Consider the following 57,671-nt stretch of genomic DNA (forward strand, 5'->3'; position numbering starts at 1 on the left):
CTCGGCATACACGATCGGATTGATCACCAGAAGGCCCGCGTCGCGGGCGCTGGCCAGGGCCTCAGCCGACCAGTCGGCCCATTGCGGGTCCTCGGTGAAGACGTCCAACAGGACGTTGGTGTCGACCAGCGTGGCAACCGTCTCCGGCACCCGAGCGGCGACAGCCCGGATCCGTTCACTCCCCACGGAGTAGGTCCATCAGGTCCTCGGTCGACATGCCCTGCACCTCCGGCGCATTGCCCCTGCCGCGCATGTGCCGGACCAGACGCTGACCACGGGTCTCGGCGTCACTGACCCGCACGATACGCAGTGCGCCGCCTTCCTCGATCACGTCGACCTCATCACCCTCGTGCAGGTTGTACCGGACCCGCAGTTCCGCCGGGATCGTCACCTGACCCTTGCTGTTCAACTTCACGGCAGCCCCCTAGATACGTAATACACATGATACGTGTCGCAGGTCTCTGCCTGGCTGCTCTCAGGTGACGTGAAGGGTGGCGGCGAGGTGGACCAGGGCCGGTGGGGCGGCGGCGGAACGGGCCACCACGGCGACCAGGGGCCGGACCGCCGGGCGGTCGTGCACCTCGCTGCGCGCGGTGCGCTCCGCCTCCAGCACCGCCCGGCCGGCGCGGAGCAGGTTGCCGTCGAGCACGTAGGCACGGGCGGCGTCGAGCAGGTACGCGGCCCGGTGCTCAGGGGGCAGCCACCGCCACTCGTCGCCGGCCACCAGCCGCTCGTGGCGTACTGTCGCCGCCGTGACCTCGCCGAGGGCGGCCTCGGCGACCACCCGCGCGGCCTCCACCGCCGCGCCGCCGCCCTCGGCCCCGGCATCACGGGCCGCCCGGCCGGCCCGGCCGAGCAGATCCCGGGCGGCCCGGCCATCACCCCGCCCGGCGGCGGCCAGGCCGGCCTGGAGCAGCAGCGTGGCGAGCAGGGCCGGGTCGGTTGACTGGTCGTCACCGGTCGTCGATGAGGTCGCCCATGGCGTGCCCGCGGAACGCCCCGGCAGGAGGCGGTGGGCGGCGACGGCGGCGGCCTCCAGCGCGGCCCGCCGCCGGCCGCCGTGGCGCAGGGCCTGGGCCAGCGGCACCGTGGCGGCGGCGGCCACCCACGGGTCCCTAGTGACCTGCGCGGCGGCCACCGCCCGGTCGGCGGCCAGCCAGGCCACCTCCGGCCGGTCGACCTTGAGCAGCACCAGCGCGACCAGGCCGTACCCCCGTGCGAGCAGCCCGTCGGTGGCCCGACCGGGCCGGAGTGCCCGCGCCGCGCGGACCCCGTCGACCAGGCCGGGCAGCAGGACGAGCAGTTCCGGATAGCGCGCGTGCCGGTAGCTCTGCTCCGCGTGGGCCAGGCGGGCGCGCAGTTCCGCCAGGTCGGGCGGCCGGGCCGGTGTCTCGACGTGGTAGCGGGCCAGCGCGGCCAACACCGGCTCGACGCCGGTGGCAGCGGGTTCCGGTCGCGCCGACTCCCCCGCCGACCCGGCGAGCAGCACCTCCAGGTCGATGCGCAGCGTCTCGGCGACCATCCGGAGGTGGGACACCTGCTCCAGCCGGCGTACCCCACGCTCGACCTTGTCGACCCAGCTCTTCGACTTGCCGAGATGGTCGGCGAACTGCTGTTGCGTCATGTTGCGCCGCACCCGCCACTGGGCGACCCGGCGGCCCACCGGCAGCTCGTTCACCGCCGGCCCGTCCCGCTCACCGGACGATCCCCACCACGAGCAGCACGAGTACGCACACCGCGACCGCCACACCGTAGGCGAACCGCCGCCGACGCAGCGCCGTGCGACGCGGCCGGACCGGCACTGGCACCCGGTCGCCATCCGGCAGCGGAGCAGGACCACCCGGCACCGGATACGCCCCTCGCAGCGGCCCCTGATGTGGACGCTCATCCATCCCGTTCTCCTCCTGGGTGCACCAAAGATGCAGGCCACGGCCGACGGCCGGGCGGTTGTGCCAGCTTGCCAATCGGGCCGGAAGGCGCTCCGCTGCTGACGAGAGAGCCTCCCGACAGGAACCAACTTAGGACCCTCAGGTACCTGAGTCAACACAGAGTCCACACCGTGTCGCGCCTGGTGAGATTCTGGACCGGCTGACGAGAGGTGGTCCCATGCCCCGCAAGCCCGTCTATGAACAGGTCGTTGACGACGTCATCGCGTCGGTCCGCAGCGGCACGCTCAAACCCGGCGACAGACTGCCGACGATCGCTCAACTCGCCCAGCAGTACAGCTCGTCCGACAACCCGATCAAACGAGCGCTCTGGATCCTGGATGAGCGGGGCTGGATCGAGGTGCACCAGGGCAAGGGGTCGTTCGTCGCGCCGAAGCCTCCCGCATAGCGCGGGAACCGCTGCTGGACACCCGACAGCCCGGAGTAGATAGCCCGCCCGCACAATGCGTAACCCCGACAGGGGTACCACTCTCCGGAAGGTCGTATGACTGTCAGGCATAAAAATGCCTGACAGTCATACGGGTCTCCGACGAAAGTACTGCCGGACGGAGGCAGGCTCCATGACCATCCCGATGGGCTACCGGAAGATCGCCGCCGACCTGCACGCCCGCATCCAGCAGGGCGAGTACCCGCCGGAGAGCCGGCTGCCCACCTACGCCGAGTTGGCCCGGCTCTACTCGGCAAGCGTCTCGACCGTGCAGCAAGCGGTGATGCTCCTACAGGCCCACGGGATCATCGTCGGCGTTCAGGGGGCCGGCCTGTACGTCGCCGCGACTCCCGCCACCTGAACATCCCCGCCCAGCACAGCGGATGCGGCCGGCTAACCGGCGGTGGGAGCCGGCACCCTGCGCCACTCACTCGCAGGTAAGACGTGTGCCCGGCTGGCAGGGGGGATGTCAGCCGGGCACACGTGTCTCCGGACAGGTGACGCGGGGAGGGGATCCGACGCGGGGCAGGGGCCTGAGAGGGGGGCAGGGACCTACCGCACGGCTGGGCCGCGTGCAGCACCGCCGGAGAGCTACGGGCGGGACGGATGCCCACCGCAGCGGGGAGGGCTACGAGCAGGGGCGTACCCAGGCGGTGCTGACCCAGCCGTTGGTGTCGCCGCTGTCGTTCCACAGCGAGACGTGGTAGCGGCCGTTGGCCTCCTGCGCCGCGAACATCCGGGTGTTGTAGCCGACCGAGTGCGGCCACTTCGTGGTCGACGAGGTGCTGTCCACGAACACGGACAGGCTGACGGCGGTGGAGCACTTGCTGTACTGGTAGTAGGCCGCCTGGGCGGCGCCACCGGTGGCCACGGCCGCGCCGAGGCTGGTCAGGGCGGTTACCGCCAGGAGGGCGAACGCGCGCTTGCTGGTCGTGCTCACGGGGTACCTCCGGGTCGTCGGGTGTGGTGGGTACGGGCCGCGTCGGCGTCATCGCCGACACGGGGCCGGCTCAGCAGGCGCGGACCCAGGCGGTGCTGACCCAGCCGTTGGTGTCACCCGAGGTGTCCCAGAGCGAGACGTGGTAGCGGCCGTTGGCTTCCTGCGCCGCGTACATGACGTTGTTCCAGCCGATCGAGTGCGGCCACCGCGTGGTCGACGAGGTGCTGTCGACGAAGAAGGAGAGCGAGACCGCGTCGGAGCACTTCCGGTACTGGTAGTAGCCGGCCTGGGCGGCTCCACCGGGAACCGCGACCACCGCGAGGCCGACGATCGTGGCGCTTGCCAGGAGGGTCACCGCGCGAGATTTGAGCCGTTTCATCCTACCTCCAGATCGTGATCTGTCGATTGACCCGGCCGACCATACACAGGCGGTGATCTTCCCGCAACGCCACGTGTCCGGGGCTGGGCGAACGTCCGACGGGACGGTCGGCGGGAGAAGGAGCCGCTTGATTGAGCGCGAGAGGATCTCGCACAGTAGGTTGAGCGGGTGAGCGGACGGTTCCCGATCGAAGACGTCTCCCCCGTCGTCGCCTGCGGTCGCTACCCGGCCAAGGCGGTGGTCGACGAGGTGGTACCGGTGTCGGCACGCGCCTACCGGGAGGGGCACGACGCGCTCGGCTGCAACGTGGTCTGGCACGGCCCGGACGGCGCGGCCCGCCCGTTCACCCGGATGCGTCCGGGCGAACCGGGGCAGGACCGCTGGCACGCCACCATCCGGCCGGACGCCGTCGGCGAGTGGTCGTTCACCGTCGAGGCGTTCCAGGACCCCTACCTGACCTGGCAGAACGCGGTGACCAAGAAGGTCGCCGCCGGGCAGGGCGCGGCCGAGCTGGCCAACGACCTGGCCGAGGGCGTGCGGGTGCTGACCGCCGCCCTGGACCTCGTACCGACCGGCGACGTCGGGCGGGTCGAGGTGGCGGTGGCCGCGCTGGGCGACAAGGAGGCCGAGCTGGCCCGCCGGGTCGCCCCGGCACTGGACCTGGCCGACCTGCTCTGGGCCCACCCGGTGCGGGAACTGGTCACCACCGGCGCGGCGCACCGGCTCTGGGTGGACCGCCCCCGGGCGCTCTTCTCCGCCTGGTACGAGTTCTTCCCCCGCTCCGAGGGCGCGGTCCCGGCCACCGTCGACGCCCCGGCCCGCTCGGGCACCTTCGTCACCGCGACGGACCGGCTGCCCGGGGTCGCGGCGATGGGCTTCGACGTGCTCTACCTGCCGCCGATCCACCCGATCGGCCGGGTCAACCGCAAGGGCCGCAACAACGCGCTGACCGCCGGCCCCGACGACGTCGGCTCGCCGTGGGCGATCGGCGCGGCCGAGGGCGGCCACGACGCCATCCACCCCGACCTGGGTACGCCGGCCGACTTCCGCGACTTCGTCGCCGCCGCCGCCGAGCAGGGCCTGGAGGTGGCGATGGACCTGGCGTTGCAGTGCGCCCCCGACCACCCGTGGGTCACCGAGCACCCGGAGTGGTTCACCACCCGCGCCGACGGCAGCATCGCGTACGCGGAGAACCCGCCCAAGAAATACCAGGACATCTACCCGGTCAACTTCGACAACGACCCCGAGGGCATCCGGGCCGAGGTGCTGCGGGTGGTGCGGCACTGGATCGGCGAGGGCGTCCGGATCTTCCGGGTGGACAACCCGCACACCAAGCCGTTCGACTTCTGGCACTGGCTGATCGCCGAGGTCAAGCGCACCGACCCGGACGTGCTCTTCCTGGCCGAGGCGTTCACCCGGCCGGCGATCATGCACGGGCTCGGCAAGGTCGGCTTCACCCAGTCGTACACCTACTTCACCTGGCGCACGACGGCCGCCGAGATGCGCGAGTACTGCGAGGAACTGGTCGCCTCGGTCGACTGGATGCGGCCCAACTTCTGGCCCAACACCCCGGACATCCTGCACGAGTCCCTGCAACACGGCGGACCGCCGATGTTCAAGATCCGCGCGGTGCTGGCCGCCCTGCTCAGCCCCTCCTGGGGCATCTACGCAGGGTTCGAACTGTTCGAGCACGTCGCCCGCCCCGGCGCGGAGGAGTACCTCGACAACGAGAAGTACGAGCTGCGCCCCCGGGACTGGGCCGGCGCGCAGGCACACGGCCGCTCGCTCGCCCCGTTCGTCGCCACCCTCAACCGGGTACGCCGCGAGCACCCGGCCCTGCACCGGCTGCGCAACCTGGTCTTCCACGACATCGACAACCCGACGCTGCTGTGCTGGTCCAAGCACGACCCGGACACCGGTGACACGGTCATCGTGGTCTGCTCGTTCGACTCCCAGACCGTCCAGTGGGGCAACACCACCCTGGACATGCCGGCGCTGGGCTTCGACTGGCACGAACGGTTCACCGTGCACGACGAGCTGACCGGGGCCAGCTACGAGTGGGGGCAGCGCAACGCGGTGCGGCTCGACCCGTACCTGCAACCGGCGCACGTGCTGACGGTCCGCCGCCCGCCGAACCCGCCGGCCGAGATCCCGGCCGGCGCGGAACCGGCCGAGTTGCCGGCCGGCGCGGAACCGGCCGAGTTGACCGTGACGGAGGTGCCCGCCGAACTCTCCGGCGGCACCGCGCCCACCACCCCCGCCCCGGAGGCCGACCAGCCGACCGGCCCCGCCGCGCCCCGCCCCGCCAGGGCCCGCCGCGCCCGGACCGGTGGCTCCAGGACCGGCCGTGCCCCGCACGGCAGCACCCCGACCGACCCCGCCCCGAAGGACGACCGATGGACCAGCTGATCGCCGGCGCGACGCACGACCCGCACGCCCTGCTCGGCGCGCACCCCGCCGACGGGTGGACCACGATCCGCACCCTGCGGCGGGGCGCCGGCGACGTGACGCTGCTCGTCGGCGACGACCGGCACCCGATGAAGCGGGTGCACGACGTCGGCGTCTTCGAGGCCCGCGTCGAGGGCAGCGTGCTCGACTACCGGGTCGACGTCGACGGCTGGGTCACCGACGATCCCTACCGCCACCCGCCGACCCTCGGCGAGCTGGACCTGCACCTGATCGGCGAGGGCCGGCACGAACGGCTCTGGGAGGCGCTCGGCGCGCAGGTCCGCGACGGCGGTGTCGCCTTCGCGGTGTGGGCCCCGAACGCCGGTGGGGTGCGCGTGGTCGGCGACTTCACCGGCTGGGGTCCCGACGACGGCTGGCCGATGCGCAGCCTCGGATCCAGCGGCGTCTGGGAGATCTTCGTGCCCGGCGCACCGGAGGGGGCCCGCTACAAGTACCGCGTCCTCGGTGCCGACGGGCGGTGGCGGGACAAGGCCGACCCGATGGCCGCGTACGCGGAGGTGCCGCCGGCCACCGCCTCGGTGGTGCACCGGTCCCGCTACGAGTGGACCGACGCGCGGTGGCTGGAGCAGCGGGCCTGCCGGCAGCCGCACCGGGAACCGATGAGCGTGTACGAGGTGCACCTCGGCTCGTGGCGGCCCGGCCTCAGCTACCGGGAGCTGGCCGAACAGCTCACCACGTACGTCACCGAGATGGGCTTCACGCACGTGGAGTTCCTGCCGGTGATGGAGCACCCGTTCGGCGGTTCCTGGGGCTACCAGGTCACCGGCTACTTCGCGCCCACCTCCCGGTTCGGTGACCCGGACGACTTCCGGCACCTGGTCGACCGGCTGCACGCCGCCGGCATCGGGGTGCTGCTGGACTGGGTGCCCGCGCACTTCCCCAAGGACGAGTGGGCCCTCGCACGCTTCGACGGCACCCCGCTCTACGAGCACCCCGACCCGCGCCGCGGCGAGCACCCCGACTGGGGCACGTACGTCTTCGACTTCGGTCGCCGCGAGGTGCGCAACTTCCTGGTCGCCAACGCCCTCTACTGGTGCGACGAGTTCCACATCGACGGCCTGCGGGTCGACGCGGTCGCCTCGATGCTCTACCTGGACTACTCCCGCCCCGAGGGGCAGTGGCTGCCCAACCAGCACGGCGGCCGGGAGAACCTGGAGGCGATCGCCTTCATGCAGGAGGTCAACGCCACCGTCTACAAGCACCACGCCGGGGTGGTGATGATCGCCGAGGAGTCCACCGCCTGGCCCGGGGTGACCCGGCCCACCGCCGACGGCGGGCTCGGCTTCGGCTTCAAGTGGAACATGGGCTGGATGCACGACACCCTGCTCTACACCGCCAAGGACCCGATCTACCGGCAGCACCACCACCATCAGCTCACCTTCTCCCTGGCGTACGCCTGGAGCGAGAACTACGTGCTGCCGATCAGCCACGACGAGGTGGTGCACGGCAAGGGTTCGCTGGCCGGCAAGATGCCCGGCGACACCTGGCAACGGCTGGCCAACGTACGGGCGCTGCTGGCGTACATGTGGGCGCACCCGGGCAAGCAACTGCTCTTCATGGGCTGTGAGCTGGGCGACGACCGGGAGTGGAGCGAGGAACGCGGCCTCGACTGGTACCTCCTGCACGATCCGGCGCGGGCCGGGGTGCAGCGGCTGGTCGCCGACCTCAACGCCGCCTACCGGGACACCCCGGCGCTGTGGGCGCAGGACACCGACCCGGCCGGGTTCCGCTGGATCGCCGGGGACGACGTCGCCAACAACGCGGTCTCCTTCGTCCGGATCGCCCCGGACGGCGCGACCCTGGTCTGCGTGGCGAACTTCTCCGCGGGCCCGCTGGAGGACTACCGGGTCGGCCTGCCGGCCGGCGGCACCTGGACCGAGGTGATCAACACCGACGCCCACCACTACGGCGGCTCCGGCGTGGGCAACCTCGGCGCGGTGCACGCCCAGGACGTCCCCTGGCACGGCCTGCCCGCCTCGGTGGCACTGCGGGTCCCCCCGCTCGGCGTACTCTGGCTGCGCCGCGACTGACCCACCCGCGCTGCACGCCGGTCGGGCAGCTCAGACCAGGCCGGCGTCGCGGAGCAGCTTCCACAGGCCGGCGCCGTCGGGGGCGGAGAGCCACTTCTGCCCCACCGGCCCCGCCGACGACGGCCGGTCGTTCGGCACGGGCAGGCTACCGGCGAGCACCGACTGGGTCGGGGAGAGCCTGCGGATCGCCACCCCGGCGACGTTCTCCGGGTGGGCGGCGGCGAACTCCCGGTAGATCTCCTGGTCGTGCTGCCCGTCGTCGCCGATCAGCAGCCAGCGCACGTCGGGGAACTCGGCGGCCAACCGGGCCAGGGTGGCCCGCTTGTGCTCCCGGCCGCTGCGGAACCAGCGGTCGGCCGTCGGCCCCCAGTCGGTGAGCAGCAGCGGACCGGCCGGGTAGAGGTGCCGGGACAGGAACCGGGTCAGCGTCGGCGCGACGTTCCACGCGCCGGTGGACAGGTAGAACACCGGGCTGCCGGGGTGGGCGGTGACCAGGCGTTCATAGAGCACCGCCATGCCCGGCACCGCCGTGCGGGCGTGCTCGTCGAGGACGAAGGTGTTCCACGCGGCCAGCATGGGCCGGGGCAGCGCGGTGACCATGACCGTGTCGTCGATGTCGGAGAGGATGCCGAGGCGCACCTCCGGGTCGATCACCCGGACCAGCGCCTCGACCGGTTCGGCGTCGGCGACCCGCAGCCGCACCGAGGCCCAGCCGGGGGCGAAGTTGGCCTTGACCATGGTGTCGACGAAGCCGCTGCGGTCGGCGCGGGCGGTGTGTACGCCGTCGCCGGCCTCGATGGTGACCTCGACATGTTTGGCGGGCAGGGTGGCGAAGCTGCGCCAGCCGCGTACCTTCTCCAGCCGGCCCTGCCGCCGGTCGGGGCGGCTGAGCAGCACCCGGCACATCACCCGGGCCCAACCGGGTGCGCCGTAACCGGCGTACGCGACGATGTTGGGCTGCCAGCCGGTGCGGCGCAACCGGCGCTCGACCAGTTGGTGCAGGGCGTCCTCGATCCGCGCGGCCCGGTGCAGGGTGGGTACGGCCAGCTGGCTCGCGGTGGTGGAGGGCACGTTGCAACCCTGCCACAGGAGTCCGGCAGCGGCCAGGCGAGCGACCAGGAGCACAGCGGGTCGAGCGCCCAGGTGGACGGCGGCGCACGCACCAGACGTCCGACGCCCCGGGCCGGGCGGAAACGAGCCGGGCCTGGCCGGACGGGAAACGAGTCGGGCCGGGCCGGACGGGAAGCGAGTCAGTCCGGACGGGAGACCAGTCGGGCGGGCGCGTCGGGCGGGCGCGGACCGGCAGCGGGTCGGCTGGACCGATCCGGCCCGGGAGGCCCGGCAGGCGTGACACACTCCGGTCGGGACGACGACGGGGGCGTTGGTCGTGTCGACACGTGTACCGCCCGACCGCGCACGGCTGGACCGTCCGGCGCGGGTCGCGCTGCTGCTCGGGGTGGCCGGGGTGGGTTACCGGCTGGTTCTGACCCTGCTGACGGTGCCCGCCGCGAACAGCGACGAGGCGACCTTCGGGCTGGCCGCGCTGCACATCGCCGCCGGCCGGGAACACCCGGTCTTCCTCTACGGGCAGCATTACATGGGCATGATCGAGTCCTACCTGGCCGCCCCGCTGGTGGCGCTGGCCGGACCGTCCTGGCCGGTGCTACGGCTGCCGCTCGTCGCGTCGTACGCGCTCTTCCTCTGGTTGTCGCACCGGCTGAGCCGGCGGCTCTACGGGCCGTGGTTCGCCACCTTCACCGTCGGGTTGCTGGCGCTCGGCACCGAACGGGTGGTCCGCGACCAGCTCACCGTGGTCGGCGGGCGGCCCGAGGGCAAACCGATGGTGCTGGCGATCCTGCTGATCGCGGTGGGGCTGGCGGGGCGACGGGGCCGGTGGCGGCGGCCCGGGTGGCGACGGGCGGCGGTGGGGTTGGCCGGGGTGTGCGCCGGAGCGGCGCTCTGGTCCGACTGGCTGCTCGCCCCCTACCTGGCGGTCGCCGGGGTGCTGCTGGTCTACGCCACCCGCCGGGAGTTGCTCGGCTGGTCGGGGCTGCTGCTGGTGGCCGGGTTCGCGGTCGGGGTGGCCCCGCTGGTCGGGGACAACCTGGTCGCCCCGCCGGGCGCGGACTCGTGGTCGGTGCTGCGCCAGCTCAGCGCCGGCACCGGGCCGACGCCGCCGCTGGTCGACCGGGTGCGCGGTGGGCTGCTGACCGGGGTGCCGCTGGCCACCGGCCTCTGCCAGGTCACCGGGTGCGCCCGCCGGCAGGAGTGGTTCGGGGTGCTCTACCCGGTGCTGCTGGTCGCCGCCGCCGGGCTCGCCCTGGTCGGCTACCGCCGGACCACGGGCCGGCCGACCGCCGTGCGGGTCCGGCCCGTCGCCCAACTCGCCCTGATCGCCGGTGCCGCCCTGACCCTGCTGTCGTACGTCCGCAGTCCGCCCGCCGCGACCGACCCGCTGGTCAACGCCCGCTACCTGGCGGTGGTGCAGATCTCCCTGCCGGCGGTGCTGTGGCCGCTGTGGCTGGCGGCGGCGGCCTGCTGGCGGGGCACCGTCGGGGTGGTCGGTCGGCTGGTCGGGGCGAGCGCCACGGCGGTGCTGGCCGGGTTGACCACCACCGCCGTGGTGGCGACCGGGCTGTTCCTGACGGCGCTGGACGCGCCCCGGGCCGACCAGCGGCGGGCCCGGGAGCTGGCCGACGCGGTGCGCCGGACCGGCCTGCGGGAGGTCTACGGCGACTACTGGACCTGCAACCGGTTGACCTTCGACACCGGTGAGCGGGTGGTCTGCGCGGTGCTCGACGGGCAACTCACCCCCGGGCAGAACCGCTACCGACCGTACTGGCGGCGGGTGGAGGGGGCGCAACGACCCGGGTACGTGCTGCCGGTGGACTCCCCGGCGGAGCGCCGGCTGCGGGGGCTGCTCGGGGACGGGGCCGACCCCGCCCGGCTGGTCGAGGTCGCCGGATACCGGGTGTACCACCCGGCGAGTGCCGTCCGGCCGTGGCGCTGACCTCGGCCCGTACGCTTTCCGGGTGCTCATCCTGCTGCCGCCCTCCGAGGGCAAGGCCGACGCCGGCACCGGTCGTCGGCTAGACCTGACCCGGCTCTCCCTGCCCGAGTTGACCCCGGCCCGCGAGGAGGTGCTGACCGCGCTGATGGCCCTCGGTGCCGCCGACCGGTCGGACGGGCCCGGTGTCGCCGACGCCGCCCTGGCCGCCCTGGGGTTGACCGCCGGTCAGCGGGGCGAGCTGGCCCGCAACGCCCGGCTGGACCGGGCCGCCACCGCACCGGCCGGGCAGGTCTACACCGGGGTGCTCTACGAGGCGCTCGGCCTGGCCACCCTGCCGCCCGGGGCGCTGCGGGCGGCCCGCCGTTCGGTGCTGGTCAGCTCGGGCCTGTGGGGCGCGGTACGCCTCACCGACCGGATCCCGCCGTACCGGTGCCCGATCGGGGCGCGGCTGCCGGGGGTGGGGGCGCTGTCGGCGTACTGGCGGCGGGTGTTGTCGCCGGTGCTGACGGCGGCGGCCGGCGGCGGCCCGGTGCTGGACCTGCGGTCCGCCGCCTATGCGGCGACCTGGACGCCGCCGGCGGAGCTGGCCGCCCGGACGGTCACCGTGCGGGTGCTGCACGAACGCCGGCCGGGGGAACGCACGGTGGTGAGCCACTTCAACAAGGCCACCAAGGGCCGGCTGGTCCGCGACCTGCTGCTTGCGGGGGCCCGGCCGCGCACCGCGACCGCCCTGATCGGCGCGTTGCGTGACCTGAAGTACCCGGTCGAGGAGCAGCCGGTGACGGCGGGCCGCCCCCGTCAGGTCGACGTGGTGGTGACCGAACTCTAGGAACGCAAGATTTCCTCAAATCCGGTGCCGATGGCTGGAGGCCGGCGGACCGGCAGGCGACCGTAGGGGAACCCCCGTCGAGAAGGAGCGGTCCGATGACCTCCGAACCCCGCCTGCTCGACCGGCCGCGCCCCCCGGCGTCCCCACCACCGCTGGACTGGTTGACCCTGGCCGACGCGTTCGAGGTGGCCTGCCTGGTGCGCTGCACGCCGACGCCGGCCGTCGCCACGCACCGCCCGACACCACCCCCACCACGGGCGGTGGTGGAGTTCAACCGGGAGGACGCCGCGCTGCGGATGCGGCAACTGCTCGTCCGGCTCGGCGTCCCCGTCGAGCACGAGGTGGCCACCGGTGGCCTGCGTCGCCGCTACGAGCTGCACCGGTTGCACGTGCCGACGGCGCAGGTGCCCGGGTACACGGCGTTACGCGAGGCCGGCTGGCGGCAGGGACGGCGGGAACTGCTCGGCCCCGCCGTCGGCTCGTCCACCCCCCGGGCCGCCTGGCGGACCCGGCTCGCCTCGGCGGCCTGGCGCTCGGCGTTGCTGGCCGGCGGCCGGCACGTCCGGCGGCACATCCTCGGCATCCGGCTGGCCGACCGGGAACTGGCCGCCGTGCTGGTCCGGTCGGCGGCCCAGTTGGAGGTGCCGGCGCTGCTGCGACCGGGAACCGGCTGCCTGGTGGTCAGCGTCGCCGACGGGCCGGACCGGCTGCGGATCATGGAGCGGGCCGCGTTGGCCCCCGCCCGGCAGCCCGCCCCGGCCTGAGCGCGGCGGACGTCGAGGCGTCCACTCCGCAGCGGGCTGACCCGGCGGTCAGGCCCGGCACCGGCCGTCTGAGCTTGCGCCGAGGGCGGTGACGGCGCAGAGTGCACCGCGTGAGCCGTCGCCGGACCGGGCGCGGCCGGCGGTCCGCCTCCGCCGGCACAGCGCTGCTGATGCTGCTGGTCGTGGTGCTCGGCGGGCTGGTCGCCTGCCAGGACTCCCCCGACGAACCGGTCCGGATCCGGATCGCCACCGGCAGCCCGACCGCCGTCTACCACGCCTTCGGCCAGTCGCTGGCCACCGTCCTCAACCGCGAGATGCCCGGTGTCCGGGCCGGCGTGGTGGTCACCGCCGCCTCCGCCGAGAACGTCCGGCTGGTCGGTTCCGGTGCCGCCGAGCTGGGCTTCACCCAGGCCGACGTGCTCGACACCCACCCGAACGGCCCACCGAAGGTGCTCGCGGTGGCGCGCGTCTACGACGACCTGCTGCACCTGGTCACCACCGCCGGCGGACCGATCCGCGACCTCGCCGACCTGCGCGGACGGCGGGTCTCGGTGGGCGCGGCCGGGTCCGGCACCGAGGTCACGGTGACCCGGCTGTTGGAGGTGGCCCGGCTCGGCGGCGACCAGGTCCGGCAGGAACACCTCGGGCTGGACGACTCGGTGGCCGCGCTGCGGGCCGGTCGGATCGACGCCTTCTTCTTCTCCGGTGGCCTGCCGGTACGCGGGGTGAAGGCGCTCGCCGACGCCACCTCGATCCGGCTGGTGAACCTGGGCGAGTGGACCGAGCCGCTACGTCGCGCCTACCGGGAGGTGTACGTCTCCCGGGACATCCCCCGCTCGGTGTACGGGGTGGACCCGGTCACCACGGTCGCCAACCCCAACTACCTGATCGTCCGGGCGGACCTGCCGGAGCCCCTGGTGCGCGAGGTGACCCGGTTGCTGATGGAACGTCGGTCGGAGCTGGCCGCCGCCCACCCGGCAGCCGGCCGGATGAGTCCCCGCTCGGCGATCGCCACCACCCCGCTACCGCTGCACCCGGGCGCAGCCGCCTGGTACCGGTCCGCCAAACCCTGACTCAGCCCGCCCCGCCGGGCAGGGCGGGGACGACGGCGTCCGGCGGGGAGTCGGCGTCGGACGGGGAGCCGGTGTCCGACGGGGGGGCGATGTCGGACGGGCCGGGGAACCACAGCTCGGCGACCAGACCGCGCGGTTGACCCGGATGCATGGTGAGCCGACCGTCGGAGGCGTCCACCAGCACCGCCACGATGGTCAGGCCGAGACCGGCACCCTCGATGTTCTGCGCGTCCGGGGCCCGCCAGAACCGCTCGGTGGCCTGGTGGAGCTGCTCCGAGGTCATCCCCGGGCCGGTGTCGCGCACCTCCAGCGCGGTGCCCCCGTCGACGTGCCGGACCGCCACCGTCACCTCGCCGCCCTCCCCGCTGAACTTGATCGCGTTGTCGATCAGCGCGTCCAGCGCCTGGTCGACGGCGGTCGGCACGGTCCGCGCGTACGCCGGGCCGGACGCCGCCAGGAGCAGGGTGACCGACCGGTGCCGGGCCAGCGGCTCCCACGCGGCGACCCGGGACGCGGCCACCGCCGCCGCGTCCACGGTGACCCGTTCGTTCTGCTCCCGCTCCGCGCGGGCCAGGGTGAGCAGCCCGTCGAGGACCAGCGCCAACCGGTCGGTCTCCTCCAGGGCCAACCGGTGCTCGACCTGGCCGGCCTGGTCGGTGACGCTGGGCCCCAGCTCCTCGACCCGCAGCCGCAGCGCGGTCAGCGGGTTGCGCAGCTGGTGGCTGGCGTGCGCGACGAAGGCCCGTTGCCGGTCCATCACGTCGGACACCACCACCGCCATGTGGTTGAAGCTGGCTGCCAACCGGCGCAGCTCGGGCGGCCCCCACCGGTCCTGCACCCGGGCGCCCCGGTCCCCCTCGGCGATCTCGTGGGTCACCGCGTCCAGCTCGGTCACCGGGCGCAACACCCAACCGGCCAGCCCGAACGCGGTGGAGACACAGGCCAGCACGGCGAGCAGGCCGATCCCGGCGAGCAGCAGCCACCAGGCGGTGACCGTGCGCCGGACCTTCGCCACCGGGGTGCTGGTGACCACCGCGCCGAGCACCTCACCACCGTCGTTGATCGGCACCGCCACCACCAGCGGGCCGTCCACCCACGGCCAGACCGAGTCCGGCCCGTTGAACTGCTGCCCGGCCAACGCGCTGTCCAGCGCCGCCCGGGTGTCCCGGCCCGTACGCCAACTCGTCGACACCACCAGCGCCCGGCCGTCCCGGTCGACGACCGCGGCTCCGATGCCGTACAGCTGGTCGTAGCTGACGAGTTCGCCGGTCAACGGCCCGGCGCCGCCGCCCCGCAGCGCCGGCCCGGCCAGCGAGGCGAACCGGGTCGCGTCCGCGAGCCGGTCGGCCCGGACCCGGTCGGTCTCCCGGGACGCCAGCGTCGCCGCGAGGGGCGTCTCCAACGCCAGGAGCACCAGCACCATCAGCAGCAGGTAGCTGATCACCAGTCGACGCCGCACCGGCTGCCCCTCACTCGCCCCGGAGCCGGTAGCCGACCCCGCGTACGGTCTCCACCAGCCGGGGGTCGCCGAGCTTGCCCCGCAGCGAACCGACGTGCACCTCGACGGTGTGCCGGTCGGCCCAGGTGGTGCCCCAGACGTCGAGCAGGATCCGGTCCCGGGACACCGCCGTCCCGGGCTGGCGGGCCAGCGAGAGCAGAATGTCGAACTCCTTGCGGGTCAACGCCACCTGCCGACCGTCGACGGCGACCGTCCGGGCGGCGACGTCGATACGGACCGACCCGACCTCGATCAGGTCCCGCGCCGGCGCGGCGTGGGCCGCCCGCCGCAGCACCGCCTCGATCCGGGCCTGCAACTCCACCATGGAGAACGGCTTCACCACGTAGTCGTCGGCACCGAGCCGCAACCCGAGCACCCGGTCCCGTTCCTCACCGCGAGCGGTCACCGCGATGATGCCGAGCTGGCTGCTGCGCCGTCGCAACTCCCGGCACACCTCGGTGCCGTCCCCGTCGGGCAGGGTGAGGTCGAGCAGCACCAGGTCACAGGGGGCGGCCGAGAGCGCGGCAGCGACGGTGGCCGCGTGCTCCACCTCGTAGCCGCGGCGGGTCAGCGCCGACGCGAGGGCGGCGGCCACCCGTCGGTCGTCCTCGACCAGCAGGATGCGCACCGGTGACCCCCATTCGTCGTACGGATGACGAGCGAATGGTGGCAGAAGCACCGGCCCGCCGGAAACCACGGGGAACACGGGTCGGCCGGTGCCGGGCCGGCCAGCGAACGGGACCGGGCCCGGGACGGGTGTTCGCCCCGGGCCCCGTACCCCGTCCGGTCAGCGGCAGAGCCGGCCGATCTCCTCCTGGAACCGGTCCATCGGGTTGGCCTCGGCCGGGCCGAGCAGGTAGGTCTTCAGTTCCCGCCGGGCGTCGGTCATCGGGTCGTCGCCGGCCCGGGTCAGCGCCAGGATCTTCGGCAGCTCACCGCAGTCGCGGGAGAGCAGGTACGCCCCCCGGGAGGTGGGGAACTCGCGCCGGAACTCGTCCTCCGGCAGCCCGCTCGGGTTGGCCACCACGTACGGCCGCTGGCTCTGCACGAAGTCGGAGACCACGCTGGAGATGTCACTGACCAGCAGGTCGGTCTGGTTGAAGCAGTCGAACAGCGCGGGAACCCGGCCGGTGACCACCCGGTGCCCGGGGCCGTCCAGCGAACCGGCGTCCGGGTCACCACCGGCGGCCCGGATCAGCGACACCAGGCGCTCGTGCACCGCCTTGGCCTCCTTGGACCGGGAACCGGTCAACGGGTGCGGCTTGTAGACCAGGCGCACCTGCGGCGAGGCGAGCACCCCCCGGACGATCCGCTCCCCCATCAGCACCAGCGAGGTGTGGTAGGGGTCGTCGTCGAGCCAGCCCTCCCAGGTGGGGGCGTAGAGGACGGTGAACGGCCGGTCGGGGGCCGTCGAGCCGAAGGTGTGCACCCCGGCGAGCTGCGGCCGGCCGATCTCCACGATGTCGTCGTCCCGGACGCCCACCGCGGCCCGCGCGTACCGCTCCCGGCCGGCCAGGCCGGCGACCCACACCTCGTCGTACACCTTGCTGTAGGGGTTGACGCTGGCCTGCTTGTCGCTGTCGCCGTGACCGACGAAGACGTGCTTCATGCCCGGCTCGCGCAACATGTGGATGTTGGCGCCGACGTTCGCCGCGTAGAGGGCGGCCCGGACGGTGCCCAGTTCGAGGTTCATGAAGTCGGGCCCGGTGGGCACGCAGATCACCGGTAGCCGGGTGTCGGCCAGCTCGCAGAACGCTTCCTTGCTGCGCATCAGCACGACCGCCCGCTGGTGCAGCGCCTCGGTCGGGGCCAGCCACATGTTGGCCTGGTAGACGTCCTTGGCCGGGCCGGCGAAGTAGAGCGCGACCTCGGGCCGGTGGTTGTCGAGCCAGCGCTGCAACACCGGCAGCACCGGACTCTTGCCGGTGCCCCGACCGCGCAGCCAGGTCACCGCGACCACCGCGCCGATCAGCGCGGCGAGCCCGGCGGCCACCGCGGCGACCGCCAGCACGGGGGTGGCGTCGACGCGGACCGCGGCGACCACGGCGGCCGGGATCAGCAGCACGTTGAGCACCGCGAGCGGCACACCGGCCAGGTTGGCGATCCAGTCCGGCGGGCGGGGCGCCGAGCGGATCGGCCCCAGCTCGATGTTGCGGACCAGGGCGGAGACGGGGTTGCGCCGGTCGATCATCGTGTTCAGGGCACCCGCGAAGACGGCGATCACCCAGACCGCCGCCGGGAGCACCAGCAGCCAGGTCAGCTCGACCCCGGTGAGCGGGACCGTGGCGGCGACCAGGAGCACGGACGCCAGGTCCCGGCTCAGTTGCCGGTAGCCCCGGTTGAGACCGACCTTTTCCAGCAGCGTGTCCGAGGGCGGCGACCAGCGGGTGACGGCGAACTCACCGACCACCGCGGCCAGCCCGGCCACGGCGAACAGGACCACCCATCCAAAGACGCCCGCGACGAGCATGACCAGGTAGAACAGCACCAGCAGTGCGCCTCGGGCGGCGGTGCCGGTGCGTTCCAGTAACGTGCCGAACAAAGGAGGACGCTCCCTACGAGGTCGTTGACGGGCGGGGCCCGGCGGTCGACGGCCTCGTCGTGCGACGGGCGTGACCGCAGCACCGCGACCGAACGTGCCGGTCTGCGGGTGATTGCGACTTTAACGCGAGAGGGCGTCCCGGTGTCGCTCGGGTATCCAGGTCCATTTCGGTCAGACGCGACGATACCCCTCGGGCGACACCTGACGTCCGCCGCTCAGCCCGCCCGGCCGTAGCAGGTCGTCGCGCCCGGTCCCGGTCGGGTCGCGAACTCCTTGAAGCCCAGCTCGACGGCCATGTCCCGGGCGTACCGGTTGCCGTTGTAGACGCAGATGGTGCCCACCCCGAGCCGGTCGACGGCGGCGTCGACCTGGTCCCGGGCGGGTTTTTCCCGCCCGTCGGCGAAGTGCGCCAGCAACAGCCGGTCCTTGGCGAAGTCGGAGTTGAGGTCGTACTCCACCAGGTAGAAGTCGCGGGGCAGGACGACCCGGACCCGGCTGGTGACGATCAGTGAGGTCCGCATGATCGTCGACGGGGCGAGGAGCAACCCGGCCGGCCGGTCCTGCCGGGAGATCCAGAAGGCGATCTCCTGCCGCTGCTGGGGCAGCTTCCAGGTGGGGCGGGTGTGCGTCTCGACCCAACTGTCCTTCGACCACATCGGGGTGGCCCAGACGGCGAACGAGGTGACCATCGCGGCGGCGACCAGCCCGCCGACCGCACCGCGCAGCAGCCGCGACGGCGACGGGACGCGCACCGTGCAGAGCAGGCCGATCAGGGTCGGCAGGGCGAGCAGCCACGGCACCCGCCAGAGCACCACGGAGATGCCGGTCAGCGCGCCGAGCGTCTCCAGCACGCCGGGCACCAGCAGCACGCTCATCACCAGGGCGGCACCGGCGGCCAGCAGGGCCGGGGTGCGCCGACGGGCCAGCAGCGGCCCGCACCACAGCGCCAGGCCACTGATCACGCCGACGATCCCGACCAGCAGCGTCCGCCGGTAGGTGTACTCGGCGTCGAAGAAGGCGTCGTCCGCGCCGGCCGCGTCCATACCGCCCAGCACCAGCCGGGACACCACGATCGCCCCCACCGGGTACGCCACGGCGGCCAGCCCGCCGACCACCGCGTCCTTCCAGCGGCCGACCAGCAGCATCGCCAGCCCGGCCGCGCCGACCAGCATCGGCAGGATGATCGCCGAGGTGGTGGTGAGGCCGGCCGCGGTGACGGAGAGGGCGAAGACGAGCAGCAGCGAGCGGCGCGACCGGGTGTCGAACCACTCGGTGAGGTAGAGCCACATCAGCGGGATGACCGCCGAGACGAACATCCCCTTGCCCTCGTAGAGGCGGGGCAGGTGGAAGGTGCCGAGCGCGGCGTCCGAGCCGGCCACCAGGTAGAGGTAGGTGACCGCGACGCTGAACGCGAGCACCGGCCGGCGTGGGGCCCACCGGTGGGTGAGCCGCCACAACGCCAGGACGGCCAGCACCGCCATCACCGGCAGCGCCAGGTACCAGGTGGCGGACGCGCCGTGGATGCCGAGCACGTGCGCGAGCGCGCCGTCGAACACCTCGATCGACGGGGTCGGTGGCAGCGAACCCATCGCCGGGGCGACGTTCTCGGTGAACAGGAAGTCGTTGGTGGGCACCAGGTCACGGTCGGCCACCCAGACGGTCTTGCCGACGTAGTAGACGTCGTCCGGGGTGTTGCGGGCCAGGTAGAGCGAGGAGATCGCCACCCCGACCGAGATCAGCAGCGCGTACCCGGACTGGAGGGCGGTGGGGACCGGTGACGCGGGCGGCGCCGCGTCGTCAGCCCGCCACGCCCGCCGGGTGAGCAGCATGGCACCGACGCCCGCGACCGCGCCGGCGGCGGCCGGGACCCACCAGGAGAGCACGTCGCCGGCCGGGGTGCCGGCGAGGCCGGCGGTGACGGCGGCGACCACCCCGGCGGCGACCACGGGCAGCAGCCAGCGGCGCGGCTGGCCCGTGCCGCCCGCCGGGACGGCTTCGGTAGCCGTCGGCGCTCCGGCGGCGTCGGAAGCCGCACCCGCCGGGGCGGGGACCCGGGCCCGGCGCAGGGCACGCACCGCCACCAGGGCGGTGATCAGGGCGCAGCCGACCAGCCAGATCAGGAACGTCACCGACGGGCGCAGCCCGAACAGGAAGGACGCGTGGTAGAGCACCGTCCACAGCGCGAAGCCCAGCACGGCCGCGTCGGTGACGACGGCCGGGGCCGCGGCGAGCGCCGACCGCAACCGGTGCGCGGGCCGCGGCCGTGCGGCGGGGGGTGGTGCGACGGGCGGAGGCGCGACGGCAACGGGGTCGGCGTTCGGCACGGATCGTCCTTGTCGTCGTGCGGGCACGGTACGCGAGAGTCGTACGGCCGGCGGGCGGCGGACGGTCGCCCGGCTCCGGTCCGGAAAGCAGGGTAACCGCAACCATCGTCCGTCGATGGCCGGTGGGCGGCGTGGCGGTGTCCCGGAGTTGGCCGGGTGGGGTGGATGCCGGGTCAACCGGACACCGGGGCCGCCCGCGGCCGGGGCACGGTGCCGTTCGCGGTGAGCCCGATGGCCACCGACTCCACCAGCAGGTCCAGGTAGGTCGGGGTCAGCGGGGTACGGGCGATGGCCAGTCGCCAGTACAGCGGCCCGACGATCAGGTCGACCGCCGCGTCGGCGTCGGTGTCGGCGGGCAGCTCGCCGCGCTCCACCGCCAGGCCGATCAGCCGGCCGCCGATCTCCTGCTGCTTGGCCCGCAGCAACTGCTGCAGGGTCTCGTCGATGGTCGGGTTGCGGGCCGCCTCGGCGAGCAGGTCGGGGATGATCTGCGAGGCCAGCGGGTGGCTCAGCGCGTGGGCGACCACCTGGAACAACAGCGTCAGGTCGCCGCGCAGGCTGCCGGTGTCCAGCGCCGGCAGTTTGCTGCCGGCGGCGGCGACCACGGTCTCGATCACCAGGTCGAGCTTCGAGCTCCACCGCCGGTAGATCGCGGTCTTGCTGACGCCGGCCCGGCGGGCCACCGCCTCGATGGAGAGCCGCCCGTATCCGACGGCGGCGAGTTCCTGCATCAACGCGCGGCGGATGGCCCTGGTGATGTCGCCTCTCAGCACTGCGGCACCGGCCGGCGCACGCCTCTTGTCGCTGGTCATCGGGGACTCTTCGCACCTGTCACGTGGGCCAATGTAGCGCAACGACGGTACGGTTGCGTCCCGACGTGTTATGGACTACCGTCCACGCAGCGACGAGGCTGCCCCGGCACCGCGCCGACCCACAGTTCCCATCGTCGCGCGCATCCCGTTGGTACGAAAGATCGGAGCGCCCTTCCCATGGCCACCACCGCGCTGGTCGACCCCGAAACGGGCCTGACCCAGGCGCAGCTGGCCGCTCGGCACGGACTACGGGTCGCCGGTGAGCGCCCCTCTCTGACCGAGTACAGCCGCAGACTGTGGGCCTACCGGCACTTCACCGCCGCGTACGCCAACGCCAAACTGGTCGCTTCGTACAGCAACGCCAAGCTGGGCCAGATCTGGCAGGTGCTCACCCCGCTGACCAACGCCGCCGTCTACTACCTGATCTTCGGCGTGGTGCTCGGGCAGAACACCATCCCGAACTTCATCGCGTACCTGACCACCGGGTTGTTCATCTTCAACTTCACCCAGAGCGCCGTGCTGGCCGGCACCCAGTCGATCAGCGGCAACCTGGGGCTGATCCGGGCGCTGCACTTCCCCCGGGCCTGCCTGCCGCTGGCCGCCACGTTGACCCAGTTCCAGCAGCTGCTGGCCTCGATGATCGTGCTGGTCGGCATCGTGCTGGTGACCGGCGAGCCGCTCACCCTGGCCTGGCTGATGCTGCCGCCGGCACTGCTGCTCCAGGCGGCCTTCAACGCCGGGGTCGTGATGGTGGTCGCCCGGATGGGTTCCAAGGCCAGCGACCTCAAGCAGGTCATGCCGTTCATCCTGCGCACCTGGATGTACGGCTCCGGGGTGCTCTACAACGTCAAGCTGTTCGACCGGCTGCCGGAGTGGGCCTCGACGCTCATCCAGTTCAACCCGATCCTGGTCTACATCGAGCTGGCCCGGTACGCCCTGCTGGAGCAGGCGCCACTGCTCAACGAGTCGCTGACCCAGCTCTGGCTGGTGGCGGCCGGCTGGGCGATTCTGGGCGGGATCGCCGGGTACGTCTACTTCTGGCGCGGCGAACAGGAGTACGGCCGTGGATGACCGGTACGAGACGTCCAACGACGTCACCGTGACCCTGCCCCGGGTCGTCGAGCGGATCCCCACCGTGGTGGTGGACGACGCACACGTGATCTACCGGGTGCACAAGGGCGCCGGGGGCGGGAGCACACCGGTGGCCGCGCTGCGCCGGCTGGTCAAGCGCTCCTCCGCGCCCAACATCCAGGAGGTGCACGCGGTCAAGGGGGTGTCCTTCACCGCGTACCGGGGTGAGGCGATCGGATTGATCGGCAGCAACGGCTCCGGCAAGTCGACCCTGCTGCGGACCATCGCCGGGCTGCTCCCGGTCAACCGGGGCGCGGTCTACACCCAGGGCCAGCCGTCCCTGCTGGGGGTGAACGCCGCCCTGCTCAACGACCTGTCGGGTGAGCGCAACGTCACGTTGGGCTGCCTGGCGATGGGGATGCAGCCCGACGACGTGGCCCGGATGACGCCGGAGATCATCGAGTTCTCCGGGATCAACCAGCGGGGCGACTTCGCCAGCCTGCCGATGCGGACGTACTCCTCGGGCATGGCGGCCCGGCTGCGGTTCTCCATCGCCGCCGCCAAGAAGCACGACGTGCTGCTGATCGACGAGGCGCTCGCCACCGGCGACAAGGGCTTCCGTAAGCGCAGCGAGCAGCGGGTCCGGGAACTACGCGAGGGGGCCGGCACGGTCTTCCTGGTCAGCCACCAGCTCTCCTCGGTACGGGACACCTGTGAACGGACGATCTGGTTGGAGTCGGGGCTGATCCGGATGGACGGGCCCACCGACGAGGTGATCCGGGCGTACGAGGCATTCGCCAACGGCAAGTAGTATTCCGGGCGCACGTACGGCATCGATCCGATGCTCCACGGACCGCGTCGTCCCGTTGGGGCGGCGCGGTCCGCGCGTTAAGGTTCATCCCGTCGCCACGCTGGCGCAATCCTTCGTTCAGGGTGACCCCCGGGACGCGTGCAGACATCCCCCGAGAGTGAGGATCGGCAATGACGCAGGACCACACCACTGGCCCGGACGCCACACCGGAGACCCCGGCACCGTGGCGGCCCTCGCGGACGGTGGCGGTGGTGCTGGCCGGAGGCACCGGGACCCGGCTCGGCCTGGGCATCCCGAAGCAGTTGCTGAAGATCGCCGGCAAGCCGATCATCGAACACACCCTGGCCGTCTTCGAGGCCGCCCCGGAGATCGACGAGATCATCGTGCTGATGGCCACCGGGCACGTCGCCGACGCCCAGCAGATCGTCGACAAGGCCGGCTTCCGCAAGGTCAGCAAGGTCATCGAGGGCGGCGAGACCCGTAACGCCACCACCCGGGCCGCCCTGGACGCGGTCGGCGACGGCGACGTCAACATCCTCTTCCACGACGCGGTCCGCCCACTGGTCAGCGCCCGGATCGTCCGCGAGTGCGTGAACGCGCTGTGGAGTTACTCCGCCGTCGACGTGGCGATCCCCTCCGCCGACACGATCATCCAGGTCGACGAGGACGAGTGCATCACCGACATCCCGGTCCGGTCCCGGCTGCGCCGGGGGCAGACCCCGCAGGCGTTCCGCTCGGGCACCATCCGGGAGGCGTACCGGCGGGCCGAGGGCGACCCGGACTTCGCCGCCACCGACGACTGCGGTGTGGTGCTGCGTTACCTGCCCGGCACCCCGATCAAGGTGATCGACGGGTCGGACGAGAACATCAAGGTCACCCACCCGGTCGACGTGCACCTCGCCGACAAGCTGTTCCAGCTCGCCGCCGCCCAGGCCCCCCGGCTGTCGCACCGCAGCTACACCGAGGAGCTGGCCGGGCGCACGATCGTCATCTTCGGCGGCAGCTACGGCATCGGGCACGACCTGGCCGAGCTGGCCCGGGGCTACGGCGCGCAGGTCTTCGCGTTCAGCCGCTCCAGCACCGGCACCCACGTCGAGCAGACCGGCGACGTCGAGGCCGCGCTGAAGACCGCGTTCGAGGCCACCGGCCGGATCGACCACGTGGTGGTCACCGCCGGCATCCTGGAGAAGGGCGCGCTGGCCGAGATGGACGAGGAGACCATGGACCGGGTGCTCCAGGTCAACTTCGTCGGCCCGGTGATCGCCGCCCGGCAGTCCCTGCCGTACCTCCAGCAGACCAAGGGTCAGCTGCTGCTCTACACGTCCAGCTCCTACACCCGGGGCCGGGCCCAGTACGCGCTCTACTCCTCGACGAAGGCGGCGCTGGTCAACCTGACCCAGGCGCTGTCCGACGAGTGGGCCGAGTACGGCGTCCGGGTCAACTGCATCAACCCGGAGCGCACCGCCACCCCGATGCGTACCAAGGCGTTCGGTGAGGAGCCGGAGCACACCCTGCTGGCCGCCGAAACGGTCGCCCAGTCCTCGCTCGACGTGCTGATCTCCGACCTCACCGGTCAGGTGATCGACGTCCGGCGGGCCCCCGGCGAGGCGGCCCCGGTGCCGGCCCAGCCGACCGCGGCCGAGCAGGACCGGCTGCCCAGCGGCGTCGACGCCGGCTGACCCGACCCCCGGAGACGGTACGACATGCGTGGTGAGCTGGTCAGGAAACTGATCGCACGGTGCCTGACCACCGGCCTGGCCGTGGTCGCCTTCCTGGTGGTGGCGTTCACCGGGGCCACCGGTTGGGGCCTGGCCCTGGCGGTGGCCGCGCTGGCCGCCGCCGGCTACGAACGTCGGGTCCGCCCCGACGCCGACATCGTCGCCGAGACGGTGCTGCTGGCCGCCGGCATCCTGGTCGGCTACGCCCGCCGGCTCGACGACGGGTTCGACCCGGTGCTGGCGCTCACCGCGCTGCTGCTGCTGGGCCTGGTGCTGCTGGTGGGACCGCTGCGCGATGCCGGCAACCTGGAGATCCGGGCGGCGAACCTGCCGGTGCGGGCGTGGACCCCGCTGGTCGCCGCCCGGCTCGGCGGCGTACTGCTGGGGCTGCTCGCCGTGGTGGCGGTGGCCGCCGCGTTCGCCCTGCCTGCCGTGCTGGCGCTGGTCGTCGTGCTGGTGGTCGCAGCCGGCTGCGGTGCGGTCGGCCTGGACCTGGCCCGGCGGCGGTTCCGGCCGTCGGGCGGGGGCGGCCCGGTGACCCGGGCGCTGCGCGCGCACCAGCCGGAGTTCCTGCTCTACTTCTCCGCCCCACCCGGCTCGGAATACCAGGTCACCATGTGGCTGCCCTACCTGGAGCGGCTCGGCCGGCCGTTCCTGGTGCTGCTGCGGGAGCCGGAGTTCCTGCCCACGATCGCCGCCGCGACGAGCGCCCCGGTGGTCTACTGCCCCACCCTCAAGGCGATGGACGAGGCGCTGGTGCCCAGCCTGCGGGTGGCGTTCTATGTCAACCACGGGGCGAAGAACAGTCACTGCATCCGGTTCACCCAGCTCACCCACGTGCAGCTGCACCACGGCGACAGCGACAAGGCCCCCAGCGCCAACCCGGTCTCGGCCATCTTCGACAAGATCTTCGTGGCCGGTCCGGCGGCGATCGAGCGGTACGCGCGGGCCGGGGTGGAGATCCCCGCCGAGAAGTTCGTCGTGGTCGGCCGCCCGCAGGTCGAAGCCATCGAGGTACGCCGGGAGGCCCGCCCGCTGACCGCCCCGACCGTGCTCTACACCCCCACCTGGACCGGCCACCACGCCGACGCCAACTACTGCTCGCTGCCGGTGGCCGAGCCGCTGCTGCGCCGGCTGCTCGACCGGGGGGCCACGGTGATCCTGCGCGCCCACCCGTACACCGGGCAGAATCCGGCTTCGGCCCGGCAGTTGGCCCGGCTCACCGAACTGCTCGCCGCCGACCGGACCCGCACCGGCCGGCAGCACCTGTGGGGGGCGGCGGCCAGCCGCGAGCTGAGCCTGACCGAGTGCGTCAACCGCTCCGACGCGCTGGTCTCCGACGTCTCCGGGGTCATCTCCGACTACCTCTACTCCGGCAAGCCGTACGCGGTGACCGACCTGGGCGTCGACGGCGACGAGTTCCTGGACCGGTTCCCGCTGGCCCGCTCCGGTTACGTGCTGCGCCGGGACATGGCCAACCTGGACGAGGTGCTGACCGGGCTGCTGGACACCGACCCGTTGGCGGCGGCCCGCTGGCAGACCCGCCGCCGTTACCTGGGCGACTTCCCCGCCGACGCGTACGCCGAGGGTTTCCTGGCCGCGGCCCGCCGCGAGCTGGAACCGGGCTGGGCCCCGCCGACCCCCCGTGCCCCCGCCGCCCCCCTCTCCCCCCACGCCTGACCCGCACCCGCCTCCGCCCACACCCGCTCGCGCCCGCACCCGCACCCGCTCGCGCCCGCCTCCGTCGGCAAGATCGTGCTCGATCCATGTTGTAGTGGCCTCCTCGTCGCAGGAGGCCACTACAACCATGTTCGAGCACGATCTTCGTCCGGCCGGCCGGGTCGACCCGGGGACAGCGAACCGCCCCGGCCACCCGTGGTCGGGCGGCCGGGGCGGGTGGGGTGGCTCGGTCAGGCGGAGTAGCCCCGGGTGGCGATCCAGTTCGCCAGGGTGGTCACGCTGACCCAGTAGGCCGGCAGCGACGGGTCGGCCGAGTCGGCGATCCGCACGGTACGACCGTTGTCCCGGTAGCCCACGGCGGCGATGTAGTGGCCGCCGGGGAAGGAGTGCCAGCCGCCGTCGAGGTCGGTGGCGTCCCCGGCCACGTTCGCGACCACGGCCCGCTTGTCGGCGACCGCCGCGACCACGTCGGCCCGCAGCCGGTCGATCTGCGCGTCGCTCGGCGTGCCGGCGAACATCCTGGTCCGGTACGGGTCACCCTTGACCACGGCGTTGAGCACCCGGGTGGTGTCCTCGGCCGAGTTGGTGCCCATCTCGGTGGTGCCCAACAGGGCGGCGAGGTCGTCCTGGCCGCGCTCGATGCCGGCCGCGCTGAGCGCGTTGCGGACCGCCGCCGGGCCGCAGTAGTAGTAGGTGGTCTGGGCCTGGTAGTCGTAGCGCAGGACCTTCGACGACGGCGGCTTCGGGGCCGCCTTGCGGGTCAGGTCCGGGTCGGCGGTGGCCCTGGCCTTCGCCCGGGTGACGCGCGGCGACGGGGCGTCGCTCGCCGACGGGCTGGCCGAGGGGGTGGCCGACGGGCTGGTCGGGGCGGGGACGGCGACCCGGGCCTGGGCGCGGCTGGCGACGTCGTCGAGGCGGGGGGCGGTCTCGGCCACGGCGGTGGCGCGCTGCTGGCCGGTCGGGGCGTCGTCGACCCCGGCGGCCAGGGCGGTGCCACCGGCGGCCAGGACGAGGACCGCCGCCGAGCCGACGACCATCCGGTACGGGCGTCGGGTGCCCAGTAGGCGGAGCTGTCGTTTCATGTGGTGCTTCACAGGGTGTTCCTCCACGGGGCGAGGCGGCGGGCACAACCCATCGGCACGCGGCGGACACGCCACGCGCGGATCGGGTGTTGCGCCGCTCGTTCGGCAGGGACCGCCCGACGGGGGGCCGGGCGGATCGGCGGCTCGCCCGGCAGGGGCCGGGCGGCGGGGCACAGAGCCGGGTCAGCGCGTCGGGCGCGACGGTCCGGCGGTGCCCCGGCACCGAGGTGGAGGAACTACCGAGGGGGTGGGGTCATGCTGCACGAGGAGGGAACTCCTTCCTTTGCCGCCGACCGGGTTAGCTGACGGATTCGGGCGGGAAGATCGCCCTACCCCGGGCCGTGGCCCGGAGATTCACCCCAGGTGGTGCGTGTGGGTCCCCGGTTCGTGACTGGCACGATTGAGCGGGTCGGCACGGCGTCGCCTCTTGCGATCGGAAACCGCACCGGACCGCAGCGACACTACTGGCCGGTTTCCCCCCTCGCCAAGCCCGTTGAGCTGCACAAACATGGGCTGGACGAGTCAGTTTCGGGGCACTCGGGCACTGACCCGCCACGCGTGGGACGGTCGGAGCGCCCGGGCCCGTCCAGGCGAAAACCCGGACGGCGGGGCACCGACCACCGATGATCGTCGCAGTCGATGTGACCGACTGTGACCAGGTGTCCGGTTTCCACCCGCAGTGACGGCACCCACAACCCGCAGATAACAATTCAGTCCCGCCGACCCGCCGACCCGCCGACCGGTCCGGCTTCGCCAACCAGCGGCCGGCCGACCTGACGGCCGGGTCAGCCGACCCGGGCCGGACGCCAGCGGGTGGCGGGGGCCGGGCGGGTGGCGGACGTCGCCGGACGGGGCAGTGGGACCCGGGTCGGCCGCCACCGTTGCGCCGCCGCGTGTGCCTCGGCAGCCAGCGACCGGGCCGCCTCGGCGGCCAGTTCGGCGTTCCGCCACGCCGCCCGTTCCCGCCCGACCGCAGCCCGGTACGCCGTACGCCGGTCCTCGCGGACCGCGCGGGCCAGCATCACCTCGTGCTCGACCGGGTGCCGACGCGGGTCCCAACCGTCGCGGTGCGCGAAGACGTCCCGCAGCCGCTCCACCGACAACTCTCCCCGCCAGTGCGCCGCCACGGCCTCCTGGTGCAGCCACCGCTCCCGACCGGCGTACTCGGCGGGCGTGCGGGGAGTACGCGGGCTGGGCAGCGCCCGGGCACCGGTGAACCGGCGGGCCAGCGTCTCCGCCTCGTCGTACGCCTGCCAGGCCCGTTCCAGGGCGTCGTGGGCCGCCAGCCAGGCCACGCGGTGGTGGCGGGCCCTCCGGGCGGCTCCGGAGGCGGCGACGGCCACCTCCTCCGCGTAGCGACGCAGGTCGGCGACGGGGGGTGGGGCGTCGGATGCCGGCGCGGCGGCAGTGGCTGCGGCGGCCGGTTGGTCCCGCTCGGGCCGGGCCACCAGGATGGTGATCCCGGTCAGCGCCAGGACGAGCAGCGCGGACCAGATCACGGTGGCGGTCGGGACCTCGATCAGGAACTGGGAGAGCACGGTGTTCACGGTCGACACCTCGCAGGCGGGATGCGGAAGAGGAGGCCGTACCGGCGGCGGGAACATCCGGCCGGACGGTGCGGGTGTGGTGCGTGGCGGAGGCGGTCGCGGGTGGGTCGGCCCCCGCGTGGGCGGTCAGCCCGCCGGGGGTGCCCGGGGGGCGGTGGCGACGGGTGTTCGACCGGCCGGCAGCGCCGGGGGCGGGGCGCTCCGTGCGACGCCGGCCGGCACGACGGCGTCGACCCGGTCTGCCGTCGGCACGGCCAGCACCACGGCGGCCCGGTCCGCTGCCGGCACGGCGAGCACCACGGCGACGGCCCGATCTGCGGCGACGCCGGCCGGGTCGGCCTCCTGCCCACCGCTGCGGATGCCGGTCGGGGTGGCCGGGGCTCCGGCCGCGTGCAAGGACAGCGACGCGTCGACCGGCAGGGCGGCTGCCGCCGGCCCCGGGTCGAACGACGCCGGGCCGGGCAGCGACGGGCCGGCGACGGCGAACGCGATCGCGACAGCCAGGCCGGTCAGCAGCCGGGACCACCAGCGGGCGACCCACCACAGCGGACTGGTGAGTGCGGCCGGGAGCATATGTCCACGTTACCGCCGGGGTGACCGACCCGCAGCACCGCCGGGCGTGTCGCCGCGCCCACCACCGTGGACCTGGTCCGGACGGCCGGGCGGGGTGGTCAGTGCGGGTCGCGCGGTCCGACGTACTCGACGGGGAGTCCGGCACGCCGCCCGTCGCCGGCAGCCCGCGGCCCCGGCACGGTGACACCGCCGCTGCCGGCCGCGTCGTCCGGCCGAACCCCACCGGCGGCGGCGACGCCGGCCGGCGCCCCACCGCCGACAACGGCACCGGGGGCAGCGGCGTCGGGGACAGCGGCACCGCGGGCGGCGTCGGGGGCGGCCGGCACGGGTGGGGTACGGCGGCGGGGAGCGAGCCGGCGCATCATCGGCGTCTCCACGAAGCGGTGCAGGGCGGCGGCCAACGCCAGGTTCAGCACCAGGAAACCGAGCACGGCCAGTGGCCCCGACCAGCCGGGCAGCCCCACACCCCAGTGCCCGGTGAGCCGCAGCACCGTCATCATCACCAGCACGTGCACCAGGTAGAAGGCGAACGACACCTCACCGAGCCAGATGAGGGTGCGGTGCCGCCACGGTGACCAGCGGCCCTGCACGTCCGCGCGGGCCGCCGCCGGGATGACCAGGATGTACGCCACCGACAGCAGCGCCGCCCACATCTCGGCCGGAATCCAGTGCGCCGCCACCCAGACGACCACGAACAGCAGGCTGGCCAGCGGCAGGCCGGGCCCCCGCCAGTGGCCCCGGCGCAGCAGCTCGGCGGCGGCGACGCCCAGCCAGAACTCGGTGGAGCGGACCAGCGGGAAGACCTGGGTGAACCACCAGTTGCTGCCCTCGGGGAGCAGTTGCTGACCGGGCCAGAGCGCCAGGATGACCAGCGGCACCGCCACCACCACGGCCCAGAGCACGCCGGAGTGGGCCCGCCGGATCGCCGGCAGCACCAGCGGCAGGCAGAGATAGAAGAACAGCTCGCAGGACAGCGACCAGCTCACGTTGTTGATGCTGTAGAAGTAGCCGGGGGTGGGGTCCCACGCCTGGACGAGGAAGAGATTCTCCAGGGCGGCGCGCGGCACCACCGGGTCGGCGAACCACCACATCACCAGCAGCGCCGCCGCCCAGGTCAGCACGTGGTTGGGATAGATCTTGGCGAGCCGCCGACGCCAGAAGTCCCGCCGCCGATCGCCGTCGCGGGTCGACCAGACCAGCACGAAGCCACTGAGGATGAAGAAGAACTGCACCCCGGACAGGCCCAGGGTGAACAGCCAGTCGACCACCGCCCTGGCGTCGGGCTGGGTGACGATCCGCATGGTGCCGACGTGGTAGCCGAAGACCAGCATGGCGGCGATCCACCGCAGCCCGGTCAGCGACGGCAGCCGGTTCAGCGCCGGGGACGCGGGGGTGGGCACGCTGGTCACCCGGGGCACCCTACCGGCACACCCCACCGCGGGTGACGCGCCGGGGTGGTGCGGATGTGCGGAAGGTGTACGAAATCCCTCCACTGCCCTAACATCGCGGGACCCGTCGGTGTCGGCGCGCGCCCATGGGGCGGACCGGCGCGGCCCGTCGCAGGCACGCCCGGCGAACGAGGAACGGAGCAGAGTGTGCACCAGCGGATCCTGATGCGGGCCAAGAAGGACCCGTTCGACGTACGCGGCCCGGAGGAGGCGTACGAGGGGAACTGGATCGGGGAGAACAACGGCAACCTGGTCTTCAGTCACGCCGCCCACAAGTTGCTGCGCACCTCCACCGCGCGGATCACGTCGACCGAGTTCAAGGTCGACCTGCGCGACGCCGACCGGATCAACGAGCAGTACGACGTGTACGTCATCCCGCTGGCCAACGCGTTCCGGCGCAGCTACGCCCACCGCATCGAGCTGATGACGAAGCTGGTCGAGCGGCTGCGGATCCCGGTGGTGGTGTTCGGGGTCGGCGTGCAGACCGACATCCACGGCGACCGGGAGTACCTGCGTCCGATCGACGACGTGGTCAGCCGGTTCGTCCGGGCGGCGCTGGAGCGGGGGCCGAGCATCGGTGTGCGGGGGGAGATCACCGCGCGGTACCTGAACACGCTGGGCTTCTCCGCCGTCGACGTGATCGGCTGCCCGTCGATGTTCCTGCACGGGGACCGGTTCCGGGTGGAGAAGTCCGCGCCGGCCCTGCCGCCCGACGCCCGGGTGGCGCTGACCGTCTCCCCGTACGTCAAGTCGATGGCGAAGATCATCACCTCGCACCAGGCCCGCTACCCCAACCTGCGCTACCTCCCGCAGGACCTCAAGACGCTGGGCACCCTGCTCTACGGCGACGCCCCCGAGGACCGGGGCAAGACCAGCGCCATCCCGGTGCACACCTCGCACCCGCTGTTCACCGAGGACAAGGTGCGGATGTTCCTCGACCCGTGGACCTGGATGGACTATCTCGCCGGTTTCGACTTCGCGTTCGGCACCCGCATCCACGGCACCATCACCGCGCTGGTCTCCGGCACCCCCGGCTACCTGTTCGCGCACGACTCGCGCACCCTGGAACTGGCCAGGTACTTCGACATCCCGCACCGGCTGATGAAGGACGTGCCGGCCGACGTGGACGCCGCACAGCTCTATGCCGAGGCCGACTACACCGCCCTCAACACCGGGCACCGGGCCCGCTACGAGGTGCTGCGCGCGTTCCTCGCCCGGCACGACCTGGGCAACGCGTTCGACGACGGCGACAGCGCGGCCCGATTCGACGCGCAGGTCCGCGAGACGGTGTTCCCCCCGGCGGTCCGGCCCGCCGGGGCCACCTCGCCCGAGGAACTGCTGGCCCGCATCCAGTGGCTGCGCGACCGTAACGCGGCGCTCGGCGACGACGTGCGGGAGCTGCGGGAACAGCGGCTGCGGGCCCGGGTCAAGCGGGCGGTCGGCGCACCGGTACGGCGGATGCTGAACCGTTAACCTGCCGCTCGGCCGCTGTTCAGCAGCTCCATCTCCGCCGGATACGTCACGTTCCGTGGCCGTCCATACCCGTGCACCAGGGTGGCGGGGTGGTCAACCAGCCCGCGCCCACCCCGCTGCTCAGCGTCGTCGTCCCCGTCCACGGGGTGGAGGCGTACCTGCACCAGTGCCTCGACTCGGTGCGCACGGACGTGCCGGCCGACGCGGCGGGCGCGGTCGAGATCGTCGCGGTCGACGACGCCTCGCCGGACCGGTGCGGTGAGCTGCTGCGCGCGTACGCGGCCGAGCATCCGGGCGTACGCACGATGCACCTGACCCGCAACGTCGGGTTGGGTCCCGCCCGCAACGCCGGCCTGGACGTGGCCACCGGGGAGTACGTCTGGTTCGTCGACAGCGACGACTGGTTGCCGCCGGGCACCATCGCGGCGGTGCTGGGCCAGCTCCGGGCGCACCGCCCCGACGTGCTGATGCTCGACCACCTGCGGGTGAGCGAGGACGGCCGGCGGGAGGTGGACGCGAGCAGTCACCTGCTACGCGGCATCCCCGGGGTGGTCCGGCTGGCCGACCGACCCGGGCTGCTGCGGGTGCAGCACACCGCGTGGAACAAGGTGGTCCGCCGGGAGTTCATGGCCGACCTGGAACTGCGCTTCCACCCCGGCTGGTACGAGGACATCCCGTTCAGCAACCCGCTGCTCATCGGCGCGGAACGGATCTCCGTGCTGGACCGGGTCTGCTACCTCTACCGGCAGGGTCGGCAGGGCGCGATCACCTCCACCCGCAGCGGTCGCCACTTCGACGCCTTCGCCCAGTACGACAGGCTGTTCGACTGGGTCGCCCGCCGGTATCCCGACGAGCGGCTGCGCGGCGAGCTGTTCACTCTGATGATCAACCACATGCTGGTGGTGGTCGGCAACGACGGCCGGCTGCACCCGCACCTGCGCCGCGAGTTCTTCCACCGCATCGCCGCGCACCACCGCCGGCACCTGCCGCCGGGCGGCTACCCCCGGCCGGGCGGCGTGGCGGGGCTCAAGCACCGGCTGGTCGGCCGGGACGCCTACCTCGCGTACGCGGTGCTGCGCCAGGCGCACCGGCTGGCGGGGTGGTTGTGCCGCCCGGCCGCCGTGCCGCAACCGGTGCCGCCGGTCGTCGGGCCGTCCCACGACTCCCCCGCCGACCGGGACGCGCTCGCGGGTCGCGGCAGCCGGTGACCGGCCGGCGTCGGGGTGCCCGCCGGGACACGAGCAACGAGCACAGGAACAGGGGTCTCAGATGACGACGACAGTGAAGATCGGGCCGCACCTGGTGGGGGCCGGCGAGCAGCCGTTCGTGGTGGCGGAGATGTCCGGCAACCACAACGGTGACCTGGGGCGGGCCCTGGCGATCGTGGACGCGGTGGCGGCCAGCGGGGCGCACGCGCTGAAGTTGCAGACGTACCGGCCGGACACCATCACCATCGACGTGGACACCCCGGCGTTCCGCATCTCCGGCGGGCACGAGTTGTGGGGCGGGCAGAACCTCTACCGGCTCTACGAGCGGGCCCACACCCCGTACGAGTGGCACGGGCCGATCTTCGAACGGGCCCGGGAGCGGGGGCTGACCGTGTTCTCGTCCCCGTTCGACCCGTCGGCGGTGGAGCTGCTGGAGGGGCTGGACGTCCCGGCGTACAAGATCGCCTCGTCGGAGCTGGTCGACCTGCCGCTGATCCGGCTGGTCGCGGGCACCGGCAAGCCGCTGGTCATCTCCACCGGGATGGCCACCGTCGCCGAGATCGACGCTGCGGTGGGCACCGCCCGCGACGGCGGGGCCGGTGGCATCGTGCTGTTGGCCTGCACCGCCGCCTACCCGGCCCCACCGGCCGACAGCAACCTGCGCCGGATCCCGGTGCTGGCCGACGCCTTCGGGGTGCCGGTCGGCCTGTCCGACCACACCCCCGGCATCGGGGTGCCGGTGGCCTCGGTGGCGCTGGGCGCGTGCTTCATCGAGAAGCACGTCACCCTCGACCGGGGCGACGGCGGGGTCGACTCCGACTTCTCGCTGCACCCCGACGAGCTGGCCGCCCTGGTGGTCGAGTCGGCGCGGGCACACGCGGCGCTCGGCGGCACCGCCATCGGCCCGACCCCGGCCGAGCGGGAGGGGCTGCGGTTCCGCCGTTCCTTGTTCGTGGTGGCCGACGTCCGGGCCGGCGACGAGGTGACCGCAGCCAACGTCCGCTCGATCCGCCCGGCCGGCGGCCTGCCTCCGGTGGAGATCGCCCGGGTCCTCGGCCGCACCTTCACCACCGACGTCCCCCGCGGTACCCCGCTGAGCTGGGACCTCGTCTGACACCGCCCGCCTCCGCCCCGCGCCACCGCGCGGGGCGGGGGCGCGTTCAGGGGGCGAAGGCCACCGTGACCACCAGGTCGGCCAGGTGCAGGGTGCGCCACACCGCACGCGTGTGCGGGGGTACGGCCAGACCGTGCCGCCGCCACCAGGCGGCCACCGGTATCTCGGCCAGTTTGCACAGGCTCTCCGCCCGGGTCCAGCGGGCCCAGAAGTCGACCGGGCCGAAGCGGGCGGCCAACGCGGGCGGGACCTCGGCGGTGGCCCGTTCGGCGTCGATCGCCACCCGCCAACCTGGGGTGACCGGCCCGTACCAGCCGACGCAGCGCCCGTCGTCGAGATGGCTGCGGGTCACCGCGTACCGCAGCTCGGTGGGGGTGCCGACGCGCAGGTGCCGTTCGGCGGCGCCCAGCAGCGCCGGCACCGGTCGCAGCCCGACGTTTCCCGCCGGCCGGACCGGCGGGCCGACCGCGCGCCCCGCCTGCCCGCCCGGCCGGGTGCCCACCGACCCGACCGCACCCGAACCGGCCGACCCGGACCGGGCCGTCACGACACCGTCGCCCCGACCGCCGCCGGGCCGGTGGTCGGGGCAGGCACGGTCAGATCGAGGCAGCACCGTCGACCACGATGACCTGGCCGTTGATGTTGGTGTGCTCGCGCAGCAGCATCCGCACCACCGGTACCACCTCGGCGGGCTCGGTCAGATGCCCGGTCGGGGTGCGGCGGACGATCTGGTCGAGCTGGGTGCTGCCCAGCACGGCGGACATCTCCGAGGCGAAGAAGCCCGGCGCGACGGCGTTGACCAGCATCCGCCCGCCCAGCTCGCGGGCCAGCGACCGGGTCGCCGCGTCCATGCCGCCCTTGGTGGCCGAGTACGCCACCAGGCCGGGGAAGCCGCGCTGCGCGCAGATCGAGGTGACGTTCACGACCCGGCCGCGCCGGCCCTGCCCGAGCATCCGCCGGATCACCAGGCGGGTGAGCTGCAACGGCGCGGTCAGGTTGGTCTCGACGATCCGGGCGATGTCGGCGGTGGCGGTGTGCGTGTGCATCGAGTCCTGCCCGACGGCGGCGTTGTTGACCAGTCCGTCGATCGGACCGAACCGCGCCTCGACCGCCCGGACGAAGCCCTGCGCCGCCGCGAGGTCGGTGACGTCCACCGCGCCGACGTGCACCCGGTCGGGGTGCGCGTCGGCCAGCTTCTCCAGCTCGGGGGTGACGCTGCGGGCGAACGCGGCAACGGTGAGCCCGGCGTCGAGCAGGTCGGTGACGATGGCCAGGCCCAGCCCCCGGGACCCCCCGGAGACGAGGACCACGGTGCTGGGTGGGACGAGCGCGGAATCAGACATCGCTCTTCAGGGTCTCCTTGACGGGAATCTCGGTCAGTAGGCGGATGCGGCGGGGCACCGCGTACTCCGGGAGCCGCTCGGCGCACCAGCGCACCAGCGCACCCTCGTCGAGCAGGGATGCCCCGTCCGGTTGGCCGGCGTCGCCCGGCGCGGTGGTGGGGACGACCTCGGCGACCACCATCCGGCCGAGCACCGGCGCGCGGCGGCCGGTCACCCGGGCCCAGGCCACCTGAGGGTGGGCGGTGAGCACGTCGCGGACCAGCCCGGCGGAGACCTTGCTGCCGCCGACGTTGATCTCGTCGGAGTCCAACCGACCGGTGATCATGACCCGGCCCTCGACGATCTGCGCCCGGTCGCCGGTGCGGACCGGGCCGTCGTGCCCGACGCCGTGGTGCGGTGAGGCGACCACCAGTTCGCCGTCGCGCAGCGAGAGGGTGGGCCTACCGGGTACGGCCTGGTCGAGCCAGTCGACCGGGAAGCCGGCCCGGCCGTCGTGCACCACGATCGACGCGCCCACCTCGGAGGAGGCGTAGATCCAGGAGATCCGGGCGGCCGGGAAGAGCGCCCGGAGCCGGTCCAGGACGGTCTGGTCGACGGGTTCCCCGCCGAGGGTGAGTTGCCGCAGCGGCACCCGGGCCAGCGCCTCCGGGTCGCGGTGCAGGGTGCGCCGCCAGAAGGTCGGGGTGCCGGAGACGGCGTCCACCCCGTGCGCGGCGGCCAGCGCCGGCCAGTCGTCCAGCTCGTCCGGGTCGACCACCACCAGGTGCTGACCGGGCTGGGTCAGCGACAGGGTGACCACCTGCCACCAGGCATAACTGCCGGGAGCGTACGGGCAGAGCCAGGTCCGCTCCGGCTGGGCCGCCCGCACGGTGGTCAACGAGTCCAGGGTGTGCCCGACCCGCTTGGGCCGCCCGGTCGAGCCGGAGGTGAGCAGCCAGAGCCGGCCCGGCTCCGGCGACCGGGGGGTGGCCGGCGGCGTGGTCTGCGGCACCCCGTCGACGAGCAGGGTGACGGCGAACCCGGCGGCGCGCAGTTCGTCCCGCATCGTCGCGTCGACCCGGGTAGGGCCCGCGAGCAGCAGTTCGGTGCCGTAGCCGGCGTGGTGTCGGGCGACGGCGAGGGCGTCGGCGGCTCCGGCGGTGAGGACCGCACCGGGTGACGGCAGCGCCGGGGCGGGCAGGTCGCGCCAGCTCCGGGGCACCCCGGCGACGACGATGCGGTTGTCCAGCCCGGCCGGCGAGGTCGCGACGGTCACTGCCGTTGGAGTTCGGCGAGGAAGTCGAGGACGTCCCCGACGGTGGCGATCCGACGCAGCCCGGGGGCGTCGAAGTTCAGCTCCTCCCCGGTCTCGTCCTCCACCCGCAGCGCCAGCTCGGAAAAGTCCAGGGACCGGAAGCCGATCTCCCGCAGATCGGCGGAGTCGTCGTCGGGCAACACCCTGCCCTGGTTCCGCACCACCTGCGCCATGAGGTCGCGGATCTGCGCGCGACTCAATTCGTTCATGCGCCGGAGTGTACAGCCCGACAATTACCTCGCCCATTTACCCGGGTAGGGTCGACCCGGGTCCACCAGGTGAATAAAAGGGGTACGAGTGTTGCGCGAGGCCACCACGGAAGACGTTAACCTGATGTTTTCCTGGCGTAATCAGGAAACCAACCGGCAGGTCAGCAAGACCAGTCACGAGATCACCCCCGCCGAGCACGCCGCGTGGTGGTCGCGGGTCCGCACCGACCCGGCCCGCCGCGTGCTGGTCTATCTCCACGACGACCTGCCGGCGGGCGTGGTGACCTTCTTCGACCTGTGCTTGGACGGGCCGACCCGGTCCGGTGCCTGGGGTTTCTATCTGGATGCCGACGGGCTGGCCGAACGGGGGGCCACCCTGCCCGCCTGGCTGGGGGTGATGCGGGCGGCGGTGGACCACGCCTTCGACGTGCTCGCGCTGGACCGGCTCGACGGCGAGGTCTTGGCGCACAACACCGTCGTACGACAGATGAACCGTCGTTTCGGGTTCGTCGAGGGCACCGGGCGGCCCGAGACGGTCGACGGCCGGGAAATCACCGTCGTCCCCATTTCCCTGACCCGGGAAAATCGTCGCCGACGCTGATGTCGACAGGTGTCCGGTGACGATTCATCGACCGGCCATCCCCCGTTAACCGAATGGCGCGCACCGGGCGACGGCGGGAAACGCACACGACCGGGGCGGCACCGGGTGGCGAAAGCGTGCGCCACCGCGACCCGGCACCGGGTGGCGGTGACGTGCGGGGACCACCCGGGTCAGCGGCGACGCCAGGCGGCCCAGTGCTGCGCCGGGTTACCCCCCAACCGGACGAAGCCGTACCGGGTGCCGTCCCAGTCGTCCGGCTCGCCGGGTGCCCACCGGACGAGGACGACGTCCGCGTCGGCTGGCGGGTTGTCCACGAACCACCGCACGTCGGCCCAGGTGACCTGGTGGCTGAGGTTGAACCGGAGCACCCACTGCACGCCGAGCGACGCCCAGACCCGGTCGCCGGGGCGTACCCCCAGGTCGGCCACCCGGGGGGTCGGGGCGGTCGCCGCGACCATCGGCCGGACCAGCCGGTCGGTGATCACCTGCATGGTGCCGATGTTCACCACCACCAGCGCGGCGAGCACCGGCACGCGCAGCCGGGGCGACCGCACGGCGGCGACCAGCAGCAGGCAGCCGGCCAGTCCGACGGCCGCGCCGGTGAACGGCCGGAACTCGCGCCAGCCCCCGGTCAGGGCCATCAGGTCGGGTGCGCCGAAGCCGCCGTAGCGCAGTTCGTGTCCCCGGCCGGCCACCCAGGCGAGCCGGGCGGCGATCAGCGTCGCCCCGGCCAGCAGCACCGCCGCCGCGACCGCCGCCCGCCGCCACCGCACCCGGGGCGTCGCGGTCACCAGCATCACCACCCCGACCAGCAGCCAGAACGGGGCGAGCATCTGCACGTAGCGGCCGTAGATGGCGTCCAGCGGTTTACCGGTGATGCCGGCCAGGATCACCGACGCTCCGGCGGCCACCCCGACGCTGGTCACCACCGCCACCCCGACCGTCCACCGGGTCGCCGCATCGTCCGCCGCCGACCCTGCTGCGACGGAGGTGCCGACCGTGGTCGCGGCCGGCGCGGAGGCCAGGACCGGGGCCGGAGCCGGCGCGGAGACCGGGACCGGGACCGGGACCGGGGCCGGAGCCGGCGCGGAGGACAGTGCCGAGGCCGGGGTGGAGGACAACGCGGCGGGACGGCGGAGCAGGAGGCGGACGGCGCCGGCCCAGGCGACACCGGCCAGGCCGAAGGTGATGACCACCAGGTACCAGAGCTGGGTGGCGACCGCCGCGCCGACCCGCAGCAGCCCCGGCCCGGAGGCGACCGCCCGGACGGTGCCGCCGCCGGGCGGGTCCCCGAGCAGGTAGACCCGGTCGCCGAGCAGCCGGATGACCGCCTCGTTGAGCAGGGCCAACGCCAGTACCGGCAGGACGGCGGCGAGCACCTGCGCCGGGCTGATCCGTCGCCGCAGCAACAGCAGCAGCACCAGACCGGCGTGCACCCCCACGATCACCAGGCCCCGCGAGTGCAGCAGGTGGAACACCCCGACCAGGGCACCGACCCCGGTGGCGGCCAGCGGGCCGGGTCGGCGTACCCAGTGGTGCACGGCGAGCAGCCAGGCCAGCACCAGCGGCGCCAGCACGGCGTCGATCATCGCCACGCCTGCGTAGAAGACGGTCGCCGGGAGGGTGGCCGCGACGGCGGCGGCGGCCAGGGCGACCGCGCGGCTCACCGGCACCAGCCGACGCACCAGCAGGTACGCCAGCGGCAGCACCGTCGCGTTCAGCACCGCGTTGATCAACTGCACCAGCCGGTAGCTGTCGGTGAAGTCCCGCTCCCCGAGGAACGCCGGGGAGATCAACAGCGGGTAGCCGACCCGCCGCAACGGCCCGTTCTCGCTACTGAAGCCGCCCGGCCCGCCGGCCAACGCGCGGGCGGTGTGCAGGTAGCTGTCCTCGTCGGTGTGGGCGATGGGCAGCGGCACGTGCCGGGACGACCACATCCGCCAGGCGACGCCCACCAGCCAGCCGACCACCAGCAGCACCGGCACCAGCCGACGGCCTCGACCGGCCGGCTGCCCGGGCGGGTCGGCGACCCGGGGTCCTACCTCGGTGACGGCCACCATCGTCGTCTCCTGCCTCGTCGGGGCACCCCCGTCGGCCCGCCCGGGACGCGCGACGGTCCCGGCCCGCAGGCCGGGCCGGGCGGGGCGGGTGCCCGACCGTGGGTGTCGGATGCGCCTGCGGCGGGGTGCCCACCGGCCGCGCCGGGCCACTGTAGTCAGCGACGTAGCCGCTGGTCAGCCGGCAGCAGCCGGGTCGGCAAGTGTTCGTCTGCCGGGGGTCCGGCATTCACGGGAGCAGCGCGGTGGGTTCACCCGGGGGCGTCGGGGTGTTAACCCGACCTGGTTAGCGTCCGTCCGGTCGCCTGGCCCGAGCCGGTGGCGCACCAACCACGAGCTGGGGAGCACCAAATTGAGTGAGTTGAATGGGTCCTCCATTCTGGTCACCGGCGGGACGGGGTCCTTCGGGAAGACGTTCCTCCGGCACGTCCTCGACGTGGCCGACCCGGCCCGGGTGGTGGTGTTCTCCCGCGACGAACTCAAGCAGTACGAGCTGCGCCAGCAACTCGGCGACGACCCCCGGCTGCGCTGGTTCATCGGTGACATCCGGGACCGGCACCGGCTCACCCGGGCCATGCACGGGGTGGACCACGTGGTGCACGCCGCCGCCCTCAAGCAGGTGGACACCGCCGAGTACAACCCGTCGGAGTTCATCGCCACCAACATCACCGGTTCGCAGCACGTGGTCGACGCGGCCATCGAGGCCGGCGTCAAGAAGGTCATCGCGCTCTCCACCGACAAGGCGTCCAGCCCGATCAACCTGTACGGCGCGACCAAGCTCGTCGGCGACAAGCTCTTCGTCTCGGCCAACCACTACGCCGCCCAGCACCCCACCCGGTTCGCCGTGGTCCGCTACGGCAACGTGGTGGGCAGCCGGGGTTCGGTGGTGCCGCTGTTCCGCCGGCTCGCCGCCGAAGGCAAGAGCCTGCCGATCACCGACAAGCGGATGACCAGGTTCTGGATCACCCTGGACCAGGCCGTGCAGTTCGTGCTGGACAGCTTCGACCAGATGCAGGGCGGGGAGCTGTTCGTGCCGCGTATCCCCAGCATGCGCATCCTCGACCTGGTCGAGGCGGTCGCCCCGGACGCCACCACCCATGAGATCGGCATCCGGCCCGGCGAGAAGCTGCACGAGGAGATGATCGCCCCGGACGACAGCCGCCGGACGCTGCGCGCGAAGGACCGGTTCATCGTCCAACCGACGATCGCCACCTGGGGTTACCGGCCGCCCGTCGACTGTGAGCCGGTGCCGGACGGGTTCGCCTACCAGTCCGACGGCAACGACGAGTGGTTGAGCGTCCGGCAGCTGCGCGACATGCTGGGCATCACGGCGTGACGGCGATGCTCCCGTACGGCCGGCAGTCGATCACCGACGACGACGTCGCCGCCGTGGTCGCCACCCTGCGCAGCGACTGGCTGACCACCGGCCCGCAGGTCGACGCGTTCGAGGCGGACCTCGCGGGCTGGACCGGCGGGGCCGGCTGCGCGGCGGTCGCCAACGGCACGGCCGCCCTGCACGTCGCCTACGCGGCGGCCGGGGTGGGACCCGGCGACGAGGTGGTGGTGCCGCCGATGACGTTCGTGGCGACGGCCAGCAGCGCGGTCGCCCTCGGCGCGCGGATCGTCTTCGCCGACGTCGAGGAGGAGACGTTCACCCTGGACCCGGCGGCGGCAGCCGCGGCGACCACCGCCCGGACGAAGGTCGTCGCCGCCGTCGACTACGCCGGCCACCCGGCCGACTACGACGCCCTGCGCACCGCCCTGACCGGCTCCGACGCGCTGCTGCTGGCCGATGCGGCGCACTCCATCGGGGCCACCTACCGGGGCCGGCCGGTCGGTTCACTGGCCGACCTGACCACCTTCTCGTTCTTCCCCACCAAGAACCTCACCACCGCCGAGGGCGGCGCGGTCGCCAGCCTCGACGCTGAGCTGCTGAAGCGGGCCCGCCGGTTCCGCAACATCGGGCTGGTCCGGGAACGCGCCGAGCTGCGCGCGCCGGACGAGGGCGGCTGGCACCAGGAGGTGCACTCCTTCGGGTTGAACTACCGGCTGCCGGACGTGCTCTGCGCGCTGGGCCGCAGCCAACTGCGCCGGCTCGGCGACTTCCTCGCCGCCCGCGCCCGGCTGGTGGCCCGCTACGACGAGGCGCTGGCCGACCTGGACGGGGTGCTCACCCCGACCCGCCGGCCGTGGGCCGCCCCCGCCTGGCACCTCTACCCGGTCCGGGTCCTCGACGGCCGCCGCCGCGAGGTTTACGACCGGATGCGCGCCGCCGGCATCGGCGTCCAGGTCAACTACCTGCCGGTGCACTGGCACCCGGCCTTCGCCGACCTCGGCTACCGGCGCGGGTCCTGCCCGGTGGCCGAGTCGTTCTACGCACAGCAGCTCTCGCTGCCGTTGTACCCGGGTCTCACCGACACCGACCAGGACCGGGTGATCGACGCGCTCGGCGCGGCGCTGCGCGGCGTCACCGCGCCCACCGCTGCCTGACCGGGGGAACCGATGCACCACGCGAACCACTTCTACGGGCACGCCCACGTGCTGGCCCGCTACTGCGGGCTGGGCGACGGCCACCCGCCCCGGATCAACGGGTACGTCCAGCACGGCTGGAACATCGGCGACGGCCTCGCTCCCGGCCACCCGTACGCCGAGCGCACCCCGAGCCTGCTCTGGTCGGAGCAGACCCGGCGGCGGGCCTGGTCGGTCGGGCGACGCAACGTGGTGGTCACCGGTGCGCCCTTCGCGTACCTGCTCGACCTGCGCCGCGACGACCCGCCGCCGGCCGCCCGGGAGGGCACCATCTGGTACCCGTTCCACGGTTGGGAGGGCCAGCACGTCAAGGGCGACCACAAGGAGCTGATCGCCCGGATCAGGGACACCGAACCCGGCCCGGTCACCGTCTGCCTCTACTGGCACGAGTACGGCATGCGCCGGGTCCGCCGGCTCTACGAGAACGCCGGCTTCCGGGTGATCTGCCACGGCTACCGGGGCCACTGGTGGCGCGACACCGACCCGCTCTTCCTCGACAAGCAGCTCACCGAGCTGCGCCGGCACGCCCGGGTGGCATCCAACCGGCTGACCAGCGCCATCTTCTACGGCATCGCCGCCGGTTGTGAACCGGCCGTCTACGGCGACCCGATGATCCTGGCCAAGGAGGACCCCACCTTCGGCGGCACCGCCCGCATCCGCCGGCAGTGGCCGCAGCTGCACGGCGAGACGGTGGACCTGCCGACCGCCGTCGACATCGCCCGCGCCGAGCTGGGCACCGACCACCGCTGCACCCCCGCCGAGCTGCGTGAGCTGCTCGGCTGGGCGCATCCCGCAGGAGGCACGAGTTGACCACTGGAACCACCGCCCCCGTCGTCCTGCCCGGTGGGGAGATGCTGGCCTGGTCCGACCTGCCGGAGCAGCGGCTGGCCGACGGCGGTCCGCTGGGCGCGTTGGCCGCGCGGGTCGTACCGGCCGGGGCCCGGGTCCTGGTGGCCGGGCCGCACGATCCGGCGTTGCTGGACCGGCTCGCCCACGCGGAGGTCACCTGCCTGCTGCGCAGCCACCCCGACGCGGTGGTGTTGACCGACCGGGCGGCCCGGGTGATCGTCGGCGGGCCGGCCGGACTCGACCCGGCCGACACGTTCGACGTGGTGCTGGCCGGGGCCGGCCTGGACGCCGTCGAGTCGGTGGAGGGCGTCCGGCTGGGCTGGGCGGGGGTGCTGGCCCGGTTGGCCGCCGCACTGCGGCCCGGCGGCACGCTGCTGCTGCGCCTGGACAACCCGCTGGGGGTGTCCCGGCTGGTCGCCACCTCCCCCTGGTACGCCGACCGGGCCGACGCGGCGTGGAGCATCGGCGGGGTGCTGGACGCCGGCCGCCCGGCCAACCGGGAGCAGCTGCGGGACCGGCTCGCCGAGGTGGGCCTGACCGCCGACGCGAGCTACGCCGCGTACCCCGATCCGGGTGCCGCGACGGCGCTGGTCGGCACCGACGCGCTGGACCGGTCACCCACCTCGGGGTTGCTCGACGCGGTGCTGCATGGTGCCTGCGCCGGTGGGTTCGCCGGCGGCGCGGTGCTCCAGGACCCAGCCCGGCTGGCGGTCGACGCGCTGCACGCCGGGCTCGGCGCGACACTGGCCCCAGGCTGGCTGGTCGTGGCCCACCGGCCCGCCGACGACGACCGGTCCGCCCACGCGGCGCTGCCGGTGGTGCTGGTGCAGACCGGCCCGCCGGGGATCGGGGTGGTCGAGGTGCACGACGGAGTCGCCGGCTGGCGCTGGGCCGTCACCGGCGGCGGGGCCGGCCGGACCCGGCCGGCGCCCTTCGCCAGCCGGGAGGCCGCCCACCGGGACCCGGCCGCGCTCACCGGGCCGGTGCCGCCGGGACGGCTGCTGCGGACCCTGCTGCTCGACGGCTGCCTGCGGCGCGACCTGGACGCCCTACGCCGGTTGCTGCGCGGCTACGCCGGGTGGCTCGCCGGGCAGGCCGACCCGGACGGACGGCTGACCGGCGCGGCGGCGCTGGCCGACCCCGACACCGTGGTCGTCGACGGGGACACCTTCGCGGTGCTCGACCCGAGCTGGCAGGCCAGCGAGCCGCTGCCCCTCGAGGTGGTGCTGGCCCGGGGGCTGTGGCGGTTCGCGGTCGCCCTGCTCACCGGCGGCTACGCCCACCCGTGGCCGTCCACCGTGGACGTCGCCGGGCTGACCGTGGTGCTCGGTGGAGTCGCCGGGCACGACCTGGACCGGGCCACCGTGGACGCGGCCGTGCAGACCGAGGCGGCGGTCACCGCCGCCCTGCGCGGCCTGGACACCGACGGGCGCGGGGCGCTCGCCACCGAACTGCGGGCGGTCACCCCCACCGACCCGCCCGCCGGGCCGCGCAGCTACCAGCAGATGCGGGAAGCCTGGGTACGCCAGCGGGAGGAGCTGACCCGGCTGGCGGCCCTGCTGAAGTGGACCGAGGAGCTGCTCACCTCGCGGGAACGGGCGCTACGTCGCGCCGACGCCACGATCAACCTGCTCAGTGGCTCGCTCAGCTACCGGGTGGGCCGGCTGGCCATCACCCCCGCCCGGCTGGCCAAGCGGGGTGCCCGGGCGGCGAAACGGCGGGCCCGTGAGGCGCTCGGCCCCAAGCCGCCGGAGGAGCAGCAGTGACCGCCCCGCACACCCCACCGGGATGCCGGCCCGGCGGCGCCGGCGTCCCGACGACGGGCCGGCCCGGCCACGCCGACCTCGTCGGACCCGACGCGGTCGCACCGGTCGGCTCCGACCTGCGGATCGTCGGGATCGTGCAGGCCCGGATGGGTTCGTCGCGGCTGCCCGGCAAGGTGCTGCGTCCGCTGGCCGGGCGCAGCGTCCTCGGCCGGGTGGTCCGGGCCGCCCGGGACAGCGGGGTCCTCGCCGACCTGGTGGTCGCCACCAGTGTCGACCCGGTCGACGACGCGGTGGTCGCCGAGTGCGCGCGGCTCGACGTGCCGGTGCACCGGGGACCGGTGGACGACGTGCTGAGCCGGTTCGTCGGCGCGCTCGACGCCCACCCCGGCGACGCCGTCATGCGGTTCACCGCGGACTGCCCGCTGCTCGACCCGGAGATCGTCTCCCTGGTGGCGGCGGTCTACCGGGCCGTCCCCGGGCTCGACTACGCCAGCACCTCGATCGCCCGTACCCTGCCCCGGGGGTTGGACGTGGAGATCATCCGGGCGGACGCGCTGCGTACCCTGGACCGGCTCGCCGTCGAGCACCACCGGGTGCACGTCACCTCCTGGGCGTACGCCCATCCGGAGCTGTTCCGGGTGCTCGGGGTGACCCTCACCCCGGACCGGTCGACGCTGCGGCTCACCCTCGACACCGACCAGGACTGGGCGCTGGTCAGCGCGGTCGTCGACCACTTCGGCGACGTCAGCGTGCCGCTGGCGAAACTCGCCGACTGGTTGGACGGGCGGCCCGACCTGCGTACCCTCAACTCCTCGGTACGCCAGAAGCGGCTGGAGGAGTCCTGAAGCCACCACGGATCGGGTTGCGCTGCGACGCCGGCCCGCGTACCGGCGTCGGGCACCTGGTGCGCTGCCTGGCCCTCGGCGAGGAGTTCCTGGCCCGGGGTGCCCGGGTCGAGCTGTTCGGGACCGTCGAGCGGGTCGGTTGGGCCGCCGACCGACTGACCGCGCGCGGCATCCCGGTCCACCCCGGTCCGGGCACCCCCGCCGGGCTGGTCGAGGCGGCCCGCGCGCACGCCCTGGACGCGCTGGTGCTCGACTCGTACGAGCTGGACCCGGCGGGGGCCGGGGCGCTGCGGGCGGCCGGCGTGGTCACCCTGGCCATCGTCGACGGCGACACCCGGGGCCAGGACGCCGACCTCTACCTGGACCAGAACTTCGGCGCGGACACCGCCGGCACGCACGGCACCGGCGGCACGGGCACCGGCGGCGGCCGGTTGCTGGCCGGGGTGCGGTACGCGCTGCTGCGCGACGCGGTGACCGCCGTCCGGCCGCCGGCCCCACCGCCGGCCACCCCGACGGACCGACCCCGGGTGCTGGCCTTCTTCGGCGGCACCGACGCCGTCGGGGCGGCCCCGGTGCTGGCCCGGGTGCTGCTCGGCACCGGCCACCCGATGGAGCTGACCGTGGTGGTCGGGCGGCCGGAGATCGAGGCCGAGCTGACGCGGGTCGCCACCGGGCGGGGGCAGTCGCTGCACCTCCTCGCGCCCACCGACACGTTGCCCGCGCTGATCGGCGCGGCCGACCTGGTGGTCAGCGCCGCCGGCACCTCCACCTGGGAACTCTGCTGTCTGGGTGCGCCCGCCGCGCTGGTCTGCGTGGTGGACAACCAGCGTGACGCGTACCGCCGGGTGGTGGCGCACCGGCTCGCCGCCGGCCTCGGTGAACTGCCGGACCTGGTCGCGCCGGGGCTGGCCGGTCGGGCCGCACGGGCCGACGCGGGCCGCACGCTGCGCGCCCTGCTGGCGTCCCCGCAGCGTCGGGCGGCGCTCGCGGCCCGCGCCTGGGCCACCGTCGACGGGCGCGGCCGGGCCCGGGTGGCCGACGCCGTCCTCACCCGGATCGCCGATCGTACGGGTGTACTAAACCCCTGATAGGGTGCCGGGTATGTCGCAGGCCGCCTACCAACCGTCGATGCTCGACCTCACCGACGCCGGCCCGACACTGACCCCGCTGGCCGGGCTGCGCCGCCGGGTGCTCACCCGGGGCGCCTGGGTCGACCACCTGCCGGGCTGGGTGCACGGCTCCGACACGGTCCTCGACGCCCTGCGCACCGGGGTCCCCTGGCGGGCCGAACGCCGCACCATGTACGACACCGAGGTCGACGTCCCCCGCCTGCTCTGCTGGTACGGCCCCGACCGCCCGCTGCCGCACCCGCTGCTCACCGCGGCCCGCACGGCGCTGAGCCGGCACTACGCCGCCGAGCTGGGCGAGCCGTTCGTCACCGCCGGCATGTGCCTCTACCGCGACGGGCGGGACAGCGTCGCCTGGCACGGCGACACCATCGGCCGCTCCGCGCACACCGACACGATGGTGGCGATCGTGTCCTTCGGCTCGCCCCGCCCGCTGCTGCTGCGCCCCCGGGGCGGCGGCGACACGCTACGTTTCCCGCTCGGCCACGGCGACCTGGTGGTGATGGGCGGTTCCTGCCAGCGCACCTGGGAGCACGCCGTGCCCAAGACCACCCGCCCGGTCGGCCCCCGGGTCAGCGTCCAGTTCCGCCCGGTCGACGTCGCCTGACGCCGACCGGGCGACCGGCCGTCAGCCCTCACGACGGCCGGGCCGGACTCAGTCGCGTTCGATGAGGTGCCCGACGACGGTCGGGCCGAGCATGACGGCGAAGCCGGACCCGTCGCGGCGCGGATCGGCCGGCGGCAGCTCCACCGGGTCACCGGTCGCCGTCGCGCCCACCGGCCGCGCCCCGATCCAGGCCACCACCAGGTCCGTCTCCCCCTTGAGGAAGCGCTGCGCCCGCACCCCGGCGGTCGCCCTGCCCTTCGCCGGGTACGACGCGAACGGCGTCACCTTGACCGTGGCCCCGGTGGAGGTGACCACCATCGGCTCCCCGTGCGCGGCGTCGTCGGTGCGGATCGCGCCGAAGAACACCACCCGGGCACCCGCCGGCAGGTTGATCCCGGCCATCCCGCCACCCTTGGGCCCCTGCGGGCGGATCAGCGTGGCGGCGAACCGCAGCAGGGCCGCCTCGCTGGTGACGAAGGCCAGGGTCTCGGTGTCGTCGGCCAGCCAGGTCGCCCCCACCACCTCGTCGCCCGTGCGCAACGAGATCACCTCGAACTCGTCCGAGCGGACCGGCCACTCCGGGGCGCAGACCTTGACCACGCCCTGCCGGGTGCCCAGCGCCAGCCCCGGGGAGCCCTGCGCGGTGGGGCCGAGCGGGGCCAGACCGATCACCGTCTCCCCTGCCGCCAGCGGAACGATCTCGGCGGCGGCCATGCCACCGCGCAGCGACACCGTGCCGGCCTGCTCGGGCAGCACCGGCAGCGGCAACACGTCGACCTTGAAGGCCCGGCCGGCGCTGGTGACCAGGAGCACCCGCCCCCGGGCCGTGGTGTGCACGACGGCGCGTACGGTGTCGTGTTTGACCCGGCCGTTGCGGCGACGCCCCTCGGACGCCTCCTCCGACTCGGCGGCCGTGCGGGCGACCAGCCCGGTCGCCGAGAGGATCACCTGACACGGGTCGTCGGCCACCTCCAGCGGCCCGGCAGGCACCGACGCGGCGAGCACCTCCTTGAGGTCCCCGTCGACCAGGGTGGTCCGCCGCGACCCGGAGAACTGCTTCACCACGGCGGCCAACTCGTCGGAGACGACCTTGCGCAGCACCTTCGGGTCGTCGAGGATCTTGGACAGCTCGGCGATCTCCCCGCGCAGCTTGTCCTGTTCGGCCTCCAGCTCGATCCGGTCGTACTTGGTCAACCGGCGCAGCGGGGTGTCGAGGATGTAGGTCGCCTGGATCTCGGAGAGCTTGAACTTCTGCATCAGGCCGTCCTTGGCGGCCTGGGCGTCCTCGCTGGCCCGGATCAGCTTGACCACCCGGTCGATGTCGAGCAGTGCGACCAGCAGTCCGTCGACCAGGTGCAGCCGCTCCTGGCGCTTACGCCGCCGGTACGCGCTGCGCCGGGTCACCACCTCGTAGCGGTGGGCCAGGAACACCTCCAGCAGCGCCTTCAACCCCAGGGTGCGCGGCTGGCCGTCGACCAGCACCAGGTTGTTGATGCCGAAGGACTGCTCCAGCGGGGTGAGCCGGTAGAGGTCGGCCAGCAACGCCTGCGGGTTGACCCCGACCTTGCACTCGACGACCAGCCGGGTGCCGCTCTCCCGGTCGGTGAGGTCCTTGACGTCGGCGATGCCGGTGAGCCGCTTGGTCTTGTTCACCTCGTTGGTGATCGCCGCGATGACCTTCTCCGCGCCGACGCCGTAGGGCAACTCGACCACGGTGATCGCCTGCCGCCCCCGGCTGCCCTCCAGCGGGCCGATCTCGACCCGGCCGCGCATCCGCACCACGCCGCGCCCGGTCTCGTACGCCCGGCGCACCTCGTCCAGGCCGAGCAGCAGACCGCCGGTGGGCAGGTCGGGGCCGGGGACGAACTCCATCAACCGGTCGAGGTCGGCGTCCGGGTGGTTGATCAGCCAGCGGGCGGCGGAGACCACCTCGCCGAGGTGGTGCGGGATCATGTTGGTCGCCATCCCGACCGCGATCCCGGACGCGCCGTTGACCAGCAGGTTGGGGAAGGCGGCGGGCAGCACGGTCGGCTGGGTCAGCGAGCCGTCGTAGTTGGGTTCGACGTCGACGGTGTCCTCGCCCAGCTCACCGACGAGCAGCATCGCCTCCCGGGAGAGGCGGGCCTCGGTGTAGCGCGCGGCGGCCGGACCGTCGTCCGGGGAACCGAAGTTGCCGTGCCCGTCGATCAGCGGGGTGTTCAGGGAGAAGTCCTGGGCGAGCCGGACCATGGCATCGTAGATCGCCGTGTCGCCGTGCGGATGGTACTTGCCCATCACATCCCCGACGATCCGGGCGGACTTCACGTGCCCCCGGTCGGGGCGGTGGCCCTGCTCGTGCATCGACCACAGGATGCGGCGGTGCACCGGCTTGAGGCCGTCGCGGGCGTCGGGCAGGGCGCGGGAGTGGATGACCGAGAAGGCGTACTCCAGGTAGGAGTCGGAGACCTCGGTGACCAGCGGGTTGTCGAAGACCCGCGCGCCGGCCTGGTCGAAGGCGGACAGGTCCACCTTGGCGCGGTCGTCCTTACGGCGTGCCATCGTTCAGCTCTCTTCCGGGGGTACGGCGGCCACGGTGCTGGTCATGCGTCGATCGCGTCCCGGTCGACCCGGTCGGAGGAGTCGATGAGCCAGTTGCGGCGCGGCTCGACCTTCTCGCCCATCAGCAGTTCGAGGATGCGCTCGGCGGCGTCGACGTCGTCGAGGGTGATCCGGCGGACCGCCCGGGTGGCGGGATTCATCGTGGTGTCCCACAACTCGTCGGCGTCCATCTCACCGAGGCCCTTGAAGCGCGGGATCGGGGTGACGATCTGCTTGCCGGCCTTCTCCAGCTTGCGGACCGTCGCCTCCATCTCGGCCTGGGTGTAGGTGTAGGTGGTCTGCGGGGTGCGCCCCTTGGTGGTGATCTTGTGTAGCGGTGGCATCGCGGCGTAGAGCCGGCCGGCCTCGATCAGCGGTCGCATGTAGCGGGCGAAGAGGGTGATCAGCAGGGTCCGGATGTGCGCGCCGTCCACGTCGGCGTCCGCCATGATCAGCACTCGGCCGTAGCGCAACGAGGACAGGTCGAAGGTACGCCCCGAGCCGGCCCCGAGCACCTGCACGATCGCCGCGCACTCGGCGTTGTCGAGCACCTGCTGGAGGTTGGCCTTCTGCACGTTGAGGATCTTGCCGCGAATCGGCAGCAGCGCCTGGTATTCCGAGGTACGAGCGACCCGTGCGCTGTTGTGGACGAAGATCCCAGCTTCGAGGGCGAAATTGTGGTAACCGTCGACGGTCAGGTCGTAGACGTCCGCTGTCTCGTCAAGCGGCTCGACCGACACGACACGGTGGTTCACCAGATTGACCGCCTCCCGGAGGCGGGCGTAGTCGCCGTCGTAGAACGCCAGGAGTCGATCGAACCGGAGTCCCGTGCGTGCGGACGTCAGACGGTCGGCTTCGTACGCCGCAGCAAGCTCCGTATCCGGTAGCACCAGCAGCGGAGCGAGCCGCTTGAGCGCGGCCCGCCGCCTGCCCTCCTGTTGGCGACCGACCCGCTCGCTCTTCGGCACGTTGGCCACGTAGGCAGCCCGACCGGCCTGCGCCTGGGCAAGGTGACCGGTGTCCGGGTCTGCCAACCGCTGCTTCATCAAGCGTGAGTGACGGGCCCCGAATTCGGGGTTCTCCTCGTGCCACGCCCGCACCGCGTTGCGCTGGCGCTCCCGCTCGGCAGGATCACTGAACTGTTCGACGGTCTTTCGCGACCGCCAGGCACGCAGTTCGGAGTTGTCCCACTGCCGTACCGAACGCTCCCGCCAGGCGGAACGACGAGCAGGGTCCGCGAAATAGTTCCGGACGCGCTCCGCAGCGGCCTCACGGTGCTCGGGCTGTGACCAGTACTGGGCCTGCCGGTCCCGCATCCGGTCGGCGTAGGCGGCCTTTTCCTCGTCACTGAGCGCGTCGTACCAGTCCTGAAAGCCCTTGTTCAGCTTGGCTCGGAATTCGGGTGACTCGTTGAGCGCGAACAGCCGGGCGAGGCACGCCTCACGGAATGCGGGATCGCGCCACTGCGCGCTGAGCATGGCCGACTTGAACTCCCGGCCGCCGTTGGCAAACCACTCCCGCCAGCCCGCGTGGACGTGTTCGCCCATCATCGCGGCGTGCAGTGCCGAGTGGTCGGCCCAGGTCATCCGTCGGATGTTTCGCGGATCGTTGTTGCGCTTGTTGATGTCGATGTGGTGACGGACGTTGCCGCTGGTGGCGCTGTCGCGACCGTGACGAAGATTCCAGGCGTCCGCGAGGTAGTGGGTGTAGACCCACTCCTCCCGGTCGTTCATCCAGATCCGCTCGTACCCGTTCAGCTTGTGCCCCTCGGCCTTACTGGAAATGCTCCGGTACAGAGGCATCAGTGAGTCACCGGGGGTCAGGGCATCGGCCCGTCGGTAGGAACCGTCGCGCAGCCGGAAAAGGTGATCCGGAGTGCAACGCACCGACGCGCCGTTGTCGAGCTGCACCTGGACCAGCCGGGCAGCTCTCTTGGTGAGACGTGGCTCCACCAGCGGAGCAACCACCACGCGCCCCGCCTTGTTGGTGGTGTAGCCGAAATGGGTCACTCCCCGCTGCCAGTCCGCCGCCAGATCGGCAAAGGACCGAGCCTCGCCGGAGGCGAGCGCGACCATGGTGTCGCCGGTAAAACACCCCAGGGCGCTGTCCCCCTCCACGATGAACAGCTCGCTGCGGTCCACCCCGGTCGCGCGGCAGTCGACCAGTTTGGCGGGCATCGACGCGCCCTCCAGGGCGGTCTTGCGCCGGGCGGCGTCCTTCTGCTGCTTCTGGGTCAGCCGCACCCGGGCCGCGTCGACGATCTTCTGGAGCACCGTGCGCGCCTCGGCCTTGCTGCGCTTGTCCTCCAGCCACGCCTTGACGTGCTGCTCGACCAGGGTCTGGAGGACCTTGGTGATGCCGGCGGTGGAGAGCTCGTCCTTGGTCTGCGAGGTGAACTGCGGCTCGGGGATGCGGACGTGCAGCACCGCCGTCATCCCCTCCAGGACGTCGTCCAGGGTGGGCGGGTCCTCCTTGGGCTTGAGCAGCCCCCGGGTGTTGCGGACGGCATCGGCCAGGGCCCGGGTCAGCGCCCGCTCGAACCCCTTGCGGTGGGTGCCGCCGTGGGCGTTGCGGATGGTGTTGGTGAAGCACTCGACGGTGCGCTCGTAGCCGGTGCCCCACCGGAAGGCGATCTCCACCTCGGCCCGGCGCTGCACGTTGGACTGCATCACGCCGTTGGCGTCGGCGGCGTTCTCCCGGTAGCTCCCCTCGCCGGTGACCAGCAGGGTGCCGGAGACCGGGCGGTCGCCGGCCGGGGCCAGGAACTCCACCATGTCGGTGAGCCCGTTGGGGAAGTGGAAGCGCTCCTCGACCGGCTCCTCGGCGGTCTCGTCGCGCAGCCGGTAGTCGACCCCGGGGACCAGGAAGGCGGTGTTGCGCAGCTTCATCCGGACGGCCTCGACGTCGAGGCGGGCGCCGGTCTCGAAGTAGCGGGCGTCGTGCCAGTAGCGGATCGAGGTGCCGGTGCGCTGGCCGCGCTTCATCGACCCGACGACCTGGAGGCCGGGCCCGGCGGTGAACGGGGCGTCCGGGCCGTCACCGGCGAAGACCCCGGGCACCCCGTGCCGGAACGACATCGCGTGCACCTTGCCGCCGCGTCGGACGGTCACGTCGAACCGGCGGGACAGCGCGTTGACCGCGGAGGCGCCCACGCCGTGCAGGCCACCTGAGGTCTTGTAACCGGAGCCGCCGAACTTGCCACCGGCGTGCAGCCGGGTGAGCACCAGCTCGACCCCGGAGATGCCGGACTTGGCGTGCACGTCGGTGGGGATGCCCCGGCCGTCGTCGTCGACCTGCACCGAGCCGTCGGCGTGCAGGATCACCTCGACGGTACGGGCATGACCGGCGACACCCTCGTCGGTGGAGTTGTCGAGGATCTCGTTGACGAGGTGACCCACGCCACGACTGTCGGTGGAGCCGATGTACATGCCGGGACGCTTGCGGACGGCGTCCAGGCCCTCCAGGTGGGTGAGGTCGTCTGCCCCGTAGAGGGTCTCAGGCTGTGCGGTCAACTGGTCGTACTCCCCGGTCTCGGCGGTGTGGTGCCGCTCACCGTCTCGATCTCTCCACGCGCGGCGTGCCGCAGCGAGCGTAGCCGTACGCCCCGACAGCGGCGTGCAGCCCCACGTCGGACGGCGTCGCGCGTCTGCCGGGCACAACGCCGCCGACCGTCGGGGCCTTCCCCGGCCGGGTGGACGGGACCCGGAAACGACCATTTCCGTGATTCGACGATCATGTTAAGAGGCATTGACGCCCATCTCGCCAAGTGATCTGATCCGGCCCAGCAGGATCTTTCACATTTGCATGGACAGATGGGGGACGTCATGTCCAGGTTCCGTCGGAGCGCCCTCGCGGCGCTCCTCACCGTCGCCACGGCCGCCCTGCCGGTCGCCGTCGGCTCCGCCGCACCGGCCGCCGCCGCCCTGCCCACCGCCGCCGTCGCCCTCGGCGACAGCTTCATCAGTGGCGAGGGTGCCGGGGCGTACGCGCCGGTGACCGACCTCAACGGGGTGGCCCAGCCCTTCCCGGGCTGGTCGGCACCGAACAACAACGCCTACTTCTGCCACCGATCACCCAACGCCTCACTGTTCAAGGCGGACCTGCCGGGGATCACCGACCGGTTCAACCTGGCCTGCTCCGGCGGCCAGCCGTACGACATCGCCAACGCCTCGGCCAGCCGGACCAAGGGCCGGCAGGTCGCCGCCCAGCTCGACCAGTTGCGCGCGGTCGGGCAGACCCACGACATCGACCTGGTGCTGGTCGGCCTCGGCTCCAACAACAGCTCGTTCACGTTCGGCAGCGTCGCCGAGAAGTGCGCGAACCGGTTCATCGCCGACGCCTGGACCGGGTGGTGGGAGTTCTGGGCGTACCTGGGCGGACCGGTGGAGCAGGAGCCGTGCTCGGACGCCGACCTGGCCACCTCCGCCCAGGTCGCCGCCGCGACGGCGGAGACGACGGCGGCGGTCCGGCAGATCCTCACCACGCTGGACCAGATCGACGCCGACGGCCAGCACCGGATCGTCTTCCAGGACTACACCAACCCGCTGCCGCCGGAGCTGGCCTCGACCTACTGGGAGGAGGACAGCCGGGACGACACCCGGGACAAGTTCCGCGACCTGGGTGCCGAGCGGTACGCCGCCGGTTGCCCGATCCACCGGGCCAGCCTCGCCCCCGGCCAGCGTTTCTCGCAGGGCCTGGGCACCCTGGTCAGCTCGGTGCGCAGCACGCTGTCCGCCGAGTTCCCCTCCGCCGACCTGGTCTACCTCAACGTACAGCGGGCCTTTGACGGGGCTCGGCTGTGCGAGTCGGCGGGCAGCCCCGGCAACGCGCTGGCCACCCCGATCCGGCTCCAGGACGGCACCTCGGGAGTCTTCGTGACCAGCCTGTCCGGCTACGACAAGCTGGACATCCAGCGGATCGCGAACACCTGCGGGACGTACTTCCAGACCTGCCAGGAGTCCTGGCACCCGAGCGCGGCCGGGCACCAGGTGCTGGGTCGGTGCCTGACCGGCGCGGCGGCGACGGCGGCCCGTACGGTCGCCTGCGTCCGGTCGACGGACGGCACGGTCCAGGTCAGCTGAACCGGCGGCCGGTGGGAGCGGGCGGTCGAGCCGCTCCCACCGGCCACACCGCCCGCACCGCTCGGCTCGCCCCACCGACCGGGCCGCTCAGCTCGCCTCGCGCCGGCCGGGTGCGGGGGCACGGGGAGCGCGACGCGGGTTCAGGTCGCCGTCGGAGCGGGCGGGGCGAGGCTGAGCAGCAGGGCGGTCGGCGAGGCGTCGACCAGGTCGCCCAGCGGCACCTCGTCGAGGACGGCGAGGAAGGCCGCCTGGGCGCGGCGGAGCTGGACCCGCAGGCGGCAGCCGGCGCGCAGGGCGCAGCCGGACTCCTCGCAGGAGACCACCTCACCCTCCCCCTCGAAGGCGCGTACGACCCGGCCGACGGTGATCCGCTCGGCCCCCTCGGCGAAGGCCACCCCACCGGAGCGGCCCCGCACGGTGACCAGCACGCCCGCGCGCTGCAACCGTTGCACCACCTTGGCCACGTGGCTGCGGGGCAGGTCCAGCCGGTCGGCCAGCTCGTCGACGGTGGTCCGGGTCGACGCTGGGGCGGTGAGCATGGCGATCCGCAGGGCCATGTCGGTCGACCGGTTGAGCTTCACCGCCCGACCCTAACCAGGGCCGTCGGCGGCGGACAGGGGCGGACGGCCGGAACCGCCGCGTCCCCGGACCCGGGACCTTCGGCCCTTAAGAAGACTCTGAGATTCCTGTTTAAGTGTCCTCTGTAGCCGAACAGCAAGGAGGAGCCGTGCTCTCGGAGTCGTCAGCCGCCGTCGTCACCGCCACCCTGCCCGTGGTCCGGGCCCATGCCGACCAGATCACCGGCCGCTTCTACGCCCGGATGTTCACCGCCCACCCGGAACTGCTGAACCTGTTCAACCGGGGAAACCAGGCGACCGGACGTCAGCAGGCGGCCCTGGCCGCCTCCGTCGTCGCGTACGCCGGGCACCTCACCGGTGCCGACACGACGGGGTGGACGGCGATCCTGGACCGGATCGCGCACAAACACGCCTCGCTCGGCATCACCCCCGACCAGTACCCGCTGGTGGGTCGGCACCTGCTGGCCGCCGTCGGCGAGGTGCTCGGCGCGGCGGTCACCCCGCAGGTCGCCGCCGCCTGGGACGAGGTGTACTGGCTGATGGCCTGCGAACTCGTCGCCCGGGAGGCCCGCCTCTACACGGTCTCCGGGTTGGCCGGGGACGGCGCGGTGTGGCGCGACTGGCGGGTCGGCGGGGTGACCCCGGAAGCCACCGACGTCGTCTCGATCGCCCTCGTCCCGGCCGACGGCGGCCCGGTGCCGGGCTTCGTCCCCGGGCAGTACGTCTCGGTCGCGGTGGACCTCGGCGGCGGGCTCGGCCAGCAGATCCGTCAGTACAGCCTCTCCGGCCGCCCCGCCGACGACCACTGGCGGATCACCGTGAAACGGGTCCGGGGCACCGGGGACGCCCCGGACGGTCTGGTCTCCAGCTTCCTGCACGAACGCGTCGCCCCCGGCGACATCCTGCGACTGAGCCCACCCTTCGGTGAGGTCAGCGCGGTCGCCGGGGACGGGCCGCTGCTGCTGGTCAGCGCCGGGATCGGCCTCACCCCGGCGATGTCGGCCCTGGAGCACCTGGCGGCCACCGCACCGGACCGGCCGGTGGTGCTGGCCCACGCCGACCGGGACGCCGCCGCCCACGCCCACCGGGCCGACCTGCTCGCGCTGCACGCCCGGCTGCCCCGGCTGCGCCTGCGGCTCTGGTACGAGCAGGGCACCGCCGGGGACGACACCCCGCCGTTGGTCGCCGAGGTGTCCCCGGGCCTGATCGAGCCGGAACTGATCCCCCTCTCCCCGGACGCGCACGTGCACCTCTGCGGACCGCTGCCGTTCATGAACCAGGTCCGGGGCGACCTGCTGCGCCGGGGCGTACCGGCGGAGCGGATCGGCTACGAGGTGTTCGGCCCGGGGATGCTGCCCGAGCCGAGGTGAACGTTCCTCCCCACCACGGCCGTCCGGCGGACCGCGCCCCGCCCGACCACCGGCGCACGCAGGGCGGTCG

At 73.2% G+C, this 57,671-nt stretch carries 48 protein-coding genes, 3 pseudogenes and 1 riboswitch (1 of these 52 cut by a window edge); of the genes and pseudogenes, 25 read left to right on the forward strand and 26 right to left on the reverse strand.

Going from position 1 to position 57,671, the window contains the following annotated elements; translation table 11 throughout:
• The 4 genes in view from AB0K25_RS17400 to AB0K25_RS17415 are tightly spaced (at most 60 nt apart) and all read right to left on the reverse strand, a layout consistent with a single transcriptional unit that may run on beyond the window.
• On the reverse strand, nt 1-186 hold the 5' end (the start) of the coding sequence (locus tag AB0K25_RS17400) for a type II toxin-antitoxin system VapC family toxin (protein WP_363821115.1). It extends 270 nt beyond the left edge of the window; only the first 186 of its 456 coding nucleotides appear in the window; it begins with the start codon at nt 184-186; its stop codon lies beyond the left edge, outside the window.
• Nucleotides 176-415, reverse strand: coding sequence for an AbrB/MazE/SpoVT family DNA-binding domain-containing protein (locus AB0K25_RS17405; RefSeq protein ID WP_282272693.1), 240 nt, complete (start codon nt 413-415; stop codon nt 176-178). Before AB0K25_RS17405 ends, AB0K25_RS17400 begins: the two co-directional genes overlap by 11 nt.
• A gap of 60 nt (nt 416-475) precedes the next feature.
• Nucleotides 476-1,678 (reverse strand): helix-turn-helix domain-containing protein, encoded by a 1,203-nt coding sequence (locus AB0K25_RS17410; RefSeq protein WP_363821118.1) that lies wholly within the window; start codon nt 1,676-1,678, stop codon nt 476-478.
• Nucleotides 1,679-1,694: 16 nt separating this feature from the next.
• Nucleotides 1,695-1,892, reverse strand: coding sequence for a hypothetical protein (locus AB0K25_RS17415; protein ID WP_357536047.1), 198 nt, complete (start codon nt 1,890-1,892; stop codon nt 1,695-1,697).
• Nucleotides 1,893-2,106: 214 nt separating this feature from the next.
• On the opposite strand from AB0K25_RS17415, the gene AB0K25_RS17420 reads away from it, so the two are divergent.
• A complete protein-coding gene (locus AB0K25_RS17420) occupies nt 2,107-2,334 on the forward strand; it encodes a winged helix-turn-helix domain-containing protein (protein WP_282272687.1) in 228 nt (75 codons plus the stop codon).
• 172 nt (nt 2,335-2,506) lie between these two features.
• Nucleotides 2,507-2,734: a winged helix-turn-helix domain-containing protein gene (locus tag AB0K25_RS17425; RefSeq protein WP_357536049.1), complete on the forward strand. Its 228-nt coding sequence runs from the start codon at nt 2,507-2,509 to the stop codon at nt 2,732-2,734.
• Nucleotides 2,735-3,001: 267 nt separating this feature from the next.
• On the opposite strand, the gene AB0K25_RS17430 is transcribed toward AB0K25_RS17425, so the two are convergent.
• Nucleotides 3,002-3,313: a hypothetical protein gene (locus AB0K25_RS17430; protein WP_357536051.1), complete on the reverse strand. Its 312-nt coding sequence runs from the start codon at nt 3,311-3,313 to the stop codon at nt 3,002-3,004.
• A gap of 70 nt (nt 3,314-3,383) precedes the next feature.
• Nucleotides 3,384-3,668: a hypothetical protein gene (locus AB0K25_RS17435; RefSeq protein WP_357536053.1), complete on the reverse strand. Its 285-nt coding sequence runs from the start codon at nt 3,666-3,668 to the stop codon at nt 3,384-3,386.
• A 192-nt stretch (nt 3,669-3,860) separates the two neighbouring features.
• On the opposite strand from AB0K25_RS17435, the gene AB0K25_RS17440 reads away from it, so the two are divergent.
• Both AB0K25_RS17440 and glgB read left to right on the forward strand, forming a co-directional pair.
• Entirely contained in the window at nt 3,861-6,101 is a 2,241-nt protein-coding gene (locus AB0K25_RS17440) for a maltotransferase domain-containing protein (protein ID WP_363821124.1), read from the forward strand.
• Nucleotides 6,089-8,191, forward strand: a complete 2,103-nt coding sequence (gene glgB, locus AB0K25_RS17445) for a 1,4-alpha-glucan branching protein GlgB (protein ID WP_363821127.1) — start codon at nt 6,089-6,091, stop codon at nt 8,189-8,191. The genes AB0K25_RS17440 and glgB overlap by 13 nt, the downstream gene beginning before the upstream one ends.
• A gap of 30 nt (nt 8,192-8,221) precedes the next feature.
• Here the strand turns inward: glgB and AB0K25_RS17450 are convergent, their stop codons facing one another.
• Nucleotides 8,222-9,262 carry a phosphatase domain-containing protein gene (locus AB0K25_RS17450; protein ID WP_308291075.1) on the reverse strand — a complete coding sequence of 347 codons (1,041 nt, stop codon included), beginning with the start codon at nt 9,260-9,262 and terminating at the stop codon, nt 8,222-8,224.
• Nucleotides 9,263-9,572: 310 nt separating this feature from the next.
• Here AB0K25_RS17450 and AB0K25_RS17455 point away from each other — a divergent pair, with 310 nt between their 5' ends.
• From AB0K25_RS17455 to AB0K25_RS17470, 4 genes are all read left to right on the forward strand, one after another.
• A complete protein-coding gene (locus AB0K25_RS17455) occupies nt 9,573-11,201 on the forward strand; it encodes a hypothetical protein (RefSeq protein ID WP_363821130.1) in 1,629 nt (542 codons plus the stop codon).
• 22 nt (nt 11,202-11,223) lie between these two features.
• Nucleotides 11,224-12,030 (forward strand): peroxide stress protein YaaA, encoded by an 807-nt coding sequence (gene yaaA, locus AB0K25_RS17460; protein ID WP_357536063.1) that lies wholly within the window; start codon nt 11,224-11,226, stop codon nt 12,028-12,030.
• A 95-nt stretch (nt 12,031-12,125) separates the two neighbouring features.
• A complete protein-coding gene (locus tag AB0K25_RS17465; protein WP_219469255.1) occupies nt 12,126-12,794 on the forward strand; it encodes a hypothetical protein in 669 nt (222 codons plus the stop codon).
• A 170-nt stretch (nt 12,795-12,964) separates the two neighbouring features.
• Nucleotides 12,965-13,867, forward strand: a complete 903-nt coding sequence (locus AB0K25_RS17470) for a TAXI family TRAP transporter solute-binding subunit (protein ID WP_219470843.1) — start codon at nt 12,965-12,967, stop codon at nt 13,865-13,867.
• 1 nt (nt 13,868) lies between these two features.
• Here the strand turns inward: AB0K25_RS17470 and AB0K25_RS17475 are convergent, their stop codons facing one another.
• From AB0K25_RS17475 to AB0K25_RS17495, 5 genes are all read right to left on the reverse strand, one after another.
• The gene (locus AB0K25_RS17475) at nt 13,869-15,326 is read right to left on the reverse strand and encodes a HAMP domain-containing sensor histidine kinase (protein ID WP_219469252.1); all 1,458 of its coding nucleotides are present in this window, start codon (nt 15,324-15,326) and stop codon (nt 13,869-13,871) included.
• A gap of 10 nt (nt 15,327-15,336) precedes the next feature.
• Nucleotides 15,337-15,993 carry a response regulator transcription factor gene (locus AB0K25_RS17480; protein ID WP_208569033.1) on the reverse strand — a complete coding sequence of 219 codons (657 nt, stop codon included), beginning with the start codon at nt 15,991-15,993 and terminating at the stop codon, nt 15,337-15,339.
• 159 nt (nt 15,994-16,152) lie between these two features.
• The gene (locus tag AB0K25_RS17485; RefSeq protein ID WP_357536066.1) at nt 16,153-17,907 is read right to left on the reverse strand and encodes a CDP-glycerol glycerophosphotransferase family protein; all 1,755 of its coding nucleotides are present in this window, start codon (nt 17,905-17,907) and stop codon (nt 16,153-16,155) included.
• 215 nt (nt 17,908-18,122) lie between these two features.
• Complete coding sequence (locus tag AB0K25_RS17490) at nt 18,123-20,231, reverse strand: DUF6077 domain-containing protein (RefSeq protein ID WP_363821135.1); 2,109 nt, start codon at nt 20,229-20,231, stop codon at nt 18,123-18,125.
• 173 nt (nt 20,232-20,404) lie between these two features.
• Nucleotides 20,405-21,043 (reverse strand): TetR/AcrR family transcriptional regulator, encoded by a 639-nt coding sequence (locus AB0K25_RS17495; protein ID WP_208569036.1) that lies wholly within the window; start codon nt 21,041-21,043, stop codon nt 20,405-20,407.
• 177 nt (nt 21,044-21,220) lie between these two features.
• Between AB0K25_RS17495 and AB0K25_RS17500 the strand changes: the two genes are divergently transcribed.
• From AB0K25_RS17500 to AB0K25_RS17515, 4 genes are all read left to right on the forward strand, one after another.
• Nucleotides 21,221-22,114 carry an ABC transporter permease gene (locus AB0K25_RS17500; RefSeq protein WP_219469243.1) on the forward strand — a complete coding sequence of 298 codons (894 nt, stop codon included), beginning with the start codon at nt 21,221-21,223 and terminating at the stop codon, nt 22,112-22,114.
• Nucleotides 22,107-22,925: an ABC transporter ATP-binding protein gene (locus AB0K25_RS17505; protein ID WP_067303417.1), complete on the forward strand. Its 819-nt coding sequence runs from the start codon at nt 22,107-22,109 to the stop codon at nt 22,923-22,925. The genes AB0K25_RS17500 and AB0K25_RS17505 overlap by 8 nt, the downstream gene beginning before the upstream one ends.
• Before the next feature lie 170 nt (nt 22,926-23,095).
• Nucleotides 23,096-24,604 (forward strand): bifunctional cytidylyltransferase/SDR family oxidoreductase, encoded by a 1,509-nt coding sequence (locus AB0K25_RS17510; RefSeq protein ID WP_219469240.1) that lies wholly within the window; start codon nt 23,096-23,098, stop codon nt 24,602-24,604.
• A 24-nt stretch (nt 24,605-24,628) separates the two neighbouring features.
• Nucleotides 24,629-26,323, forward strand: coding sequence for a CDP-glycerol glycerophosphotransferase family protein (locus AB0K25_RS17515; protein ID WP_363821140.1), 1,695 nt, complete (start codon nt 24,629-24,631; stop codon nt 26,321-26,323).
• Between the two features lie 230 nt (nt 26,324-26,553).
• Here the strand turns inward: AB0K25_RS17515 and AB0K25_RS17520 are convergent, their stop codons facing one another.
• The 4 genes from AB0K25_RS17520 to AB0K25_RS17535 all read right to left on the reverse strand — a co-directional run bounded on the left by AB0K25_RS17520 (nt 26,554) and on the right by AB0K25_RS17535 (nt 30,934).
• Entirely contained in the window at nt 26,554-27,405 is an 852-nt protein-coding gene (locus tag AB0K25_RS17520; RefSeq protein WP_363821142.1) for a C39 family peptidase, read from the reverse strand.
• Between the two features lie 272 nt (nt 27,406-27,677).
• A riboswitch (cyclic di-AMP (ydaO/yuaA leader) is annotated at nt 27,678-27,822 on the reverse strand.
• 368 nt (nt 27,823-28,190) lie between these two features.
• Nucleotides 28,191-28,952: a hypothetical protein gene (locus AB0K25_RS17525; protein WP_307799557.1), complete on the reverse strand. Its 762-nt coding sequence runs from the start codon at nt 28,950-28,952 to the stop codon at nt 28,191-28,193.
• Between the two features lie 126 nt (nt 28,953-29,078).
• Entirely contained in the window at nt 29,079-29,525 is a 447-nt protein-coding gene (locus AB0K25_RS17530; protein ID WP_219469237.1) for a hypothetical protein, read from the reverse strand.
• Nucleotides 29,526-29,623: 98 nt separating this feature from the next.
• Complete coding sequence (locus tag AB0K25_RS17535; protein ID WP_363821145.1) at nt 29,624-30,934, reverse strand: acyltransferase; 1,311 nt, start codon at nt 30,932-30,934, stop codon at nt 29,624-29,626.
• Nucleotides 30,935-31,120: 186 nt separating this feature from the next.
• Between AB0K25_RS17535 and AB0K25_RS17540 the strand changes: the two genes are divergently transcribed.
• From AB0K25_RS17540 to pseI, 3 genes are all read left to right on the forward strand, one after another.
• Nucleotides 31,121-32,446 carry a polysaccharide pyruvyl transferase family protein gene (locus tag AB0K25_RS17540; RefSeq protein ID WP_363821148.1) on the forward strand — a complete coding sequence of 442 codons (1,326 nt, stop codon included), beginning with the start codon at nt 31,121-31,123 and terminating at the stop codon, nt 32,444-32,446.
• A gap of 89 nt (nt 32,447-32,535) precedes the next feature.
• Entirely contained in the window at nt 32,536-33,654 is a 1,119-nt protein-coding gene (locus tag AB0K25_RS17545) for a glycosyltransferase (protein WP_363821151.1), read from the forward strand.
• Between the two features lie 61 nt (nt 33,655-33,715).
• On the forward strand, nt 33,716-34,768 hold the full coding sequence (gene pseI, locus AB0K25_RS17550) for a pseudaminic acid synthase (RefSeq protein ID WP_219469228.1): 1,053 nt from the start codon (nt 33,716-33,718) through the stop codon (nt 34,766-34,768).
• A 46-nt stretch (nt 34,769-34,814) separates the two neighbouring features.
• Here pseI and AB0K25_RS17555 read toward each other — a convergent pair whose 3' ends face one another.
• The 4 genes from AB0K25_RS17555 to AB0K25_RS17570 form a co-directional block, all read right to left on the reverse strand.
• Nucleotides 34,815-35,270, reverse strand: a complete 456-nt coding sequence (locus AB0K25_RS17555; protein ID WP_357536076.1) for a hypothetical protein — start codon at nt 35,268-35,270, stop codon at nt 34,815-34,817.
• Nucleotides 35,271-35,364: 94 nt separating this feature from the next.
• On the reverse strand, nt 35,365-36,111 hold the full coding sequence (locus AB0K25_RS17560; RefSeq protein ID WP_208569046.1) for an SDR family NAD(P)-dependent oxidoreductase: 747 nt from the start codon (nt 36,109-36,111) through the stop codon (nt 35,365-35,367).
• The gene (locus AB0K25_RS17565; protein WP_357536079.1) at nt 36,104-37,366 is read right to left on the reverse strand and encodes an AMP-binding protein; all 1,263 of its coding nucleotides are present in this window, start codon (nt 37,364-37,366) and stop codon (nt 36,104-36,106) included. The genes AB0K25_RS17560 and AB0K25_RS17565 overlap by 8 nt, the downstream gene beginning before the upstream one ends.
• Complete coding sequence (locus AB0K25_RS17570) at nt 37,363-37,614, reverse strand: acyl carrier protein (protein WP_244252945.1); 252 nt, start codon at nt 37,612-37,614, stop codon at nt 37,363-37,365. Before AB0K25_RS17570 ends, AB0K25_RS17565 begins: the two co-directional genes overlap by 4 nt.
• Before the next feature lie 88 nt (nt 37,615-37,702).
• Here AB0K25_RS17570 and AB0K25_RS17575 point away from each other — a divergent pair, with 88 nt between their 5' ends.
• Nucleotides 37,703-38,215 carry a GNAT family N-acetyltransferase gene (locus AB0K25_RS17575; RefSeq protein WP_357536081.1) on the forward strand — a complete coding sequence of 171 codons (513 nt, stop codon included), beginning with the start codon at nt 37,703-37,705 and terminating at the stop codon, nt 38,213-38,215.
• A gap of 170 nt (nt 38,216-38,385) precedes the next feature.
• Here AB0K25_RS17575 and AB0K25_RS17580 read toward each other — a convergent pair whose 3' ends face one another.
• Nucleotides 38,386-40,275: a hypothetical protein gene (locus AB0K25_RS17580; RefSeq protein WP_363821157.1), complete on the reverse strand. Its 1,890-nt coding sequence runs from the start codon at nt 40,273-40,275 to the stop codon at nt 38,386-38,388.
• 349 nt (nt 40,276-40,624) lie between these two features.
• Between AB0K25_RS17580 and pseB the strand changes: the two genes are divergently transcribed.
• The 7 genes from pseB (at nt 40,625) to AB0K25_RS17615 (ending at nt 47,995) form a co-directional block, all read left to right on the forward strand.
• Nucleotides 40,625-41,608 carry a UDP-N-acetylglucosamine 4,6-dehydratase (inverting) gene (gene pseB / locus AB0K25_RS17585; protein WP_219469218.1) on the forward strand — a complete coding sequence of 328 codons (984 nt, stop codon included), beginning with the start codon at nt 40,625-40,627 and terminating at the stop codon, nt 41,606-41,608.
• A complete protein-coding gene (locus AB0K25_RS17590) occupies nt 41,605-42,762 on the forward strand; it encodes an aminotransferase class I/II-fold pyridoxal phosphate-dependent enzyme (RefSeq protein WP_219469216.1) in 1,158 nt (385 codons plus the stop codon). Before pseB ends, AB0K25_RS17590 begins: the two co-directional genes overlap by 4 nt.
• 12 nt (nt 42,763-42,774) lie before the next feature.
• Complete coding sequence (locus AB0K25_RS17595; RefSeq protein ID WP_219469212.1) at nt 42,775-43,611, forward strand: hypothetical protein; 837 nt, start codon at nt 42,775-42,777, stop codon at nt 43,609-43,611.
• Between the two features lie 41 nt (nt 43,612-43,652).
• Nucleotides 43,653-45,416, forward strand: a complete 1,764-nt coding sequence (locus AB0K25_RS17600) for a class I SAM-dependent methyltransferase (protein WP_363821185.1) — start codon at nt 43,653-43,655, stop codon at nt 45,414-45,416.
• A 116-nt stretch (nt 45,417-45,532) separates the two neighbouring features.
• The gene (locus AB0K25_RS17605; RefSeq protein ID WP_219470838.1) at nt 45,533-46,261 is read left to right on the forward strand and encodes a glycosyltransferase family protein; all 729 of its coding nucleotides are present in this window, start codon (nt 45,533-45,535) and stop codon (nt 46,259-46,261) included.
• Nucleotides 46,258-47,349 (forward strand): spore coat protein, encoded by a 1,092-nt coding sequence (locus AB0K25_RS17610; protein WP_357536120.1) that lies wholly within the window; start codon nt 46,258-46,260, stop codon nt 47,347-47,349. Before AB0K25_RS17605 ends, AB0K25_RS17610 begins: the two co-directional genes overlap by 4 nt.
• A 13-nt stretch (nt 47,350-47,362) precedes the next feature.
• On the forward strand, nt 47,363-47,995 hold the full coding sequence (locus AB0K25_RS17615; RefSeq protein WP_219469209.1) for an alpha-ketoglutarate-dependent dioxygenase AlkB: 633 nt from the start codon (nt 47,363-47,365) through the stop codon (nt 47,993-47,995).
• 48 nt (nt 47,996-48,043) lie between these two features.
• On the opposite strand, the gene AB0K25_RS17620 is transcribed toward AB0K25_RS17615, so the two are convergent.
• The 4 genes and pseudogenes from AB0K25_RS17620 to AB0K25_RS17635 form a co-directional block, all read right to left on the reverse strand.
• Entirely contained in the window at nt 48,044-50,533 is a 2,490-nt protein-coding gene (locus AB0K25_RS17620; RefSeq protein WP_219469206.1) for a DNA topoisomerase IV subunit A, read from the reverse strand.
• Nucleotides 50,534-50,574: 41 nt separating this feature from the next.
• Nucleotides 50,575-51,213, reverse strand: a pseudogene (locus tag AB0K25_RS17625) (toprim domain-containing protein); the annotation flags it as partial.
• Between the two features lie 6 nt (nt 51,214-51,219).
• A pseudogene (locus AB0K25_RS17630) lies at nt 51,220-52,689 on the reverse strand (DNA topoisomerase); the annotation flags it as partial.
• Nucleotides 52,666-54,183 (reverse strand): annotated as a pseudogene (locus AB0K25_RS17635) (ATP-binding protein); the annotation flags it as partial. The pseudogenes AB0K25_RS17635 and AB0K25_RS17630, both read right to left, overlap by 24 nt.
• Before the next feature lie 213 nt (nt 54,184-54,396).
• On the opposite strand from AB0K25_RS17635, the gene AB0K25_RS17640 reads away from it, so the two are divergent.
• Complete coding sequence (locus AB0K25_RS17640; RefSeq protein ID WP_219469200.1) at nt 54,397-55,653, forward strand: hypothetical protein; 1,257 nt, start codon at nt 54,397-54,399, stop codon at nt 55,651-55,653.
• A 140-nt stretch (nt 55,654-55,793) separates the two neighbouring features.
• Here AB0K25_RS17640 and AB0K25_RS17645 read toward each other — a convergent pair whose 3' ends face one another.
• Nucleotides 55,794-56,234, reverse strand: a complete 441-nt coding sequence (locus tag AB0K25_RS17645; RefSeq protein ID WP_219469197.1) for an Rrf2 family transcriptional regulator — start codon at nt 56,232-56,234, stop codon at nt 55,794-55,796.
• 113 nt (nt 56,235-56,347) lie between these two features.
• Here AB0K25_RS17645 and AB0K25_RS17650 point away from each other — a divergent pair, with 113 nt between their 5' ends.
• The gene (locus tag AB0K25_RS17650; RefSeq protein WP_357536089.1) at nt 56,348-57,601 is read left to right on the forward strand and encodes a globin domain-containing protein; all 1,254 of its coding nucleotides are present in this window, start codon (nt 56,348-56,350) and stop codon (nt 57,599-57,601) included.
• The last annotated feature ends 70 nt before the right edge of the window (nt 57,602-57,671 follow it).

This window comes from Micromonospora sp. NPDC049257 (assembly GCF_040678915.1).
Lineage (GTDB): Bacteria > Actinomycetota > Actinomycetes > Mycobacteriales > Micromonosporaceae > Micromonospora > Micromonospora antibiotica.

Coding starts and splice junctions, on each gene's coding strand:
- AB0K25_RS17495 (WP_208569036.1), bottom strand. CDS start 21,043: ATGACCAGCGACAAGAGGCGTGCGCCGGCCGGTGCCGCAGTGCTGAGA.
- pseI (WP_219469228.1), top strand. CDS start 33,716: ATGACGACGACAGTGAAGATCGGGCCGCACCTGGTGGGGGCCGGCGAG.
- AB0K25_RS17640 (WP_219469200.1), top strand. CDS start 54,397: ATGTCCAGGTTCCGTCGGAGCGCCCTCGCGGCGCTCCTCACCGTCGCC.
- AB0K25_RS17500 (WP_219469243.1), top strand. CDS start 21,221: ATGGCCACCACCGCGCTGGTCGACCCCGAAACGGGCCTGACCCAGGCG.
- AB0K25_RS17620 (WP_219469206.1), bottom strand. CDS start 50,533: ATGGCACGCCGTAAGGACGACCGCGCCAAGGTGGACCTGTCCGCCTTC.
- AB0K25_RS17615 (WP_219469209.1), top strand. CDS start 47,363: ATGTCGCAGGCCGCCTACCAACCGTCGATGCTCGACCTCACCGACGCC.
- AB0K25_RS17595 (WP_219469212.1), top strand. CDS start 42,775: ATGCACCACGCGAACCACTTCTACGGGCACGCCCACGTGCTGGCCCGC.
- AB0K25_RS17420 (WP_282272687.1), top strand. CDS start 2,107: ATGCCCCGCAAGCCCGTCTATGAACAGGTCGTTGACGACGTCATCGCG.
- AB0K25_RS17465 (WP_219469255.1), top strand. CDS start 12,126: ATGACCTCCGAACCCCGCCTGCTCGACCGGCCGCGCCCCCCGGCGTCC.
- glgB (WP_363821127.1), top strand. CDS start 6,089: ATGGACCAGCTGATCGCCGGCGCGACGCACGACCCGCACGCCCTGCTC.
- AB0K25_RS17560 (WP_208569046.1), bottom strand. CDS start 36,111: ATGTCTGATTCCGCGCTCGTCCCACCCAGCACCGTGGTCCTCGTCTCC.
- AB0K25_RS17425 (WP_357536049.1), top strand. CDS start 2,507: ATGACCATCCCGATGGGCTACCGGAAGATCGCCGCCGACCTGCACGCC.
- AB0K25_RS17510 (WP_219469240.1), top strand. CDS start 23,096: ATGACGCAGGACCACACCACTGGCCCGGACGCCACACCGGAGACCCCG.
- AB0K25_RS17580 (WP_363821157.1), bottom strand. CDS start 40,275: ATGGTGGCCGTCACCGAGGTAGGACCCCGGGTCGCCGACCCGCCCGGG.
- AB0K25_RS17530 (WP_219469237.1), bottom strand. CDS start 29,525: ATGCTCCCGGCCGCACTCACCAGTCCGCTGTGGTGGGTCGCCCGCTGG.
- AB0K25_RS17515 (WP_363821140.1), top strand. CDS start 24,629: ATGCGTGGTGAGCTGGTCAGGAAACTGATCGCACGGTGCCTGACCACC.
- AB0K25_RS17600 (WP_363821185.1), top strand. CDS start 43,653: ATGCTGGCCTGGTCCGACCTGCCGGAGCAGCGGCTGGCCGACGGCGGT.
- AB0K25_RS17415 (WP_357536047.1), bottom strand. CDS start 1,892: ATGGATGAGCGTCCACATCAGGGGCCGCTGCGAGGGGCGTATCCGGTG.
- AB0K25_RS17520 (WP_363821142.1), bottom strand. CDS start 27,405: ATGAAACGACAGCTCCGCCTACTGGGCACCCGACGCCCGTACCGGATG.
- AB0K25_RS17470 (WP_219470843.1), top strand. CDS start 12,965: ATGCTGCTGGTCGTGGTGCTCGGCGGGCTGGTCGCCTGCCAGGACTCC.
- AB0K25_RS17570 (WP_244252945.1), bottom strand. CDS start 37,614: ATGAACGAATTGAGTCGCGCGCAGATCCGCGACCTCATGGCGCAGGTG.